The 56,263-nt window shown below is 71.7% G+C and carries 52 protein-coding genes, 5 tRNA genes and 2 pseudogenes (2 of these 59 cut by a window edge); 23 read left to right on the forward strand and 36 right to left on the reverse strand.

The genetic code is table 11. From position 1 onward, the window contains the following. A protein-coding gene (locus tag P2424_RS29240) for an NAD-binding protein (protein WP_276478658.1) crosses the window boundary here: on the reverse strand, positions 1-291 show its 5' end (the start). The gene continues 1,173 nt to the left of window position 1, outside the view; 291 of the gene's 1,464 nt are visible here — the first part of the coding sequence; its start codon is at positions 289-291; the stop codon falls past the left edge of the window. 811 nt (positions 292-1,102) lie between these two features. Here P2424_RS29240 and P2424_RS29245 point away from each other — a divergent pair. From P2424_RS29245 to P2424_RS29270, 6 genes are all read left to right on the forward strand, one after another. Then, entirely contained in the window at positions 1,103-2,032 is a 930-nt protein-coding gene (locus P2424_RS29245; protein WP_276478659.1) for a serine hydrolase, read from the forward strand. A 446-nt stretch (positions 2,033-2,478) separates the two neighbouring features. Continuing rightward, complete coding sequence (locus P2424_RS29250; protein ID WP_276478660.1) at positions 2,479-3,135, forward strand: class I SAM-dependent methyltransferase; 657 nt, start codon at positions 2,479-2,481, stop codon at positions 3,133-3,135. A gap of 160 nt (positions 3,136-3,295) precedes the next feature. Then, on the forward strand, positions 3,296-4,120 hold the full coding sequence (locus P2424_RS29255) for a response regulator transcription factor (protein WP_346660121.1): 825 nt from the start codon (positions 3,296-3,298) through the stop codon (positions 4,118-4,120). Then, a complete protein-coding gene (locus P2424_RS29260) occupies positions 4,117-5,370 on the forward strand; it encodes a histidine kinase (protein ID WP_276478661.1) in 1,254 nt (417 codons plus the stop codon). Before P2424_RS29255 ends, P2424_RS29260 begins: the two co-directional genes overlap by 4 nt. A gap of 194 nt (positions 5,371-5,564) precedes the next feature. Further along, entirely contained in the window at positions 5,565-6,512 is a 948-nt protein-coding gene (locus P2424_RS29265) for a phosphatase PAP2 family protein (protein WP_276478662.1), read from the forward strand. Positions 6,513-6,595: 83 nt separating this feature from the next. Then, positions 6,596-8,308, forward strand: coding sequence for a phosphatase PAP2 family protein (locus P2424_RS29270; protein ID WP_276478663.1), 1,713 nt, complete (start codon positions 6,596-6,598; stop codon positions 8,306-8,308). A 202-nt stretch (positions 8,309-8,510) separates the two neighbouring features. On the opposite strand, the gene P2424_RS29275 is transcribed toward P2424_RS29270, so the two are convergent. Further along, entirely contained in the window at positions 8,511-9,284 is a 774-nt protein-coding gene (locus P2424_RS29275) for a CAP domain-containing protein (protein ID WP_276478664.1), read from the reverse strand. A gap of 562 nt (positions 9,285-9,846) precedes the next feature. Here P2424_RS29275 and P2424_RS29280 point away from each other — a divergent pair. The 3 genes from P2424_RS29280 (at position 9,847) to P2424_RS29290 (ending at position 11,378) form a co-directional block, all read left to right on the forward strand. Further along, entirely contained in the window at positions 9,847-10,182 is a 336-nt protein-coding gene (locus tag P2424_RS29280; RefSeq protein WP_276478665.1) for a metalloregulator ArsR/SmtB family transcription factor, read from the forward strand. Then, positions 10,183-10,923, forward strand: coding sequence for a cation transporter (locus P2424_RS29285; protein WP_276478666.1), 741 nt, complete (start codon positions 10,183-10,185; stop codon positions 10,921-10,923). Between the two features lie 119 nt (positions 10,924-11,042). After that, on the forward strand, positions 11,043-11,378 hold the full coding sequence (locus P2424_RS29290; RefSeq protein WP_276478667.1) for a YnfA family protein: 336 nt from the start codon (positions 11,043-11,045) through the stop codon (positions 11,376-11,378). Positions 11,379-11,723: 345 nt separating this feature from the next. Here the strand turns inward: P2424_RS29290 and P2424_RS29295 are convergent, their stop codons facing one another. Then, entirely contained in the window at positions 11,724-12,440 is a 717-nt protein-coding gene (locus P2424_RS29295) for a class I SAM-dependent methyltransferase (RefSeq protein WP_346660133.1), read from the reverse strand. 220 nt (positions 12,441-12,660) lie between these two features. Here P2424_RS29295 and P2424_RS29300 point away from each other — a divergent pair, with 220 nt between their 5' ends. The 3 genes and pseudogenes from P2424_RS29300 (at position 12,661) to P2424_RS29310 (ending at position 14,095) form a co-directional block, all read left to right on the forward strand. After that, on the forward strand, positions 12,661-12,828 hold the full coding sequence (locus P2424_RS29300) for a hypothetical protein (protein WP_276478669.1): 168 nt from the start codon (positions 12,661-12,663) through the stop codon (positions 12,826-12,828). Positions 12,829-13,180: 352 nt separating this feature from the next. Further along, a pseudogene (locus P2424_RS29305) lies at positions 13,181-13,378 on the forward strand (hypothetical protein); the annotation flags it as partial. A 66-nt stretch (positions 13,379-13,444) separates the two neighbouring features. Then, positions 13,445-14,095 carry a class I SAM-dependent methyltransferase gene (locus tag P2424_RS29310; protein WP_276478670.1) on the forward strand — a complete coding sequence of 217 codons (651 nt, stop codon included), beginning with the start codon at positions 13,445-13,447 and terminating at the stop codon, positions 14,093-14,095. 210 nt (positions 14,096-14,305) lie between these two features. On the opposite strand, the gene P2424_RS29315 is transcribed toward P2424_RS29310, so the two are convergent. From P2424_RS29315 to P2424_RS29330, 4 genes are all read right to left on the reverse strand, one after another. Then, positions 14,306-14,378, reverse strand: a tRNA-Lys gene (locus P2424_RS29315). A 113-nt stretch (positions 14,379-14,491) separates the two neighbouring features. Next, entirely contained in the window at positions 14,492-16,528 is a 2,037-nt protein-coding gene (locus P2424_RS29320) for a DEAD/DEAH box helicase (protein WP_276478671.1), read from the reverse strand. Between the two features lie 327 nt (positions 16,529-16,855). Then, a complete protein-coding gene (locus P2424_RS29325; protein ID WP_276478672.1) occupies positions 16,856-17,494 on the reverse strand; it encodes a hypothetical protein in 639 nt (212 codons plus the stop codon). Positions 17,495-17,668: 174 nt separating this feature from the next. Beyond that, complete coding sequence (locus tag P2424_RS29330; RefSeq protein WP_276479178.1) at positions 17,669-18,124, reverse strand: metallopeptidase family protein; 456 nt, start codon at positions 18,122-18,124, stop codon at positions 17,669-17,671. A 260-nt stretch (positions 18,125-18,384) separates the two neighbouring features. On the opposite strand from P2424_RS29330, the gene P2424_RS29335 reads away from it, so the two are divergent. The 3 genes and pseudogenes from P2424_RS29335 to P2424_RS31065 form a co-directional block, all read left to right on the forward strand. Next, positions 18,385-19,959, forward strand: coding sequence for a metallophosphoesterase (locus P2424_RS29335; RefSeq protein WP_276478673.1), 1,575 nt, complete (start codon positions 18,385-18,387; stop codon positions 19,957-19,959). 189 nt (positions 19,960-20,148) lie between these two features. Further along, positions 20,149-20,221: transfer RNA gene (locus tag P2424_RS29340), tRNA-Glu, on the forward strand. A gap of 94 nt (positions 20,222-20,315) precedes the next feature. Then, positions 20,316-20,534: pseudogene (locus P2424_RS31065) on the forward strand (transposase); the annotation flags it as partial. Positions 20,535-20,671: 137 nt separating this feature from the next. Here the strand turns inward: P2424_RS31065 and P2424_RS29350 are convergent. Both P2424_RS29350 and P2424_RS29355 read right to left on the reverse strand, forming a co-directional pair. Further along, on the reverse strand, positions 20,672-21,079 hold the full coding sequence (locus tag P2424_RS29350) for a hypothetical protein (protein ID WP_276478675.1): 408 nt from the start codon (positions 21,077-21,079) through the stop codon (positions 20,672-20,674). A gap of 185 nt (positions 21,080-21,264) precedes the next feature. Beyond that, positions 21,265-21,927 carry a Uma2 family endonuclease gene (locus P2424_RS29355; protein ID WP_276478676.1) on the reverse strand — a complete coding sequence of 221 codons (663 nt, stop codon included), beginning with the start codon at positions 21,925-21,927 and terminating at the stop codon, positions 21,265-21,267. Positions 21,928-22,523: 596 nt separating this feature from the next. Here P2424_RS29355 and P2424_RS29360 point away from each other — a divergent pair. The 3 genes from P2424_RS29360 (at position 22,524) to P2424_RS29370 (ending at position 23,428) form a co-directional block, all read left to right on the forward strand. Beyond that, complete coding sequence (locus tag P2424_RS29360) at positions 22,524-23,138, forward strand: DUF2867 domain-containing protein (RefSeq protein WP_276478677.1); 615 nt, start codon at positions 22,524-22,526, stop codon at positions 23,136-23,138. Positions 23,139-23,272: 134 nt separating this feature from the next. Beyond that, positions 23,273-23,347: transfer RNA gene (locus P2424_RS29365), tRNA-Asp, on the forward strand. Between the two features lie 4 nt (positions 23,348-23,351). Next, positions 23,352-23,428: transfer RNA gene (locus tag P2424_RS29370), tRNA-Phe, on the forward strand. A gap of 88 nt (positions 23,429-23,516) precedes the next feature. Here the strand turns inward: P2424_RS29370 and P2424_RS29375 are convergent. The 23 genes from P2424_RS29375 to P2424_RS29485 form a co-directional block, all read right to left on the reverse strand. After that, the gene (locus P2424_RS29375; protein ID WP_276478678.1) at positions 23,517-24,722 is read right to left on the reverse strand and encodes a site-specific integrase; all 1,206 of its coding nucleotides are present in this window, start codon (positions 24,720-24,722) and stop codon (positions 23,517-23,519) included. Beyond that, positions 24,722-24,919 carry a helix-turn-helix domain-containing protein gene (locus P2424_RS29380; protein WP_027760645.1) on the reverse strand — a complete coding sequence of 66 codons (198 nt, stop codon included), beginning with the start codon at positions 24,917-24,919 and terminating at the stop codon, positions 24,722-24,724. The genes P2424_RS29375 and P2424_RS29380 overlap by 1 nt, the downstream gene beginning before the upstream one ends. 221 nt (positions 24,920-25,140) lie before the next feature. Further along, a complete protein-coding gene (locus P2424_RS29385; RefSeq protein WP_276478679.1) occupies positions 25,141-26,292 on the reverse strand; it encodes a DUF3631 domain-containing protein in 1,152 nt (383 codons plus the stop codon). Positions 26,293-26,641: 349 nt separating this feature from the next. Then, positions 26,642-27,529: a bifunctional DNA primase/polymerase gene (locus tag P2424_RS29390; RefSeq protein WP_276478681.1), complete on the reverse strand. Its 888-nt coding sequence runs from the start codon at positions 27,527-27,529 to the stop codon at positions 26,642-26,644. Continuing rightward, positions 27,526-28,329 (reverse strand): hypothetical protein, encoded by an 804-nt coding sequence (locus P2424_RS29395; protein WP_276478683.1) that lies wholly within the window; start codon positions 28,327-28,329, stop codon positions 27,526-27,528. The genes P2424_RS29390 and P2424_RS29395 overlap by 4 nt, the downstream gene beginning before the upstream one ends. After that, positions 28,326-29,066, reverse strand: coding sequence for a DNA methylase (locus P2424_RS29400; protein WP_276478684.1), 741 nt, complete (start codon positions 29,064-29,066; stop codon positions 28,326-28,328). The genes P2424_RS29395 and P2424_RS29400 overlap by 4 nt, the downstream gene beginning before the upstream one ends. Before the next feature lie 251 nt (positions 29,067-29,317). Further along, positions 29,318-31,528, reverse strand: a complete 2,211-nt coding sequence (locus P2424_RS29405; protein ID WP_276478685.1) for a DUF3631 domain-containing protein — start codon at positions 31,526-31,528, stop codon at positions 29,318-29,320. Positions 31,529-31,620: 92 nt separating this feature from the next. Then, positions 31,621-32,034 carry an NUDIX hydrolase gene (locus tag P2424_RS29410; RefSeq protein ID WP_276478686.1) on the reverse strand — a complete coding sequence of 138 codons (414 nt, stop codon included), beginning with the start codon at positions 32,032-32,034 and terminating at the stop codon, positions 31,621-31,623. Positions 32,035-32,060: 26 nt separating this feature from the next. Further along, positions 32,061-32,372: a hypothetical protein gene (locus tag P2424_RS29415; protein WP_276478688.1), complete on the reverse strand. Its 312-nt coding sequence runs from the start codon at positions 32,370-32,372 to the stop codon at positions 32,061-32,063. A 42-nt stretch (positions 32,373-32,414) separates the two neighbouring features. Beyond that, entirely contained in the window at positions 32,415-32,783 is a 369-nt protein-coding gene (locus P2424_RS29420; protein WP_276478689.1) for a hypothetical protein, read from the reverse strand. Between the two features lie 82 nt (positions 32,784-32,865). Beyond that, complete coding sequence (locus tag P2424_RS29425; protein ID WP_276478691.1) at positions 32,866-33,171, reverse strand: hypothetical protein; 306 nt, start codon at positions 33,169-33,171, stop codon at positions 32,866-32,868. A gap of 22 nt (positions 33,172-33,193) precedes the next feature. Continuing rightward, positions 33,194-33,535 (reverse strand): RRQRL motif-containing zinc-binding protein, encoded by a 342-nt coding sequence (locus P2424_RS29430; RefSeq protein WP_276478692.1) that lies wholly within the window; start codon positions 33,533-33,535, stop codon positions 33,194-33,196. A gap of 19 nt (positions 33,536-33,554) precedes the next feature. Further along, a complete protein-coding gene (locus P2424_RS29435; RefSeq protein WP_276478693.1) occupies positions 33,555-34,520 on the reverse strand; it encodes a DUF2637 domain-containing protein in 966 nt (321 codons plus the stop codon). Continuing rightward, positions 34,517-34,963 carry a Pycsar system effector family protein gene (locus tag P2424_RS29440; protein ID WP_276478694.1) on the reverse strand — a complete coding sequence of 149 codons (447 nt, stop codon included), beginning with the start codon at positions 34,961-34,963 and terminating at the stop codon, positions 34,517-34,519. Before P2424_RS29440 ends, P2424_RS29435 begins: the two co-directional genes overlap by 4 nt. After that, positions 34,960-35,226: a DUF6284 family protein gene (locus P2424_RS29445; RefSeq protein ID WP_276478695.1), complete on the reverse strand. Its 267-nt coding sequence runs from the start codon at positions 35,224-35,226 to the stop codon at positions 34,960-34,962. Before P2424_RS29445 ends, P2424_RS29440 begins: the two co-directional genes overlap by 4 nt. A gap of 484 nt (positions 35,227-35,710) precedes the next feature. Next, the gene (locus tag P2424_RS29450; protein WP_027759788.1) at positions 35,711-36,448 is read right to left on the reverse strand and encodes a GntR family transcriptional regulator; all 738 of its coding nucleotides are present in this window, start codon (positions 36,446-36,448) and stop codon (positions 35,711-35,713) included. 607 nt (positions 36,449-37,055) lie between these two features. Next, the gene (locus P2424_RS29455) at positions 37,056-38,150 is read right to left on the reverse strand and encodes a hypothetical protein (RefSeq protein WP_276478696.1); all 1,095 of its coding nucleotides are present in this window, start codon (positions 38,148-38,150) and stop codon (positions 37,056-37,058) included. A 165-nt stretch (positions 38,151-38,315) separates the two neighbouring features. Continuing rightward, complete coding sequence (locus tag P2424_RS29460; protein WP_276478697.1) at positions 38,316-39,767, reverse strand: amidase; 1,452 nt, start codon at positions 39,765-39,767, stop codon at positions 38,316-38,318. 144 nt (positions 39,768-39,911) lie between these two features. Then, complete coding sequence (locus tag P2424_RS29465) at positions 39,912-40,928, reverse strand: ABC transporter permease (protein ID WP_276479179.1); 1,017 nt, start codon at positions 40,926-40,928, stop codon at positions 39,912-39,914. Positions 40,929-41,194: 266 nt separating this feature from the next. Further along, the gene (locus P2424_RS29470; protein ID WP_276478698.1) at positions 41,195-42,163 is read right to left on the reverse strand and encodes a cytochrome c biogenesis CcdA family protein; all 969 of its coding nucleotides are present in this window, start codon (positions 42,161-42,163) and stop codon (positions 41,195-41,197) included. Then, positions 42,163-43,047, reverse strand: a complete 885-nt coding sequence (locus P2424_RS29475) for a thioredoxin domain-containing protein (protein WP_276478699.1) — start codon at positions 43,045-43,047, stop codon at positions 42,163-42,165. The genes P2424_RS29470 and P2424_RS29475 overlap by 1 nt, the downstream gene beginning before the upstream one ends. Positions 43,048-43,158: 111 nt before the next feature. Then, positions 43,159-43,659 (reverse strand): hypothetical protein, encoded by a 501-nt coding sequence (locus P2424_RS29480; protein WP_276478701.1) that lies wholly within the window; start codon positions 43,657-43,659, stop codon positions 43,159-43,161. 78 nt (positions 43,660-43,737) lie between these two features. Beyond that, the gene (locus tag P2424_RS29485) at positions 43,738-45,744 is read right to left on the reverse strand and encodes a hypothetical protein (protein WP_276478702.1); all 2,007 of its coding nucleotides are present in this window, start codon (positions 45,742-45,744) and stop codon (positions 43,738-43,740) included. A gap of 368 nt (positions 45,745-46,112) precedes the next feature. Here P2424_RS29485 and hrpA point away from each other — a divergent pair, with 368 nt between their 5' ends. From hrpA to P2424_RS29500, 3 genes are all read left to right on the forward strand, one after another. Next, positions 46,113-50,228 (forward strand): ATP-dependent RNA helicase HrpA, encoded by a 4,116-nt coding sequence (gene hrpA, locus P2424_RS29490; RefSeq protein WP_276478703.1) that lies wholly within the window; start codon positions 46,113-46,115, stop codon positions 50,226-50,228. Positions 50,229-50,315: 87 nt separating this feature from the next. Then, a tRNA-Asp gene (locus P2424_RS29495) sits at positions 50,316-50,390 on the forward strand. 206 nt (positions 50,391-50,596) lie between these two features. Continuing rightward, on the forward strand, positions 50,597-50,767 hold the full coding sequence (locus P2424_RS29500; RefSeq protein WP_276478704.1) for a DUF6274 family protein: 171 nt from the start codon (positions 50,597-50,599) through the stop codon (positions 50,765-50,767). Positions 50,768-51,217: 450 nt separating this feature from the next. Here the strand turns inward: P2424_RS29500 and bldC are convergent, their stop codons facing one another. Together bldC and P2424_RS29510 are read right to left on the reverse strand one after the other, a co-directional pair. Continuing rightward, positions 51,218-51,424: a developmental transcriptional regulator BldC gene (bldC, locus tag P2424_RS29505; RefSeq protein ID WP_019355084.1), complete on the reverse strand. Its 207-nt coding sequence runs from the start codon at positions 51,422-51,424 to the stop codon at positions 51,218-51,220. A gap of 547 nt (positions 51,425-51,971) precedes the next feature. After that, positions 51,972-52,847, reverse strand: a complete 876-nt coding sequence (locus P2424_RS29510; RefSeq protein ID WP_276478705.1) for a hypothetical protein — start codon at positions 52,845-52,847, stop codon at positions 51,972-51,974. A 201-nt stretch (positions 52,848-53,048) separates the two neighbouring features. Between P2424_RS29510 and P2424_RS29515 the strand changes: the two genes are divergently transcribed. After that, the gene (locus tag P2424_RS29515; protein ID WP_276478706.1) at positions 53,049-54,173 is read left to right on the forward strand and encodes a Glu/Leu/Phe/Val dehydrogenase dimerization domain-containing protein; all 1,125 of its coding nucleotides are present in this window, start codon (positions 53,049-53,051) and stop codon (positions 54,171-54,173) included. 294 nt (positions 54,174-54,467) lie between these two features. Continuing rightward, on the forward strand, positions 54,468-54,728 hold the full coding sequence (locus tag P2424_RS29520) for a DUF3073 domain-containing protein (RefSeq protein ID WP_276478707.1): 261 nt from the start codon (positions 54,468-54,470) through the stop codon (positions 54,726-54,728). A 165-nt stretch (positions 54,729-54,893) separates the two neighbouring features. Here the strand turns inward: P2424_RS29520 and purM are convergent, their stop codons facing one another. Further along, entirely contained in the window at positions 54,894-55,961 is a 1,068-nt protein-coding gene (purM, locus tag P2424_RS29525) for a phosphoribosylformylglycinamidine cyclo-ligase (protein ID WP_276478708.1), read from the reverse strand. A gap of 180 nt (positions 55,962-56,141) precedes the next feature. Further along, on the reverse strand, positions 56,142-56,263 hold the 3' portion of the coding sequence (purF, locus tag P2424_RS29530; protein WP_276478709.1) for an amidophosphoribosyltransferase. 1,429 nt of this gene lie beyond the right edge of the window; the window shows 122 of its 1,551 coding nt (coding positions 1,430-1,551); its start codon lies beyond the right edge, outside the window; its stop codon occupies positions 56,142-56,144.

The following is a 56,263-nucleotide window of genomic DNA, read 5'->3' on the forward strand; positions in this document are numbered from 1 at the left end:
CTCCACCGCGAGCGCGTAGCGCAGGGACTCGACGTCGTCGTCGAACAGCACCGCGACGCCCGCCACCTCGCCGTCCAGCGCCGGGCGCAGCTCTTCGTCCGAGGGCTGCCGCAGGTGGCGTACGAGGTGCCCGGCGGACCGCAGGGAACCGCAGACTCTGCGTGCGGCATCGCTGCCGATCACGACGTAGTACGCCCGCGGTACGCCGTCCCCCGTTCTCTCCGGCGCTGTCTCCGGCCCTGCCGGGGTGGCGGTGTCGCGGGGCTGTTCAGAGGGGGAAGGCGCAGTCATCGGAACGGGAGGGGTCGCAGTCGAGGCAACGCGGGGACCGGCAGCCGGCGCACGGGGTGAACAGGCCGCCGCAGTGGCATCGGGACTCGAGGGGAACACCACCGGCTCCGGGTTCGGAGTCCGGTCGGCGGCGGGCCGGGACGGCGCCCGGCCGTGGGTGTCCGCTTGCCACACACATGGCTCTGCTCCAGGGGGATCGGGGGCGCGGCCGCACGGCGGCTCAGCGCTTCAGACGGATGGTCCGGGCATCCGGTCGCGGGGTGCACGGCGGCGCCCTCGGCGTCGGGGCGGCGTCGGGCTGCCACCGCGCCTCGATCGAGGGCGGCCGGGGACCGGGCCGGCCGGGTGGGCCGGTCCCTTCCGGTACGCGGGAGAAAGCGCGGAAGGGGCGCGTCGGACGACGAGGAGCGCACGACGCCGGGGTCGGCGACGGGGCGCTCGCGTTCCGACGGTAGGGCGGGCCCCGCCACCGCACCATGGACAGATGTCACACCCCCGACGCTCCCGGTACGACAGATGCTCAAGAAGGCGCGGCGCCTCCGGACCGGGCCGGCGAGCGCGGTACGGACCACCCCCTGCCGGATGTGACCGATCCGTACCTCGGGCGGGGCGGCGCTCAACGGCTCCTGACGACCGGCCGTGAACTTTCGCGCCGGTCCCGCCATCGAACACCGGTGTCCGACTCGATCACCGGGGGGCGCAGCACAACACCGCAGCAGCAACGCCAGCAGCGCGCGGCACGCGGCACGCGGCGCGCGGCACGCGGCAGCACCGCGGCTCCCCACCGACCCGCAGATGCCGGAGCGCTTCCATGACCGCCAGAATCACGAACGCACGCAAGACCGTAACCGCCGTCGCCGTGGGCGGTTCGCTGCTCGCCCTCTCCCCGCTGGTCGCCCGGGCCGTCACGGCCGACGATCCGGCCCCGACCGTCACCGCGAAGGGCGCCGCGCTGGTGGACGGCAGGAGCGGTGCCGCGCTCTTCGACAAGGCCGCGGACACCGCACGTCCGATGGCCAGCACCGCGAAGATCATGGTCGCCTCCGTGGTCCTCGACACCGACGGCGTCGACCTCGACCGCAGGGTGACCGTGCGCAAGCAGTACCGCGACTACGTGGCGAAACACCACGCCAGCACGGCGGATCTCCAGACCGGCGACAAGGTCACCGTCCGCCAGCTCCTCTACGCCTCCCTGCTGCCCTCCGGGGCCGACGCCGCCTACGCCCTCGCCGACACCTACGGGACCGGCGAGACCCACGCGGAACGGGTCCGCTCGTTCCTGCGGAAGATGAACGCCAAGGCCCGGGAACTCCACCTCCGCAAAACGGCGTTCGACACCTTCGACGGCACGCGCGGCGACACCAGCACGCCCACCGAACTGGCGAAACTGACCCGGCACGCCATGCGGCACAGCACGTTCCGCAAGGTGGTGGGGACCAAGCGGTACAGGGGCGACGCACCCGCCGCCAACGGCCGCACCCGCACCTACACCTGGACCAACACCAACCAGCTCCTCGGCGCGTACGACGGTGCCGTCGGCATCAAGACCGGCACGACCGAGCGGGCCGGCGAGTGCCTGGTCTTCGCGGCCACCCGGGACGGCAAGACCCTGGTGGGCACGGTGCTGGACAGCGACGACCGCTACACCGACGCGGCGAAACTGCTGGACCACGGGTTCGGGTCCGACAGCGCGAAGGATCTGAGGATCCGCGAGCTGCCGTCCGGCTCCCAGCACGACTGACGGCGGCACGGGTCCGGGAGTGCCACCCGCGGCGGGGCGCCGAGGGGATCCGGCGCGCCGGCGGTCCTGGCGCGCCGAAGAGCGCCGACGGGGGCGGACGGACAGTGCCGACGAGACCCGGCGTCACTCTTTCGGTGCCCGGCTCCGCCGCGGGCCCTTGCCCGGTGTGCCGCGGCGGTGCTCCACTACGTAGCCACGTGCCCATGCAGCCGAAGGCTGTCGCCACCCCGGAGTACCGTCCTCCGCCGTGTCCGTCCCCCGGGACGGAGCCCCACCACCCGGCCGGGGCCCGGCCTCCAGCCGGGAGTCGGCCCCCGTCCGGGCCCACCGCGGGGTGTCGGCCCACCGCGGGCGGGCGACTCGCCGCGAGAGGCCGGTACTCCGCGGCCAGTCGGCAGCGCGGCGGCGCGGCGGCGGCAGCGCACCCGAGCCACACAGGAGCCCCCGTGCATCCGGACACCACACCGTCCAGCAGGCAGGACCTCCAGCATCCGCGCTTCGCGCGCCAGTACCTCAAGATCGCCGTCGCGGCGGACCGCCGGGGCGGCTCCGCACACCGGCGGCTCCTGCTGGAAGGGCTCAGCGGCCGGGTGCTGGAGGTCGGTGCGGGTCAAGGGCGCAACTTCCCGCACTATCCGGAAGCCGTCACCGAACTCGTCGCCCTCGAACCCGAGGACTCCCTGCGGGCTGCGGCCGAGCGGTCGGCGCCCGCGGCGCCCGTGCCCGTGACGGTCGTCGCGGGGCAGGCCTGCGGGCTGCCGGTCGGCACCCGGACGGTCGACGCCGTCGTCTTCTCCCTCGTGCTGTGCAGCATCGCCGATCCGGGTGCCGCGCTGGCGGAAGCCGCCCGCGTGCTGCGCCCCGGCGGGCAGGTGCGTTTCTACGAGCACGTCCGGTCGCGGAACCGACTCGGCGCGCTGCTCCAGAGCACGGTGGCGCCGCTGTGGCGCCGGGTCGGAGGCGGCTGCCGTCCCGACCGGGACACCGAGGCACTCGTGCGGTCCGCCGGGTTCACCGTGCAGCGGCTCGACCGGTTCGGCTTCTCCCCCACCCCCGGCACCCCGCCCCTCCCCCACGTCGTCGGTACCGCGACCGCGCCATGAGCACCGGCACGGTGCGGGCACCCCGCCGGTCGGCGGGGTGCCCGACGCACGATCTCCTCTCCAGGTCGCACCGGCTGACCGTGCCCCTGCCGTAGCCTCTCCGGAGGGCGGGGAGGAGCGGACCGGGAGGGAGCAGGCACAGGACGCAAGGAGCGCGACGGTGATCCGGGTCGTGGTCGTGGACGACGAGGAGCTGGTGCGTTCCGGGCTGCGGCTGGTCCTGGGAACGGCACCGGACATCGAGGTGGTCGCCGTCTGCGGCGGGGGCGCAGCGGTCGCCACGGTGCTGGCCCACCGTCCGGACGTCCTGCTGCTGGACATCCGGATGCCGGACGTGGACGGACTGACCGTGCTGCGTCGGCTCCACGCCGGCCCGGACACGGAGGCACCGCGGACCGCGATGCTGACCACGTTCGACGCGGAGGAGTATCTGGGCGCCGCGCTGCACGCGGGCGCCGCGGGCTTCCTCCTCAAGGACACCGCACCCGAGCAGTTGGTGCACGCCGTACGGGTGCTGGCGGACGGCGGCCGGGTGCTCGCGCCGGGCGTGACGTCGACCCTGATCGGCGGCTTCCTGGGCGGCAGGCACTGCACGGACGCCGAGCGCCGTGCGGCCCGCCTCACCTGCCGCGAGCGGCAGGTACTGGCGCTGGTCGGCGAGGGGCTGTCCAACAGCGGCATCGCACAGCGGCTGAACCTGGCACACGGCACGGTCAAGGACCATGTCAGCGCGCTGCTGGCGAAGCTGGGCGGACTCAACCGCGTCCAGGCCGCCGTACTGGCCGACCGGGCGGGACTCGTGGGATGCCTGTCAGCCGAGCGACCGGGGCAGCCGGAGCGGCCGGGGCAGCCGGAAGCAGCGGACCGGGCCGAGGAGCACGGCCGGCATGGAGAACACGGCCGGTCCGCGGAGCACGAACGGCGGGATCGGGCGGCGCACCCCGCCCCCGGCCCCCCTCCCGGCACCGCCGGCACCGTGCCGTGAGTCCCGCCACCAGGCTCGCCCCCGGGCTCACCGCCGCCCACCGGCAGGTGGCCGGGGCTGCCGCCGCGCACCGCCACGCTCCGGGGCTCGTCCTTCCGGTGGCGCTCGGCCTGCTCGACGCGTTCCTGGTCAACGGCGCACGCCCCGGCTCGGAGCTGGGCGTGTCGGTGGCGGCCGCGCTCGCGCTGCTCCTGCGGCGCCGACTGCCGGTTGCCGTCCTGGCGGTGACGCTGCTGGGGATGTACCTCGGCTACATCTGGTTCGCCCCGCTGATCGCCCTCTACACGGTCACCTCCCGGCGCTCCGGCAACGTACTCGCGGTGGCGGGAGCCGTGGCGCTGGCGCTGGCGCACTACATCCCCTACCCGCTCGGCGGCTTCGTCCCGGCCGCGGACCGCCAGGGCCTGCTCGACGTGCTGGACTCGTGCGTCCAGGGCGCGGCACCGGCCGTGTTCGGGCGCTGGGCGCGTACGCGGCGGCAGTTGGACGAGCGCGTCCAGGAGCTCATGGCGAGCCGGCACCGGGAGGCGGAGCTGCTGGCCGAACGGGTGGTGGCCACCGAACGGGAGCGACTGGCGCGGGAGATGCACGACGTGGTCGCCCACCAGGTGAGCCTGATCAGTGTGCAGGCCGGGGCACTCCAGATGACGTGCTGTCAGGACAGTTCCCGGGACCTGGCGCGGACCGTACGCGAACTCGCCGTCCGGACGTTGACGGAGTTGCGGCACATGGTCGGCGCCCTGCGTGCGGGCCGCGGCGCCGCAAGCGGGTCCGGCACGCCGCCGCGGTTGACCGACCTGCCCGCACTGACCGAGGAGAGCGGCCTGACGGTGACGCTGGAACTGCCCGGCAGCCAGGACGACGACGGCGGCCCGGACGAGGACCAGGACAGCGGCCCGGTGGGCGGCTCCGCGCCCCGAGCGGTCTTCCCGGAGGCGGTGGAACGCGCCGCCTACCGCACGGTGCAGGAGGCGCTGACCAACGTCCGCAAGCACGCGCCCGGCGCCCACGTACGGGTCACGGTGGGGGTGCGCGACTCCGGGACGGCGGACGCACGACTGACCGTGGCGGTGCGCAACAGTCCGCCGACCGCCCTGCCCCGCCCCCAGACGTACCCGGAGGGCGGTCACGGGCTGCTGGGGCTGCGCGAACGCGCTCTGCTGCTCGGCGGTGCCTGCCACGCGGGGCCCACCGCGGACGGCGGCTTCCTGTTGACGGCGGCGTTCGCCCTCGACGTCCGAGCCGGCTGAGTCCTCCGACACCGCGAGGCGGGAGCGGGGGACTCCCGCCGCCCCGCACCCCGCCGCCCGCACCCGCGCCCCGCCAGAGGCCGGTCCCGGCCGGTACCGCCACCCGGCCAGCGGCTCCCCGCTCGCACCCGCGAGCGGCGACGGCTCTACTGAGGGTGACGAGATCACGCGCCACCCGCAGGAGGAGCCCACCGATGAGCGGGCAGTTTTCCCTGGAGTCGACGGGAGCCCCGGAGCCGTCCCGGCACGTGGACCCGGCCCGAGCACCGGAACCGGCCGTAGTACTGGACTCGCCCGAAGTCCTGGGCCCGACCGGAACCCCGGAACCGCCCGACGACCTGGACCCGCCCGACGCCGGCTCCTCCGAGAGCCCGCGAGCGCACGAGCCCCTCGCCCCCGGACGCATCCTCAAACGGCTGGCACCCGTCCAGGCTCCGGTCCCCGCGGGAAGCGCGACGCGGCGCGGCGGGAGCCGCGAGCGTTCCCGGCGGCAGGCGGTGCGCTTCCTGCCGTGGAGCACGGCGCTGCTGACCTGCCTGCTGCTGTTCGCCGCCACCTCGTTCCTGGTGCTCCGCGCCGACGCGGGCTTCCTCGACCGGCCGGTGCTGAACGCGCTGGTGCAGCACCCGTACGCCGCGACCCTGCACGGGCCGATGACCTATCTGACCCACGCCTCCGAGGGACCGCTGGTCATCGCCGCGGTGCTGCTGGCGCTGTGGCTGTCGTGGCGGGACGCGTCCTGGCGGCCGCTGGTCCTGACCGGTGGAGCCGGCGCGCTGGCCGTCGCGGTGGCGACCGCCGCCAAACAGGCCGCGTACCGCGCCAGGCCGCCCGCGGAGCTGTGGGAGATCCAGGAGAGCGGCTTCGGCTTCCCCTCCCGGCACACGGTGATCGCCACCGCCGTGCTGCTCACCCTGGCCTGGGTGCTCGCCGAACGGCTCACCGGCCGCGCGGCCCGGGTCGCCCTGTGGACCGGCGCTGCCGTGCTGAGTCTGCTGGCCGGGATCTGCCGGGTCGGTCTCGGGGTGCACTGGCCCACCGACGTACTGGCCGGACTGGCCCTGGGTGCGGCGGTCCCGCTGCTGGTCGTCGGGGCGTACGCGCTGTGTGAGACGCGCCGCTTCCCTCCCCCCTCACGCTGATAGCCGGTGTGTCCCGTGCGGCACTGGGCAGAAGAAGTTCCGCCCGTGACGTATGACGGACATGACGGAAGCGAGGGGCGCAGATGGAGACGCACCGCCACCGGGGCCCGCGTGCGGGCCTGAGCCGGAGCCTGCTCGGCGGCCCGGGCCGGGGCCATGGCTGGGCAGTCGGCGCAGGCGTGGGCGCAGGCGCGGGTGCGGCGGGGGCCGGCGGGAGCACCGAAGGGGTACGTGCCGCCCTCGGCAGGACCTTCAGCGCCTGGGACCGCGCTCTCTTCCGCAGCGTCGCGCAGCGCCACTGGCCGCGCGGCGAACGGGTACTGCCGCGGCTGAGCCGCACCGCCGACCACAGCAAGCTGTGGCTGGGCACCGCGGCGGCCATCGCGCTCTCCGGAGTGGGCGGGCCCGGTGCCCGGCGGGGTGCGCTGCGCGGCCTGGCGTCGGTCGCGGTGACCTCCGCGGTGGTCAACACCGTCGGCAAGGGCGCCTTCGGCCGCTCCCGCCCCCTGCTGGACGAGGTACCGGTGATACGGCGGCTCAAGCGGCTGCCGACCAGCACCTCCTTCCCCTCCGGCCACGCTGCCTCGGCGGCCGCGTTCGCCACCGCGGTGACGCTGGAGTCGCGGGGCTGGGGCGCGGCGGTGCTGCCGGTCGCCGCGTCGGTCGCGTTCTCCCGCGTCTACACCGGCGTCCACTACCCCAGTGACGTGCTGGCCGGCGCGGCGATCGGTACCGCGGCCGCCTTCGGGGTACGCGCCGTACTGGACGCGCGGCGTCAGGTACCGCCCGCGCAGCCTCTGGTGGAGGCTCCGGCACTGCCCGCGGGGCGGGGTCTGTCGGTCGTGGTCAACCCGGGTTCGGGGTCGGCGGCGTCCGCACGCGAGATCGGTGAGGCCCTGCCGGAGGCCCGGGTGGTGCGCTGGGATCCGGACGCCGAGGAACTGCCGGACCTGCTCGCCGCGGAGGCGCGGCGCGCGGCCGAGGAGGGCGGCGCGCTGGGCGTGTTCGGCGGCGACGGCACGGTCAGCGCCGCGGCCCGCGCCGCGCTGGCACATCAGGTGCCGCTCGCGGTACTGCCCGGCGGCACCCTCAACCACCTCGCCCTCGACCTGGGTATCGGCACCTGCGCCGACCTGGCCGACGCGGTCGGCTCCGGCCACGCCATCGCCGTCGACCTGGCCCGGTTCGCCCCGCCGCACCGGTTCGCGCAGACCGTGGCGCACGCCGAGGCGCGGGACGCGGAGAGCCCCGGTCCGCGCGAGCCCGGCTACTTCGTGAACACCTTCAGCCTGGGCGCGTACGGCGACCTGGTCGAGGTACGGGACCGCTGGCGGCACCGCGTCGGACCATGGGCGGCCGGACTGGCCGCGGCAGTGCATGTGCTGCGCCACTCGCGCCCGTTCGAGGTGCGGGTGAACGGGCGCCCGCAGTCGCTGTGGCTGCTGTTCGTCGGCAACTGCTCGTACCACACCGTCGGCGGCGGCCCCGGCGGAGCGCGGCGCTTCAACCTCGCCGACGGGATGCTGGACATCCACCTCGTCCGGGCCGGACGCTGGGCCCGCACCCGGCTGGTGGCCTCTTCGCTCGCCGGGGTCCTGCACCGCTCGCCGGTCCACGCCGCCGCGCGCGGACGCCGACTGCACCTGGCCGGGATACCGGACGGCACGCTGTGCTCGTACGACGGCGAGACGGCGCCCGCGGCCCCGAGCCTGCTCATCGACAAGCCCGCCACGTCGCTGACCGTCTACCGCCCCCTCCCGGCGTGGCTGAGCGGCTCGTCCCTGCCGGACGGCTGACAGCGCTGCCCCGGAACACGCATGGTGCGCTGTTCGGAGGCCGACGTCCCCCGGAGGGCCGGGCCGTACCGGTATCGGACCGGCATCGGCTCGGCCGTCCGGCGAGGCACGAGCGCGGATCCGGCGCTGCCGGCCGACGTCGGCCCCCGGGGCTCCTGCGGCTCCCGCGGCTCCCGCGGCTCCCGCGGCTCCCGCGCGAGGGTCAGCGGGCGGTGCCGAAGTCCTGGGTCCAGTAGTGACCGGGCTGGGCGTGACCGACGCCGATCTCCTCGAAGTCACAGTTCAGGATGTTGGCCCGGTGGCCGGAGCTGTTCATCCAGCCCTCCATGACACTCTCGGGCGAGGAGTAGCCGTAGGCCACGTTCTCCCCGTAGGTGCTCCAGGAGTATCCGGCGCGCTCGATGCGCTCATCGGGGGACGAACCGTCGGACCCGGTGTGGGACATGTTCTTGTGCGCCGCCATGTCCTCGCTGTGGGCCTGGGCGGCCTTGGTCAGCTTGTCGTCGACCGTCACCCGCTTGCAGCCGGCCTTTGCGCGCTCCTTGTTCACCAGCGCGACGATCTGGTCCTGCAGACCGGAGGAACCGGAGTCCGCGGGCGTCGTGGTCGACTCGGGGGCGGTGGAGGAGGGCGCCGTGGGCTTGGTGGGGGCCTTCTTCGTGGGCTTGGCCGAGGCGCTGCGGGTGGGGGCGGCCGTGGCGTGGTGGGACGGCTCGGAGCGGTCGCCGCGGTGCTCGGAACGGTCGCCGCGGTGTGTGAAGGTGCCGCCGCGGTGCTTCGCGTCGTCGCCGTCCCGGTCTGCGGCGGCGTGACCGCGGTGCTGCGCGGTCGGCTCGGCGCCGGCCTGGGAACCCTTGTCCTCCTGCCCGTCCAGGCAGGCCATGGCGACCGAGGGCACGCCCAGGGCGGCGACGGCCACGGCTCCGATGACCAGCTTCCGATGGTGTATCCGTTTGCTGTTGCGGTGCTTGCTCATGCCTGACCTCATTCGTGATCGTGCGGCACGCCCTCTCCCCCTTGGTCCGGCGAGGCACACGGCATGGCGTGCACGAGCCACCGGGGGCGTCTTGCAGGGCGACATTCTTAGACCCGCCGAAGTAGGGGAGCAACACGCGTTCGGCCCCGGCGAGGTGTGTGGCGGCGGCCCCCGGCTTGCGGTGCGCGGCAATGCGTGCTGGTGCCCCTTCACACGTCCTCGACAGGGCTGTCACGCCGTCAGAACACCTGGATACGGGCGCCGGGACACCCCGGCCCGGGGAACCATCCGGACTGCATCGCACATGTCCAGCAGAGCGCCGAAAACCCTCCTATGTCGGCCGGGAGGTATCGCCCCGCACATACCTTTTGATCCGCGCGGTGCTGTGATGGACATCACGCCGTGAAGGGGTGTGAGACGACTCGGCGGTCCGTGAACGACATGCCGCCCCCGGCGAGTTCGTCATAACCCGGCCCCGCACCGGAGCACGAGACTTCCACAGCGACAGCCCCGCTTCGATCCAACATTCCGTGAATTCAGGATCATGTGTACTATCGGGAAGGTGCTGACACTCGCTGCCGACATCGACGTACTGGCGCGGTTCGGCCGCGCCCTGGCCGACCCCATCCGCTGCCGCATCCTGCTCGCCCTGCGCGAGGCTCCGGCCTATCCGTCCGAGCTCGCCGACGCCCTCGGGATCTCCCGTACCCGGCTGTCGAACCACCTGGCCTGCCTGCGCGACTGCGGACTGGTCACCACCGTCGCGGACGGCCGCCGTACCCGCTACGAACTCGCCGACGCACGGCTCGGACACGCCCTGGACGACCTGCACACCGCCGTGGTCGCCGTCCACACGGACCGCACCTGCCCGGACGCCGCCGAGAAGGGCTGCTGCTGAATGGCCGCGACGTCCCTCGACCCCGGCCCGGCCCGCCGCGAAGTCCTCACCCGCCGCATACGCCTCCTGGTCGCCGCGACCCTCGCCTACAACACCGTCGAGGCCGCCGTGGCGCTCACCGCCGGGAGCATGGCCTCCTCCACGGCGCTGATCGGCTTCGGGCTCGACTCCGTCATCGAGGTCTCCTCCGCGGCGGCCGTCGCCTGGCAGTTCTCCGCCCGCGACCACGCGGCCCGGGAGGCCCGCGAACGGCGCGCCCTGCGCGTCATCGCCCTCTCCTTCTTCGCCCTGGCGCTCTACGTCAGCGTCGACTCGCTCCGCGCCCTGACCGGCAGCGGCGAAGCCGGCCACTCGATCCCGGGCATCGTCCTCGCCGCCCTGTCCCTGGCCGTCATGCCGTTCCTGTCCGCAGCACAACGCAGAACCGGGCGCGAACTCGGCTCCGCCACCGCGGTCGCCGACTCCAAACAGACCCTGCTGTGCACCTACCTCTCCGCCGTCGTCCTGCTGGGCCTGCTCGCCAACTGGCTGCTCGGCTGGTCCTGGGCCGACCCGGTCGCAGCCCTCACCGTCGCCGCCCTCGCCGTCAAAGAGGGCCGCGACGCCTGGCAGGGCAAAGGCTGCTGCGCACCCGCCGCCCCGGCCGCGGCACCCGCCGCCCCGGCCGCGGCACCCGACGCCGCCGGACGGCACCCGGCACCCGACACCTGCGGCTGCGGGCCGGGGTGCGCCTGCTGCTGAGCCACGCCCGGCCTTCCCGACGCCCGTACGGCCATGAACGCGGACCCGGACCTGCCCAACCGGCTCCCGTCCGGCATCCGGTCCGGAAACGTCCCCTCCCGACCAGTAAGGTGCCTGCCGTGCTCGCCGCCCGCTCCATCGCCCTGTTCGCCGTCGCCGCCCTGTTCGAGATCGGAGGGGCCTGGCTGGTCTGGCAGGGCCTGCGGGAGCACAAGGGCTGGCTCTGGATCGGCGCGGGCGTCGTCGCCCTCGGCCTGTACGGCGTCGTCGCCACCTTCCAGAACGACGACCACTTCGGCCGCATCCTCGCCGCATACGGCGGCATCTTCGTCGCCGGATCCCTCGCCTGGGGCATGGCCGCCGACGGCTACCGCCCCGACCGCTACGACATCATCGGCGCCCTGATCTGCCTCGCCGGCATGGCCGTCATCATGTACGCCCCCCGCGGCCGCTGACCCCTCGCGGGTGCCACCGCACCTCTGCCGCCGCCCGGCTGACTCTCCCGGACGATGGCCGCGACCTGGAGACCACTGCTCCTCCGGGCCCCGTCCGGCCCCGTCCGCCGAAACTCCCGGCCGTCGGACGGACGGCGCCGAGAGCGAGCGGGACCCAGCCGGGCCTGCCGGCCCGGACGGCAACAGCCTGCGGGCTCCGAGCGGGGACCCGGAAGCGGGTGGGCCGCCGCGACGGGTCAACCGACGCGAGCGCCATTGTGGAACCCCAGACCGCCGTGCTCCTCGACCGCAAGCGATGGTGAGCCGAGCCCCGCTGCCTTCGGACGGTGGAGTTCTTCGGCATGACTACTCAGGACGTCGCCCGACAGCGAGCAGATGCGAACTGGCGGCCAACAGATCCGGGTAGGGCTCGGCCATCCGGGCCGCCGTCAACGTTGACTCGAACAGCTCCGACCCGATCACCGACTCTCCGGTGTACTGCTCAGTGGCCTTGAGCATGGCCCAGGTCGGGCCCTCGATCCCGAACACTTCAGCGTCCTCGAACCCGGCCTCGGCTACTTCGTCGCGCAGCTCGGCACCGCTGTGGAAGTAGGCCGCAGTGAACGACTTCTTCCCGTCATGAATGCGGCTGGCAAGGATGCTCTCGATACTGCGGCGGACGCCGTCCTTGTAGAGATGTGCGAATGCCGTGTGCTCGAACAAGGAGGCGTAACGGTTGATCCCGGCGGCGGCGATCAGGCCGCCCCGTCGCACCACCCTGTATGCCTCGGCGAGTGCTGTGTCCCGATCGCTGCGCTCAAGCAGATGGTAGAGCGGACCCAGGACCAGGACAGCGTCGTACTTCGCGTCCGGCTCGCGCAGGTCACGAGCGTCACCCAGCTCCGCGTTCGTGGCCACCTGCCGCGCGGCATCGACGTGGCGCGGCACGGGATCGACGACGTTCACCATGTAGCCGTCCTTGACCAACCACCGGGCATGGACACCAGGCCCTCCACCCACGTCGAGGACGGCGGCTGGCGCAGGCGGCAGGTGACGACGCAGCAACTCTTGGGTGCGCAGCATCTCCAGGCGGCCGTCCGCCGAGGCCGACAGGCGCACGGACTCATCGACGGTGTCCCCACCGCGTGGGAACCCGTCGGTGAACCGGCTGCGCCTGCGTGTCTCCCGCGACGGCGGCCGCACCGGGAGCAGGCAACGCACACTCCGCGGCGGCAGGCGCTGCCCGGTCACCTCGGCGTGGCCGCCCTGCGCGTGCCCGCGCTGCCGGCCAGGGGCGCCCGCGATGCCGACTGAACCCGCGGCACCCATCGCTCGGCGCGGCACCTGGTACGGCGCCTGCCCGCGGTGCCAGAAGCCGCTCAGCCCCACGTCCGGCACCGACGACCAGGGCCGCGTCGTCAGCATCCGCTGCCGCGAGTGCGACTCCCCGAAGGACAAGCCCCGTGCCTGACAACCCCGACAGTCCCGTCCAGTCCCTGCGCCGGCTCGGACGCCAGGTCGTGAGCCGCTGCGTGCGGTGTCACCGCTCCGGAACGGTGGTCGTGTTCGAGACCTCCGGCGGCAGCGGCGGCAGCCTCGAAGGGGCCCCCGGCTCCGGGCCACTGACGGGCCGCCTCTATGCCTGCGAGCCGCACGCCGACGAGATCGCCCGCGAGGACGCAGCGCGACGAACACGCCGCCCATACGGGAGGACACGATGACCAGCAAACGGCGAGCGTTACGGCGCAGTGTGATCCGCCGCACCGGAGTCGCCCTGCCAGACCAGGCCGGCAACCGGGCGGAGCGCCGGGCAGCCGAGCGCGCACTTCGCCCTGTGCCGGCTGTACAACGAGGGCCGCTACAAGCACCATGCCCCGCTGATCCAGCGCCGCGGCGACGGCACCGTGCTGCGCACCGCCGACGCCATCCGCGCGAACGGCTTCACTCCGGACGAAGAGCTGTGGGCCGTCGACGGGGCGAACTGCTCGCCCTGCGACGACAAGGCGCCCGACAGCCACTGACGCCCGATACAGTGCCCGCCCCGGTGGCACCCACCGGGGCGGGCATGCCGCCGAAAGGACACTCACGTGCCGGTACCGCACGACATCGCCGCCGAGACCGAACTGTGGAACAGCTACGCCGAGTCCGCCTTCGACCCGGAGGCCGAGCCCGCCTTCCGCTGGACCCAGTACAAGGACCACGGCCCCGGCCCCGAACTCCTCGGCACCCCCTCGACCGCACTGGAGATCGGATGCGGCACCGGCCGCGCAGCGGCCTACCTCGCCCTGCACGGGGTGCAGACGACCGGCCTGGATCTCTCGCCGGTCATGGTCAAGAAGCTCGCCGAACGATGGAGCAGCACCGGAGCAACCTTCGTGCAGGGCGAAGTCCTGGAACACCTCGCCGCCACCGAGGACACCTACGACGCGATCTACTCCATCTTCGGCTGCGCCTGGTTCGCCGACCCGGGCCGCCTCTTTCCCCTCGTCCGGGCCAGGCTCAACCCGGGCGGCGTGTTCGCCTTCTCCCAGCCGCCGGCCATCCCCGGCGCCTACGGACCCCAGGGCATGTACAAGGGCGGCTTCGCGGGACCGGCCATGTTCACGTACCGCTACAGCTTCCGGCCCCCAGTGTGGGAGCGCCTGCTGACCCGCGCAGGCTTCGCCACCGCCGAAGCCACCGTGCTGGAGCCGCGCGAAGCGGGACACATCGGGACCCTGCTCGTCACCGCACGCTGATCGCGCCGCCATCTGCGCGTCTACCCACCACGAGCGGATGGGGACCCGGCGCCGTCGAAACCTCCAGCCAGGGATCCGGCGGCGCTTTTCGCGCACGCTCACCCATGCGCACGCTGGCGCCTCGGTTGAGCAATGGTTGAGCTGATGATCTCCAGCCCCGAAAACGACTCAAGCCCCAGGCCAGAGATTCTCTGACCTGGGGCTCATCGGTAGGCCGTGTGGGACTCGAACCCACAACCAATGGATTAAAAGTCCACTGCTCTGCCAATTGAGCTAACGGCCCGCACCGAGCAGCATAGCCCGGAGGCCCGGCGGGCTTCGAAGGCATTCCGGGTTGAACGCCTTCGAAGCCGTGCTCGGGCACGCGTTCGGGAGGGCCGGGGCCCTCACCGAGTGTCAGCCGTTGCGCTTCCAGCGGGGCTTGTCCGCGCGGCGGTCCGGGGTGCGGGCGCCGTTGCGGCCGGGGGCGTGGGAGCCACCGGAGCGGCCGTGCGGACGACGGTCGTCGCGGTGGTGCGGGCGGTCGCCGCCGCGGAAGCCCTCCCGGCGGAAACCGCGGTCCCCGCCGTCGCGGCGGTCGTCACGGCGGACGTCGTCGCGGCGGAAGCCGCCACCACCGGAGCCACCGCGGCCACCGTCACCGCGGCCGCCGTCGCGGCGGTCCCGGTCGCGGTCGCGGCCGTAGGGGCGCTCGTCCCGGTCGCGGTCCCGGCGGAAGCCGCCCCGGTCACCGCCGCGGTCGTTCGCACGGCGGTCGCCGCGGTCCCGGTCCCGCCGGTCGTACGAGGAGCGTCCGCCGCGGTCGCGGTCCTGGCGCTCGCGGTCGGCCCGCTCACGGCGCTCGGCCTCCGCCTTCGCCTCGCGGCGTGCCTCCGCGCGGGCCTCCTCGGCGGCCTGCTCCGCCTCCGCCTCGGCGGCGGCCGCCACGGCGGCCTCCGGGTCGTCGCCGCGCTCCCGCGCCGCGCGGGCGGTCAGCAGGGTGGCCTCCTCGCGGAGTTCCGCGGCGCGCTGCTGGAGCTTCTCGAGCTGGCGGTTGAGCTTCTTGGCCTCGCGCTCGGCCTGGCGGGCCGAGTTGGCGGCGGACTCGGCCTGCACCTCGGTCAGCGACCGGGCGCCGGTGATGCGGGCCACGTCGTCGTCGAAGACGTCGCCGCGGCCGATGATGTGCCGCGAGGCGTCCACGCCCGCGTCCTCCATCAGCCGGAAGATCTGCCGCCGCTGGTGCGGCAGGGCAAGGGAGACGACCGTCCCGGACTCGCCCGCGCGTGCCGTACGGCCCGAGCGGTGCAGGTAGTCCTTGTGGTCGCCGGCCGGGTCGACGTTCAGCACCAGGTCGATGCCGTCGACGTGGATACCGCGGGCCGCGACGTCCGTGGCGACCAGGACGTTGACCCTGCCGTCCTTGAAGTCCGCCAGCGTGCGGGTGCGCGCGCCCTGCGTCATGCCGCCGTGCAGCGCATCGGCGGGCACCCCGGCCTCGCGGAGCTGTTCGGCGACGCGGTCCGCACCGAGCTGGGTGCGGACGAAGATGATGGTGCGGCCCTTGCGGGCGGCGATGGCGGTGGTGACCGGCGCCTTGTCGCGCGGCTTCACGACCATCACGTGGTGGGTCATGGTCGTCACCGCGCCCTGCGCCGCGTCCACCTCGTGCGAGACGGGGTCGACGAGGTAGCGGCGGACCAGGGAGTCGATCTCCTTCTCCATGGTGGCGGAGAAGAGCATCCGCTGGCCGCCCTCGGGGACCAGGTCCAGGATCTCGGTGACCTCGGGCAGGAAGCCCAGGTCGGACATCTGGTCGGCCTCGTCGAGGATGGCCGTCTCGACGTCGTCCAGCGAGCAGGAGCCGCGGTTGATCAGGTCGCGCAGCCGACCCGGGGTGGCGACGAGGATGTCGACACCGCGTTCGAGCGCGGAGATCTGATTGGCCATCGAGGTACCGCCGCAGACGACCTTCAGCTTGAGGCCGAGCGTGTCCCCGTACGGCTGCAGCGCGTCCGAGACCTGCATCGCCAACTCGCGGGTGGGCGTGAGGATGACGCCGCGCGGGCGCTTGCGCTGGGTGCGTCCCCCGTGCAGCCGGGCGAGCAGCGGCAGGCCGAAGGAGAGCGTCTTGCCGGAGCCGGTGCGGCCGCGGCCGAGCACGTCCTTGCCGGCCAGCGCGTCCGGGATGGTGGCGGCCTGGATGGGGAACGGCGCGGTCACACCGTTCTGGGCGAGCTTGCGGACGACGGACTCGGGGAGGCCCAGGTCGCCGAACGTGATCTGCGGCTCGGCGGCCTGGTCGGCTTCGGCAGCCGGCTCCGTGGTGGCCTCGTCGGCCGATTCGGGGACCTCAGTGGTCTCGGGGGCCGCTGCGGCGACCGCCTCAGCGGTCGGCTCGGTCGGCTCGGGGAAGTCCTCGGGCCGTACGGCGGCAGGGGTGGTGACAGACATGCGAGTTGCGACAACCTTCCGGAGTCATTCGGCACGCGCCCATAACTCCGTGAAATTCGCAAAGAACCGCCTCGATGCGGTCAGCCACGGCCGGAGAGAACGCGCCACACGGCGCGCTGTGCTGACGGCGCCGGGCAAATGGGATCAAACGATCTACCAGCATACGCGGCCCTGGGAGCAACACGCAAACGAGCCCCTGGCCACCATCCTCCCTCCGGGCGCCGCGGACCGCTGCCGGCCGCGCGCGGACCGCTGCCGGCGACAGGCGTCCACACCCGCGGGCCTCCGCCCGACCGGGCGCACCACGGCACGCACGCCCCACCCGGCTCAGGCCGGACTGGGCTGGACCCGGCGGGCGAAGGTGTCGGAGCCTCCGCTGGGCGAGGCAGTGGTCCGGGTCGGCGAGGGCTCCGGATCCGGCTCGGTCGGCGTCGGGGTGGGCGAATCGGTCGGCGTGCCGGAACCGCCGTCGTGGCCGCCTCCGGCCCCGCCCGAACCGTCGTGGCCCCCGGTCGGACCGGGCCCGGGACGGGTCCCGCCGCTGCCCGACGACGAGCCCGACGCACCCGAGCCCCTGGAGGACCCGGTGTCCTCGCCCGAACCGTCCCCGTCCGAGCCGTCCCGGCCCTCGGAGCGCTCTTCGTCGTCCTGCTCGCCGCGCTTCGCGTCCTTGCCCTTCTTGTCCCGCTCGTGCTTCCGGTCCTTGCGCCCGTCGGCGCCGCCGTGCGCCCCGCCGCGGGTGTGGCCCCTCCGGTAGGCGGTACCGTCCAGCCCGCCCTCCGGCTCGGTCGCCCCGCTGTCGTCGTCGGCCCTGCTGCCCACCGGTACGGTGCCCTCGCCCGCGTCGTCGGCGCCCTGCACCGTCATACAGCCGGTGAGGGTGGAAACCGCCGCGAGTATCAGGGCACCCGCGGTCGTCCGTGCGACGACGGTGGGACTGGGCACGGCGGAACGGGCTCGGCGCACGGCGGGACCTCCTGCGCGGGACTACAGGCGAGTGCCGTGCCCAACTCCCCATCACCCCAACAGGTCACGCCGCGCGACGCGCACGGCGCTCCGCACGGCGCACGCATGACCGCCGAGCGCCGCACCGGGCGCCGCGCACCGGGCCGCGCCCCCTCGCCCCCGCCCCATGTGATCTCAGCCGTAGCCGAGGGCGTGCAGGCGGTCGTCGTCGATGCCGAAGTGGTGCGCGATCTCATGGACGACGGTGATCTCGACCTCCTCCACGACCCCCTCCCGGCCGTCCCGGCTCTCCCGGTTCTCCCGGTCCTTCGGGCCGTTCCCGGCTTCGTGGCCGCCTCCTCCGGTGCCTCCGGTGCCCTCGGTGTCCCGGCCGCCGTCGGTGGCGGATTCCCGTTCGACCATGCGCAGGGTCGGCCCCCGGTAGACCGTGATGCGGTCGGGCAGGACCCCCGCGTACCACTCGCCGCGTTCGGTCAGCGGCGTCCCCTCGTAGAGCCCGAGCAGCTCGGGCTCGTCCGCCGGAGGCTCGTCCTCCACGAACACCGCGACGTTGTCCATGAGCCTGGTCAGTTCAGGCGGTATCCGGTCGAGGGCTTCTGCCACCAGCTCCTCGAACTCCTCACGCGTCATCTCCAGCACGTGACCATTGTCGACCCGCGACCCCGCCCGGGCAGCAGCACACGTACCGGATTCTCGCGGAACCCGGTCCCGCAGTCGGCCGGTCTGCGGAGCGGCCGACGGTCAAGGGCGGCACCGGCCGCCGGCCGCCGCACGCGTCCCAGGGCGCCGCCGCACGCGTGCCAGGACGGGGAACGACCGGCGCGCCCCGAGCCGTGGAACGACCGGCGCCTCCCGGCATAGGGCGCCGCACAAGGGGCATACGCGCCCACATGGCCAGCGTTGCCGACAGACCGTCGCGGATCGCGAGGGACCGGTTCAGACAGGTCGCCGACCGGCTCGCCCACCGGTTCGCCACCACCACCCGGCGCCCCTACCGGCGTGCCGCGGGACTGGTACTCGTGACGCTGCTGGGGGCCTGGCTGGGGCTGCTCGCCGTGGGCAGCGTGCGGGAACCGGTGGGCCCCGTCGACACGACGATGACGCTGCGCCCCTCCGTCAGCGGCGGCACCAAGATCAACGTCGCGCCGCTGGGAGCGCTGACGCTGGACAGCCACACGGCACCGCTGCGGCTGGACGTCGATGTCGACGAGCTCGACCAGGAGCGCGCCTCCGCCCTGGTGGACCACCCCGAGCGGATCGAGGGCCTGCGGGACGAGATCTCGGACGACGTCCGCTCGGGCGCACTCGACCTCGGCGTACGCTCGGCTGTCGCGGTGCTGACCGGCTCCTGCGCACTGGCCCTCGCCGTCTACCGCAGGCCCCGCCGGGCCCTCGCGGCAGGCGGACTCTCCCTCGCGCTGCTGGTGGCCTGCGGCGCGACCGCGGCGCTCACCTGGAACCCGAAATCGGTGCTCGAGCCGAAGTTCTCCGGGCTGCTGGCGAGCGCACCGTCGGTGGTGGGCAACGCCCGCAGCATCGCCACCGAGTTCGACGTCTACCAGCAGGAGCTGGCACGTCTGGTCACCAACGTCACCAAGCTCTACGACGCGGCCTCCACCCTCCCCGCCTACCAGCCGGACCCGTCGACCACCCGGGTTCTGCACGTCTCGGACATCCACCTCAACCCCGCCGCCTGGCACATCGTCCGCTCGCTGGTCGAGCAGTACAAGATCGACGTGATCATCGACACCGGCGACACCATGGACCACGGCACGGCCCCCGAGAACGGCTTTCTGGAGCCCATACCGGACCTCGGCGCCCCGTACATGTGGGTCCGCGGCAACCACGACTCGAAGACCACCCAGCAGGCCATGGAAGAACTGGCGGGCACGTCCCCGTCGAAGGTGCACGTACTGGACGGGGGCGAACCGGTCGACGTCGCCGGGCTGCGAATAGCCGGCTGGGGTGACCCGCAGTTCACCCCGGACCGCTCGGTCGCCGCCGAGGGCGACCCGGCGGAGCGGGCGGAGGGCCGCAGGCTCGCCGCCGCGCTGCGCTCCCAGCGGGCCGCCGGCTCCCCCGTGGACATAGCCGTGGGCCACAACCCGGTGCTGGCCGAGCAGACCGACGGCCTCGTCCCGCTCGCCCTCGCCGGGCACACCCACAACCGCAGCACGCGGGTACTGCCGCGCGACACCCGGCTGATGATCGAGGGCTCCACGGGAGGCAGCGGACTGCGCGCTGTCGAGGGCGAGACGCCGGACAAGGTGCAGGCGTCGGTGCTCTACCTGGACCGGGACAGCAAGCGGCTCCAGGCGTGGGACGAGATCGACCTGGGCGGCCTGGGACTGTCCAAGGCGGAGGTGTCCCGCCACCTGCCGGAGGAGATCGAACCAGGCTCCTCGCCGTCCCCGTCGCCCTCCGCGCCGAGCCCCACCGGCACCAGCCCGGCAACCGGCCGCTGACCGGCCGCTGGGCGAGCGGGACGGGCAGGGCGGGGCGGGCGGCCGGCTCGCCGACCGTGCGGTGCGGCACGGCGAACCGCCCGGCACAGCGCCGTCCGGGCCCGGCATATGTTTTGGCGAACGGTCCGTGCATCCCATATGCTGCCCGAGCTTGCTGGAGCGCTGTTCAGGCGCACAGTCGGCGGTTTCGCCCTCATCGTCTAGTGGCCCAGGACGCCGCCCTTTCAAGGCGGTAGCACGGGTTCGAATCCCGTTGGGGGCACCCATGAAGACCCTCCTGAACTGCGGAAACGCGGCCAGGAGGGTTTTTTCGCTTCTCATGTGCTGACGTGTCAGCGCCAGGGTGCTGACACGAACACGCGATCGTGTATCAGGGACGAACCGGCTGCCAGTGGGCCTACCTACCGCATGACCTGCCGCAGAAGAGCGCGACCTCCTACTACTTCGCCGCATGGCGGGACGACGGGACCGACCATGTCATCCACGAACTCCTGCGGTGCCAGGTCCGCGAACGCGCCCGGCGATCAGAGGACCCGGCCCTGGTGGTTCTGGACACGCAGAGTGCCCATGTGGCCGTCTGCCAAGCCTCGGGCCCCGAGATGGTGCCGAAGAACGTCGAAGGCACCCGCGCAAAGCTGAAACGCCTGGTCAAGCTCGACATCCTCACCGAGGTCGACACCGGCATCTTCGCGCGAAGGCCATAGCCGGACACCTAGGGCCAGCAATCACTGGCCACAATCTGGTGTGCGTACTTGTTCTCCGGGTCGATGTCTTGGATCACCTTCAGGGCTTCATGCCGCCGCTCCGTCTCGCACATCAGCCGGACAAGGACGTACAGGGCGTCACGGTCACCGTCTTCGGCGCGCTCGCGCAGCGCGGACTCCATACCTCGCTCCCGAAGCGACCTGTTGAGTCTCCGAAGTGCGTGGCGATCCCTGAGGGCGAGCTCCGTAAGTTCTGGAATCCGTTCCGCTCGGACCAGCAGATCCATGTGCCACAGATGATTGTCGTGCCTGTCCGGATCGTGGGAGAAGCACTCGGCATGGGTGCTCACCAGCGCGATCGCTGCGTCCCAATCCTGAAGTCGCTCCGCAGCTCGAGCTCGCTCCGACCAGTCCACAGGCCGATGATCGCCCGTTGCCCAGCGAACAGCAACGGACAGCACCTTGAAGCACGCCTTGCGGAGCGCCCTTCAGGGCAAGCTGGCGTGCGTCCGGGGTCGCTCAAGCCTCTGCACCCTTGAAGTAGTCGCCCCCCGGCGAACGGTTCCAGGGCAGCCCCACGACACCACCTGGCTCGGCACTACTAGAACGCCAGGTCTTCCCAGGGGACACTCAGGGCGAAGGGCTCGGGGAACTCGATGCCGAGGCCGTCCGGCTCCCACTCGCCGACGGCTACGTACACCGAGGGGCGCAGCGGCTTGACGGCGAGCCCGGACCGGTCGATGGCGACCAGCTCGTACGCCCGAACGGAGGTGACCTCCCAGGTCGCGCTCGAGTCGAGCTCGATCTCCCAGTACCAGGGGATGGCCGCCTCCGCGTAGCGGTCCATCTTCCACTGCCGGCGCCGGGGGGTGTCCGAGCCGGAGAGCACCTCGCCCACAAGGACGGTGTCCGTGGCGAAGGTGTCGGCTCCACGGGGCAGACAGCGGCGGACCATGAAGTCAGGGGTGAGGAAGCTGGACTTGTCGGGCGTGAAGAAGACATTGGTCTCCACCTCGACCTGCCAGCAGCGCTCGTCCCTGCCGCTGCTCTCTCCCCTCATGGCGCGGCGGGCCGCGTCCTCGAGCGCGTTACGCATGCGCACGGCGAAACGCTGATGCTCCAGCGGGCCGCGCCTGTTCCAGGCGACCCTGCCCTGCCAGAGCTCGATCCCCTCGGCGACGTCGTCCGGAAGCTGCTGAAGTTCTTCCCAGCTCAGCATCTCGGGGGGGTGGAATTCAGGCCCCTCGGCTGCGCCCGCTGACATGCCGCCTCCACTGTTCGCGCTGCTGCCCCGAAGTCAACGTAGCGGACCCGGTACGCGCCGGAAAGCTACTCCGTGCAGCTCGGGCGGCCTGCCGGGGTTCCCCGCACCCCATGTGCTTGACGTGACTGGAGTTACACGAGCAACGATCGCGGGGTCGTGCTGACACGTCAGCACGGGTACCGGATCGAGCGAGACACAGCCGGATCGGGGCGGAGCGAAACGGCCCCACTCATCCGGCTTCGCCGCATTCCCGCAGGTCAGCGAGGTGACGATTTCGGGTTCGAATCCCGTTGGGGGCACCTCTCCCCGCCCCTCTGACCTGCGGAAACGCGGCCGGAGGGGCTTCTTCTCGTGCCGACGGGCCGATACGGGGCATGCGCGGCCCAGGTTCCAGCCGGCCCTTCCCAATCAACCCTGCCGCCTGCGCGAACGCAGGTAACAGGGGTTTCTCGCGCGCCAGGCGCTCCCGGCGGTCCGCACCTGGCCGGACGCTCGGAATGGGTCAGCCGATTCCCTATACGGTGTCGTACAACGTGGTCTAACCTGGGCTTTATACGGGGCCGTACAGGACGGGCCCGTACGGAGAGGGGCCGACCATGAGACTTCCCCGCACCGCGCACACCTCCCGCCCCTGGCGGATCCACCAGTTCGCACCCGACTTCCGCGTCGAGGACGTATGGCGGATGCCGACCCCGGGCGGCCCCGACGACCTCGCCCACCTCGTCGACCAGATGGCGAACGGCACCGATGCGCACCGCTCCAGCGCACCCTCGCGCCTGCTCTTCGCCATCCGCTGGCGACTCGGCAAGCTGTTCGGCTGGGACAGGCCCGACGCCGGCCTGGGCACCCGGGTGCCGACCCTGCGGGACCGGCTCCCCGCCGACCTGCGGCAGGAGCCTCCTGGCCCCGACCTCAAGGGCGTACCCGTGCCGTTCACGTCCGTCTACCACACCCGCGACGAGTGGGCCGCCGAGATGGCCAACCGCACCGTGCACGCCGTGATGCACATCGGCTGGGTCGAGGACGCGAAGGCCCCCGGCGGCTACCGCGGCCAGATGGCGGTCCTCGTGAAACCGAACGGGTTCGCCGGCTCGCTGTACATGGCGGCGATCAAGCCGTTCCGGTATCTGGGCGTGTACCAGCAGTTGCTGCTGGCCATCGGCCGCGAATGGCGGGCGGGCACCCCCGGACGGAGCACGGCCCACCGCTGACGGTTCGGGGCAGCCCCCGGGGTCTGTTACTCTTTTCCGGCGACGTCACCCCAGCTGGGGAGCGTTCCAAGCCCCGGAAACACGGTTGGGACCACACGTCGCACTGTGCGAGACTGTAGCTCGCACAAACGCTTGGTCCTGTGGAGCAGTTTGGAGTGCTCGCCACCCTGTCAAGGTGGAGGCCGCGGGTTCAAATCCCGTCAGGACCGCTGCGGCTGGGTAGCTCAGTTGGTACGAGCGTCCGCCTGAAAAGCGGAAGGTCGCCGGTTCGACCCCGGCCCCAGCCACCACCGCCCTGAACAGGGCATACGGCCCCACCGAAGATCTTCGGCGGGGCCGTTTTCGTGCCGGATACGCCCACCCGTACGCCAACGGCTCTCAGGAGAGGGTGTCCCCCAGCTTCCGGAGCGCCTTTCGCTGCTCGTCCAGCGACGCATGGGCGTAGACCTTCATGGTCACCCCGATGTCGCTGTGACCGACGATCTGCCGGACGATGTGCGGCGGCACCCCGAGGTCCAGCAGGAGCGAGACGGCCGAGTGCCGGAGATCGTGAAACCGGATCTCCAGCCCGAGCCGCTTGCGGAGCGGGTGCCAGCTCCTCCTGAGATTGTCCGGCTCCAGCGGAGTGCCGATGCGGGACGTGAAGACGAGACCACGCTCCTTCCACTCCATCCCGGCGGTGGCCCGCTCCTGCGCCTGCCGCTCGCGGTGCTCGGCGAGCGCCTTCACCACGACCGGCGGGAGCGGAATCGTGCGGAAAGAGGTCTTCGTCTTCGGCGCCACCAACGTCAGCTCACCGTTGACGCGCTGGAGTGCCCGCTCCACGATCAGCGTCTCGCGGTCGAGGTCGACGGCATCCCAGCGGAGCCCCAGCAGCTCACCCCTGCGCATCCCCAAGACCAGGGCGAGCACGTACAGCGCGTGCAAGCGGTCGTCGGCGGACTCTCGGAGCAAAAGCCGTGCCTCGGCGACGCTGAGGCCCTTCCCCGTGTCGTACGAGGGTGTGGTGACCTGTACCAGCTGGGCGACGTTCCGCACGATCAGCTCCTCCCGAACGGCGTTCTGAAGGGCGTTCCGCAGTACAGCGTGGATGGACTGCACCATGCGGCGGGACAGAAGCGACTGGCAGCACTCCCCCGCCGCGGCGCAGCACTCCGGCTCGGGACGCTCCTCATCCCACCCGTGCTTACAGCACTGGCACTCGGACGTGACGCGGGCGAGCCAGGTGCGGACCTCGGCGGCGCGGAGCGTACGGATCTTCTTCCGCCCGAGGCCGGGCACGAGGTGCACCCGGACCACGCTCTCGTACCCCTGGTACGTCTTCGGGCGCCGGTTGACCTTGACGACGCGGGCGAGCCAGTACGTCAGGTACTCATCCAGCCTCATGTTGGTGTCCGGCATTGGGATGCCCTGGTTCTCCTGATCCTGGAGTCGAGTGATCTTCTCTCGCACTTCGTCCCGAGTCTTTCCGTAAACCGAGACGCGCTTGCGAATGCCGGATGTCGTCGTCACGTAAACGCGGCCCTCGTATGAGCCGTTCTTGCGCTGGCTGATGCTGCCGTCGCCGTTGGCACGCTTGGCCATCAGGCGGCCTCCTTGAGCTTGTTGGACATGTAGGTGCGGAGCGATTCGGCGGGGATGCGTCGGGCGCGGCCCTCGGTGTAGCTGGGCAGGGCGCCGGAGCGGATGAGGTCGTAGACCTTGCTACGGCTGAGCCGCAGGGCACGCATGACCTCGGGGACCTTGAGTGCTTCGGGGGTGGTGACCGGTGTGCTGTTCATCAGGTGGTGCCTCCTGGGCAGCCGTGGCCCCAGTCGGGCCTCCCTCTCAGGTCCGCTACTTCCGCTACCTCCGCTACCTCGCAAGTCAGAGCCTTGATCAGGTAGCGGATTGGGGTAGCGGTAGCGGATTGGGGCCGCCGCCAGCCCACCGCGCAGTGGTGGGCAGGTAGCGGCAATGTGGTGTGCGGTAGCGGATGAATCGGGGCTTGCCGCTACCTTTTTCAGCTCTCTGAGCTGGGCGGTAGCGGCGGTAGCGGAAGTAGCGGATTCTCAGGGGGTGGGGGGCAGTACCGCTCCCAGGCGTCGTGCAGATCGCACGCGTAGAAGCCCTTGAGGACCCCGCCGCCGGTCTTGATGTTGCGGGCGACGATGGGGGTGTTGTCCGCCGTCATGTACTCCCGCAGCATCTTCGAGAGCCCGCGGGCGTTGAGCGGCTTGCCGCCCATGTCGGCCCATGGCGCGTCGTCCAGGGCCAGCAGCCGGTCGAGGATGGCGACGGTGGGCAGGCGGTCGATGCCGTTGAACACGTGGTCGCGCAGGTCGCACAGGAGCCGGATGCCGGTGCTGCCCTTGTCGTTGGCCTTGGCCGCGTTGACCAGTTCCACGCACGCCTCCCGGGCGCGCTTGGGCCAGTCGCCCCCTGCCGCGTCGGCCACCGCGATGAGCGGTTCCCACACGTCCGCGGGCCGGTCGGTGACCTCTTCGGGCATCGTGGGCCAGGTCTGCGCCACCTGCTCGCGTACGGTGTCGGCCCACTGCGCGAGCCGGTCCCGCAACTGGTGGCCTTCTGTCTCGTGGATGCGGGCGCGGAAGGGTTCGGCCTTCTCGTTCCTGGCTCGCCGGCGCATGCGGATGATGACGCTGCGGGTCAGGATCGTGTCCGGCAGCGAGCCGAGACCGGCCACGGCCACGGCGCAGTACGAGGGGAAGGCCACGACCTTCTGTGTGTCCCCCTCTGCAACGCAGCGGTAGGTGACCCCGGTACGGCGGTGTCCGGCGTTCAGGAAGCCGCGCAACTCCTCGTTGTCTCCGGCTTTGGGGCCGAAGACGGTATCGATCTCGTCGAAGAGGATCGTGGGCCGCCCCTCCAGGCCGGAGACGGCGCGGAAGAGTGCGGCGGCGCTGGCGTTGACCGCGACCATGGGGTGCGGCACCAGCGTTTCCACGATCTCCAACGCCCTGCTCTTGCCGCTCCCGGGTTCCGGGGAGAGGAACGCGAGGCGGGGTGTGGAGTCGAAGCACTCCAGCAGGTGCGCGTGCGCGTCCCACAGCGCCACGGCGACGTAGGCCGACTCGTGGGGGAAGACGTTGAAGCGCCGGTGGAAGCGCTCGACCTCTTCGAGCAGCGTGGCGCCGTCGGTGTCCTCGGTCATGCGGCGGCCCTCCCTTCCTGGGGAGCACGGAGCGGGCAGGTGGTGCGGTGTGCGGCGTGCGCCTCGGCCAGCGCCGCGACTTTCCGGTGGCCGACGGCGCTGCGGTTCCTTCCGCACGCACACCACGACGTGCCGGTGGGGATGGCTCCGCGGCCGGGCGCGGTGATGGTCAGCCAGGCCACCGGGTGCCGCATGCTGCTCGGGTGCGGGTCAGGGCGAAGTGCTGAAAGGGCGCCCTGACGGGCGACGTTCTTCGGCGCCCCACGGCCGTCCCGAGTCGGGGTCGGTTCGGCGGTGCTGGGCTGGTCGGTGGTGGGGATGCTTTTCAGGCGGGGGGAGTCGGGGGTACTCATGCGCTCTCCCGGGGCCGGGCGTTGCGGATGGACCAGTTCAGGGCGCTGCGCAGGGTGGAGCGGCACTCGGCGGCGGTGAGTCCGGCCGACTCTCCCCCCGCCTGAAAAGCCGTCTCGACCTCATGTCGGGGGATGTCGCCCCACGCCACGAAGCGCCCCATGGCGCGCGCGGCGGTGAACAGCGTGTGTTCCCGGACGCCCTCGCACGCGGCTGTGATGCGGGCCGTCTCCCTCTCCAGCGCCACCCGCGCCACCCGCGTGGCATCCCGCGGCGGCGCGAGCACCACCGGGGCCGGCGGGCGCTGCTCACGCAGCATCTCCGCGAGCCAGAGGGGCAGTGGTGCGACGGGCGCGGGGTCGGTGAGTTGGTAGGTGCCGCCCGGGGTGGTGCTGCCGGGGGCAACGACGTAGCCACCCCATGCGCGGGTGTCGATGCGCTTGGCCAGACGGCCGGCGCTGGACTTCAGCCGCTCGCCGGGCGGGGCGGTGAAGTACAGATGCTCCCCGCCGCTGGGTGTCCGCACGCGGCGGGTGTGGGGCACCGGCTGCCCGGCGCGCTCGCAGAGCGCCTCAAAGGCGGTTGCGCCGTCAGGCGCTCCTTTCTCGTCCTTCGGCTTGAGCGTGTCAAGGTCGACCACCAGCAGCCCGGCGGGACCGGTCGCGATCCCGACGTTGTACGACCGCTGTCCCCACGCGGTGCGGATGAGCTCGGGGTCGGTGGTGGCGCGCTGCTCGGGCGTCACGTGCCCGTCGGTGCAGCGGCCGGTGCCGGGGCAGCGGTCCTCCCGGTGTCCGGCCGGGCGCTTGCCTCCGGGCCGGAGGGGGATGACGGGCCAGCCTCGTTCCGCCGTCTCCAGAGCAGCGCTCAGAAGTTCCGGGTTCACGCGGCGGTCCTCCCTTCGAGGGTGGTCTGGTGCCAGGTGGGGAGCTTGGCGAGCATCCGTGTGCGCCAGGCCAGCGCGTAGGGCAGGCAGTTGGCGCAGTTCTTGTGCGTGTGGCCGGGGATGGGCTCGCGGCGGCGTGCGTGGGAGCTCCAGGCCATCGAGTCAGCGGAAGCCAGCAGGTCGCCGACGCGTTCCAGACCGAGGGTCTTGAAGCCGAAGCCGTGCAGTCGGTAGCCACGTGCGGCCATCGCGGTCACGATCTCCGCGCCCTGCCGAGTGGACTGCAAGCGGCACACCGACCCCAGGCCCACGACCGGTTCACGACGCAGGTTCACGCCAGAGCTCTCATACAGGTCCGCGCACGCGTGGTACTCCGCAACGCTTCCCCCCTGAAGGGTGGGGATGATCCGCAGTTCGGGAGCCAGGGACCGCAGATCCAGGAAGTTGCGCACTGTGCGGGCCTGGTGCTCCGCGACGCTCAGGTGCGTGCCGACAAAGGTGAGCGGTCCGACCTGTCCGCCGTGGATGATGAGGTCTTCACACATCCAATCCTGACCAGCGGCCCACTCATAAGGGCCCACGTGCTCCCAGATACGACGCAGATCCTCCACGTACTGGTGGGGAGTGCGTGTCCAGCGCCCGTAGCGCTGAAGCTCACTGAACCCCCCGGAATCCACGGCATAGGGGCCGCTGGCACGCAAAGGCTTGATGCAGTTGCGCAGGTGCTCCGACTTCAAGAACAACGGCACTGTGGTCTCGCGCAGCCAGTGCTTCTTGTGCGTGGTCAGATAGAACCTCACGCCGCCGCCCCCACGCTTGCCGGGAGCTCCCAGGAGGAGCTGAGGAAGGCGGACCCGAGCCACTGTGTGTAGGCGGGCGGGATGGCCTCGGTCAGCTCCTCGCGCACCTCCGTCCAGTCGATGCCCATCGCGGCCTGCATCTCGGCAACGGTGGCTTTCCCGCCGCCGGAGCCGTAGGCGGCCACATACGGCCCGTCGTGGAACTCGCCGTGGCGCCAGCCGCGCACCCTGCCCCGGTGCGGCCGGTGCGCCGGCTGCACAGCGGTCCAGCCGCCCAGTTCGAAGTTGCGGTGCCGCAGCACCCCCAGCCCGAACATCTCCCCGCACAGTGACAGATCCCGCCGCACGGGGGCGCGGCCGCCCGGCTGCTCGATCACGTACGGCACTCCGGAGGCGTCCAGCAGCTCGCGGAGGGCGGGGATGAGCTGGGTGTGGGTGCGTCCCCAGCCGCGAGAGGCGTTGGTGCCGACCGTGAGCGCGCACCCGTGCTGGCACGGCGGGGAGGCGTGCACGATGGCGTAGCGGCGAATCTCGCCCGAGGCGATCAGCGCGGCGAGGTGTTCGAGGGCCTCGGCACGGCGGAAAGCGAACGGGTAGTTCGGGCGTGGGGCGATGTCGATGCCGTGGACCTCGAACCCGGCGCGGTCGTAGCCGGTGGCGGCGCCGCCGGCGCAGCAGAACAGATCCAGCAGGTGCGGCCTGATGCGCGCTCGCCGGATGTCGGTGGGTTGGGTCATGCTGGGGACCTCCATTGGTCTGTTGAGGACTGGAGAGCAGGGACGGCCTCGGTCATTGGCGTGAGTGGGGCCGCCCCTGTCGTGTGTGGAAAGAGGGTTGGAGAGGGGTGCAGGCTGGGGCCGCCGTACCCCCTCTACGTGGCACTACTTCGCAGGTCAGGGCCCCTCTACCGGGGGTTCTACCGGGGTAGTGCTCCCCCGCTACGCGAGGGGTGCGGGTAGACCCCCGTCGAAGGGGTTCGGGTAGGGGGTCAGGTAGCGGGGGTGGCCTCTACCGGGGTCGCCGGCGGGGTCTCGCGGGCGGCGAGAAGCAGTTCCTCGGGTACGGCGGCTTCGAGGTCGGAGCGGCGGTATCCGGCGCGGTTGACGCCGGAGATCTTGACCTGCTTGCTGGTGCGTTCCACGCCGGCCGCTTCGAGTTCGGCGGCGAGCTTGTCCGCGTCCCAGTCGCCGTACCGGTCCTCATCTGTGTTCACGAGCCGGTTGAGCAGGTCGGCAGTGTGCATGCGGTCGGAGTGCCGCATCACGTCCAGGCAGTCCGAGAGCACCGGAGCGATGACGACCCCGGCCTGGTCGGCGGCGGCCGTCACGTCTCCGGCCGCGTCACCGCTGATCTGCCCGAGCGGTTCGCGCAGCGCCCGGCCCTTGAGGCACAGCGCGTTGAACTCGGCCGTGGTCAGCATGTCGTTCTTGACCGTGGCGTACGAGGCAGGCCCGGTGACCAGCACCGTCACGCCCTTGTGCTCCTCCGACAGCAGCGAGGCATCAGCGCCCATGGCGGCCTTGCCTGAGCCGAGAACCATGTCCGAGCTGGTCTTGTCGGTGACCTGGGTGCAGCACCGGATGGTGATGATCTCCCGCAGCTTCGTCGGCACGGACTTCGCGTCCGGCCGCTGGGAGGCGTAGTTGGAGATGAACCCGGCGGCCGGGCCGCGCCGCGCGATACGCCCGAGGTCGTCAACGACCTCTTCCCGTTCCCGGTCGTCCATGGCAAGGAAGGCTTCTTGCAGCTCATCGACGGTCAGGAAGATGAACGGCATCCGGTACTTCTCGATGATCTGCGGAGTGAGCTTGCCCTCGGGACAGATGGAGGTGGGCAGGCCACGGAAGAGCGCGAAGCGGCGTTCCATCTCCACCAGCAGCTCTTTGAGCACCGCCTTGAACGCCTCGATGGCGTCTTCCTCGGCACCGAGCACGAGCCGGTGGGCGACGTGCCGCATGCCCATCCAGTCCTGCCCGCCCTTGAAGTCGGCGACGTAGTGCCGCACCCACGGATCGAGCAGCCCGGCCGCCGTCATCAGACGCTGCGTGAACGTCTTGCCCCGGCGGGGGAGTCCGCCGAAGAACATCGACTGCCAGATGACGGGGACGTCGATGCGGTTACCGCGGGCGTCCTGCCCGAAGGGCACCGCGTCCCAGATCGAGAAGCGCTCCTTGTTCGCGAGCGGGGAGGGAACGGGGTCGGCCAGGTAGGGGTCGTCGTCCGCAACCCACATCGAGACGCGGCCGGCGTTGCCGCCCTTGGCGGCGCGCACGCGGGACATGATGACCTGGATCTCGTCCACCCCGAGTTCCTGGGCGAGGACTTCCCGCTTGGCCAGCACATCGGAGGCGGTCTTGCCCCCGCCGCGCGGGAGGTCGAAGACCACCGCCCAGCCACGACCGTCACGCACCGGGCCCATGACACAGGTGACCTTGGGCCCCTCTTCGTCGCCCTTGCCGCTCTTGAGGAGACCGGCGGCGCGCAGGGCGTCATTGAGCTGCTGGGCGGACATGTCCACCTTCAGCGGCGGGGCACCCTGATCGAGCAGCCGCGTCTCCTCCCCGCGCCCGAGGTAGACCAGCGGGACGGTGACGGCCGTGGTGATACCGGTCTGCAACAGCGGATCGGCCAGATAGACACCCATAGCGGCGGCGGCCACCCCCACAGCGGCGATACCGAAGCGCCAGCGCCGCGTTTCAGTGCGTGCGGCGTGCGCGGCCTGGTGCCGGGCGGCCAGCTCCACATCCTCCGGACGTGCCCGGGTCTGCGCCCGCAGCGCCTTCACGGTCGCCGTGTGGTCCTGAGCCGACAGTGTCGGCCAGATGCCCTTGCACGCCCGGAAGAACCCGCGAGCGGCCAACAGAACGGCCTTCATCAGGTACTTGGGGACGCGGATGCCGTGGTAGCGGGTGTGCCACCACGACAGTCGGCCGAACGCGGCCACGTTCGCCTGAATGGAACGCCACGAACGCGCCCACACCGGAAGCACCGGCGCATCAGGAACGGTCAGCCAGTCGGCCAACGGATTGTCCGCACGGTCCACCGCCTCGACCGCACCGGCCGTCCCTGTGTCCGGCACCGTGGCCGGGGTGGATTTGACGAGGCTCACCTTCGGTGGGGTGGCTTCTTTCGCGGCGCGGTGTTCATCGAGGCTGTGGACGGTGCCCACCTCGGGCGCCGCCGGCATCAGCTCGGTCATGATGGATCTTCTCCTGTCTCGTCATGTGGCGGACCGGGGGCCCGCGACGGCCGGCGACGCTGGCAGGCTTGGACGGCCGTCGCGGGGCGTAGCTAGCCGCGTGTGGCGGTGATGATGTCGGCGTGGTCGAAGGCCAGCGGGGGCAGCGCGTTCAGCGGCCACCAGCGGGCGTCGCGGGCGTCGTCGCCTGCCTGGGCAGGCATGCCGGAGACGACGGTGAGGTGGTAGGCCACGGTGACGTACCGCCCGCGCGGGTCACGGCCCAGAGCGTCGAACACGCCGATGTGCTCCAGCTCGTCCGGCGCCGCGTGCACACCGGTCTCCTCGGCCAGTTCCCGGGCGGCAGCCTCACGGCTGGTCTCGCCCGGGTCGACGTGCCCGCCGGGCAGCGCCCACGCGCCCTCGTAGGGGGGCCAGTCCCGCTCGATGAGCAGAACGCGGCCGTCGGTCGTGGTGACCACCACGTCGGCGGTGTAGCGGATCGTCTCGGGGATGCTCTCGGTCATCGGGTTTCCTCTCTCAGCAGTCGGGGCTACCGGCAGGCGCGCTCGGCGCGGCGCAGCCGGTCCTCGGCGTCCTTGCGGGCCTGCTTGGCCCGCTGCCGCTCGCCGCGGTCGGCGGCCCGCTCGGCGGCTTTGGCGGCGGCCAGCTCGTCCTTGGCCTGGTCGACCTGCCGGGCCAGGGCCCGCTGTTCGCGCTCGTACCGGTCGGCGGCGACGCGGTCGAGGCGGTCCAGCTCGCGCTCGATACGGCTGATGTCGCCGTAGGCGCCCTTCGCGCCCTTGGCCAGCAGCCGGGTGCGCCGGGCCTTCTCGCTGGTGGTGTAGGTACGTCCTGCGCTCATGAAGCGGGTTCCTCTCCTTCGATCAGCCATTGGTGCGGTGGGTCACCGGCGGCGGGTGCCGCCGTGGCGGACCGACACCCGGTCGGCAGCCGCGTTCGCGGCGTCGTTGAGGCGGTGGAACTCGGCGGTCTCCCAGTCGATGCCGGCCGCCATCTCGGCGGCCTGGTTGGCGTGCAGTGCCGCGTCCGCGGCCCGCAGCTCGGCGATGGCCTGCTGCTCGCGGGGGCTGACGGGCACCAGGCGGGCAGCGAGGGTCAGCAGGGTGTGGCGCACCAGCCAGGCGATGACGAGGCCGACGGCCACCAGGGTTCCGGTGGGGACGTGGTGGTCGTGGAGGGTGGCGGCGTACCAGCCGCCGACCGCCAGGGCGAGCAGCAGGGCGGCGGACTGTTCGATCAGGTAGCGGTTCACGGCGGTTCCTCTCCGGTGCCGGACGGTCCGGCCCCACCACGCCCGCCAGCCCGGGGAGGGCTGGTTGGCGCGGAAGGACCAGTCAGCCCTTGCGGTGGGTGAAGTCGGTCCAGACGGAGCGCAGGACCACCAGGCAGACGGTCAGGGCGACGGCGCCGATGGCGAAGGCGACCATGGAGACGGCCAGCGAGACGGCCAGGAAGCTGCCGCCGATGCCGATGGCCACCCACTTGCCGGCCGCCCCCTGCCCGGCGGGTGCCTGGTGGTGCCGGCACGGCGACGGCTGGGACTCCTTCGCGGCCTGGACGGCGGCCAGCATCAGGGCGAGCTGGTCACTCTGCCGGGCCGCCTCGACCGCCTCGGCGGACGCTTTCTCGATGTCGCTCATCCGGATGTCCTCTCCGGGGCGGTCAGGCGGCGGCCTGCACGTCCTCGGGGTAGGCGCACGGGACGCAGGTCCCGAGCGCGGTGGGGATGACGTAGCCCGCGTCCCGCCCGCAGGCGGGGCAGGTGCGGCGGGCGGTGTTCGCCTTGGCCAGCGCCGCCCACCGGGCCGGAGTCATCGGCCGGACGGGCACCGCGAGGTCGAGGCGGTAGAGGTGGGCCACCAGCGGGCCGCGCCGGCGGCGGGGCCGCTCGATGACCGCCGCCACCTCCTGACCACCGGGGCGCAGGCCCCGGGCTCGGAGCTGTCGGCGCGTGGCGTAGCCGTCGGGTGCCAGCCGCCAGCGGTAGGCGGGAAGCGCGGCCATCAGAGCGCCGCCCGATTCTTCATGCCGCCACCTCCAGCGCGGCCCTGTCGGCCGGGGTGGCGGTGGCCAGTCGGGCGAACGCGGCCTCGACCTCCGGGGCCTCCATTTGGTGGCGCTGCTCGGCCGCGCGCCCCTCGGTCCGCTCGGTCTTGAGCGTGTCGCGCAGCTCCCGCGCCTTGCTTGCCGAGGTGTGGACGGCCTTGCGGACTGCCTCGGCGGTCAGGTCGGAGTCGGACCACGTCCGGGTGGCCGACCGCGCCTCACTCAGCAGTTGGTCGGGGGTGCGGGTCGGGCGCTTGGGCCGGGCCGACTCCGGCACCCGGCCGGTCGCCCGGCGCGGGCCCGGAGTCGACTCCGCCGCCACCGCCCGCACCGGCGGCACGGACGCAGTCGGTGCGGGCGGTGCCGTCTCGGTCGGCTCGTCCACCTCGACCGGGGTTCCGGGAATCGGCAGCGGGGCGGGGTCCGGTGCGACGGGCGCCGGGGCGGGCTCCCGCAGGTCAGATGTCGACCGTTCCACCCCACTCTGAGTGGTTTTCTCCGCATCGGGTGTGGTGTGGGGTCGGTGGTGGAGGACCTTGGCCACCAGGTCGGACCCGAAGTAGATCGAGCCGACCGGCAGACTCGTTGCCAGCAGGACCAGCGCCCAGTTCGCGGGATCCCAGTCGGCCAGTCGACCCCAGTCGACCGACCCGCCGTGCAGGTCGGGCACCAGCCCGTGCACGTAGTTCAGGACCAGTGAAGCGGCGGTGTAGGCGCCCAGCACCCGTAGCGCGAACCTGCGGTCGTCACCGTCCAGGACGAGGGTGGCGACCAGTGCGAGGGCCATCAGGCCGTCGACCACGAACGGGTAGAGCGTGGCGGCGGCCTGGTCGGCGCCGATCGCGCCGGCGATGTCGCGCAGCGCGTTCCACGACACCCGAAAAGCCATGCCCACGACCGCGACCAGCGCGGCCACCAGCAGCGTGCGGCCCTTGCCCTTCATGCCGCACCCCCTGCCGTGATGACAGCGGCCACGGCCAGCGGGGCGCCGGTCGCCAGCGTGAGGTTCACCGCGCGCTGCAAAGCGCGCATCTTGACCACCACGATCCGCGACAGCGCCACCACATGGTCGGCGGTGCGGTCCGCAGCCAGCTCAGCGGTCAGCTCGCCGGCCGTGAGCTTGGCCCAGTGCGGGAACCCGACCTTCGCCGCGGTCGGGCTGATACGGGGACGGACCACGAGCAGCAGCAGGGTCACCGAAGCGAGCAGCAGGCCCAGCGCACCGGCACCGACGATCCGGGCCGCCACCGGCACCCACGCCTGCGCACCCACCGACCACACGCCGGCCAGCGCCACGCCGTTGAAGGCCAGCAGCAGACTCGCCTTGCTGTCGGTGCGGGCGATCTCCGCCTTCACCTCGCTCTTCGCGTCCGCCACGGCGCTCATGCCGCACCTCCCGCGAAGCTCTCCGCGGTCCGGTTGGCCAGCTCCCGGCGCGCCTCCAGCGCCCGGCGCCGGGCGCGGCGGACGCGGCGAGTGTCCAGCTCGGTCGGGGTGCGGTCCAACGTGATGATGACCGCCTCCAACCAGTCGACATCCGTCCTGATGGCCGGCATCTCCAGCTCGATGGCGTCCAGCTCGGCCTCGGTCGGCTCGCGCCACGGGGCGAAGGCCGTAACAGCCCCCTGAACAGTCACGATGTGATCCATGGGTCGTGTCCTCTCGAATCGGGACGGCCCAACTCAGCGGCCCCGGGGATGCACCCCCGGGGCCGTGCGCCGTTGAGAAGCAGGAATCTCCGGCTCCCCTCAGCCCCGCCCGTACGACCCCGCGCAGTACGCGGACCCGGACGGGCAGAGGAGGCAACCGGCCGCAGCGCACGCAGCGCCGCGGAGAGGTCGAATTGTGCGGATGTCTCCTTCGGGAACACGGGCTCCCGTTTCAGGCGTATGGAGACGTGGCCTTTCGGCCTAAGCCCTCCGAACTGCCAAGGGGTCCGGGTCCCTCGCCCCCGTGCGAGCGCACAGGGCCTCATGACCCCCGAAGGGGCCCTTGGGAACCTCTGCGAAGTTCCCTAGGGATATTGAGACAGAGTTCCCTAGGGATGTCAATGAGGAGCTGAGAAGACGCCCCTGAGCAGCAAAAAGGGAGCCCGCCGACTGGCGGGCTCCCTGGTTTCGCGAAGTGGTGGGGCTAGCTTTCGAGGTGATACCTCATCACGTAGACCCCGGCATCCAGCAACATCTGATTGATCTCGATCGGTCGGCCGTTGGCCGTGAACGCGATGCGGCAGATCTCGACCACGGGCGTGCCGGCGGACACGTCGAGCAAGCTCGACTCTTCCTGGCTCGGCATGCGTGCCCGCAGTTCCTCCGTGAAGCGGACCGGCTTCAGGTCCAGGTCAGCAAGGCGGCCATAGATGCCACCCTCGCCTGGATTCTCCTGCGCGATGGGCGAGTCCCGTACCTCCTTGGCAGGCAGGTAGGAGGTGGCTTGTTGGACTGGCTCCCCCTCCACCACGTAGCGCCGACTGCGGACGATGACTGGCTCGCCCTCGTCCAGTTCCAGTAGCTTTGCCACCTGTCGCGGAGGCTCCGACTCATAGACCTGGAGGTCGGTCACCGTGTACTCGCGGTCGCCGAGGTCGGCATCCCAGATGGATTTTCCGGAGCCCCAGCCGTCCTTAGCCAGCCTCTTGTTCGCCACGCGCGGGATGGGACGGAACTCGCGAACATAGGTGCCGCTGCCCCGTCGACGGACGGCCAGCCCCTCGTCTACGAGCAGCGTCAAGGCACGGCGCGCGGTCTCCTTGGCGACGCCGTAGTCCCTGACAAGCGCAGGCTCACCGGGGACTCGGTCGCCCGGCGTCAGCTCGCCCGAGCTGATGCGCGCCCGCAGATCATCAGCGATCTGCCTAGCCGTCTCTGCCATCGAACCTCCTCACTTCCCTAGGGTGGCACTCCTCCACAGTGACACAGGTGGAGCGGGAGTGACGCGCCCGCCCCGGTGCCGGAATAGAGCGGCCGGCGTACGCCAATCCGTACGCCAACAGCAGCGCACAACGACAGCCAGCAGCCGACACACCTGGCCGCAGCCATCCGCCCAGGTCAGGCCCAGCTACGGCCTGAAAAGCGGAAGGTCGCCGGTTCGACCCCGGCCCCAGCCACCACCGCGAAGTAGGAGACCCCCTGTCGGACCCATCCGGCAGGGGGCTTTCTCATGCGGTGACATCACCGGCTGACCTCGGTGCGGCCAGCCGCCGCGGGTCATGCGGTGAGAACACCGGGGCCGCCACCCAGGAGCTGTCCGACCTGCAAGCGGAGAAACCTCGCCGTCGCAGGTGAGAATGCCTTGGCAGAGAAATCCGGAAAAGCAAGTCCCGGCGGCACCTGAAATCCCGGGAAGGATCGGACGTCCAGCAAGGCTGATTCCATGGCATATTGCACCGCCCCAGGAGCCCTGTCACCCTGTGCGGACAGCCGAGCGTCAATTCACTGAGGCTGCCGACTCCATGCGGGAACAGGCCCACGAGATGGGGTCAGGCATCGAGCTTTTCCTCCTCCTCAGGTGCGCGGCGGGGCTTGGAGTTGCCGCCCGTACTGAGGACCGACTGCGCCTGGTTGTCGACGAGGTGCGTGAACAACTGCTGCGCGTATCCGAACACGATGGCCCAGGCGATGATCTGGCCCGGCGAGTCCAGATCGGTCAGCCCGGGAATGAATCCACCTCGCATCAGAAGAATACCCAGAACCGCCGTCAGCGCTCCGGTGGGCAGTTTGAGAAGTGCGAGGGTGAGCGGGACTCCGAACGGCGTAGTGGTACCTCTCATGCGTCGCAGAGTCACGGTTGCAGCGATGCAGGCGGCTACGAGGCCCACCAGCTCGACGGCGAGATAGTCCGCCGGGCGGCTCGTTTCCGTCACGATCTTCCTGGTCTCCCCGACACGGGCGGGATCCTTCGGGAGGCGTGCCATGTCCAGGGGGCACACTGCCAGGCGGCCCACGCCGGATTGTTCCGGCGTGAAGCACAGCGGCAGCGCGCCACGGCTGATTCCCCCCAGGACGGCCACGGCGATCGCGATGGCGGTCAACCCGAGCATGACCCACCAGACGATGTAGACGAAGCTGCGAACCCGCATCTTCTCGCGGATGTCGACCTGTCGGGCCGCGCCCATGGCATCGAGAAGTGCTTCACGCGCCTCCTCGTCCAGACTGCTCCCCTCCGAGACCCTTTGATTGATCTTTTCCACTCTGGTGCGCCGCGGATCGTCGGGGCGGAGATTCTCGCGCACGAAGGCGAGTACCCCTGGAAGCATCGGGACGACATCATTCAGTTCCGACAGCCGCAGCAGAATATTGTGTGCGGCGTCGAGGTGAATCTGCCCCACGATGACATGGGAGGCGTTCTTGTACCTGCCCGAATGGCGCTCTGAAATCTTCTCCTCGGCCAAGCGCAGTTCATCCCGGGCATCTGCGAGGAGTTTCCCCTTCTTGCTTTCCGGGCCCGCCGCCTGCGCAGCAGCTGCCTCTCTGTCGTCCAGAATCGCACGCAACTCGCTGACGCGCGCCCGAATGCCCTCCCGAAGTTCCCATGAACCCGCTTCGCCCCTGCGGCAACTCAACCAGTCCTTCATGGCGCGATTGTGTCGCCCGGGTTGTTCCACCCGCGCACCGACACGCTTATGGCCAGGTGGCCGACGGCATCTGCCCTTTCTCGCTTCTGGATGACGGGTGTTTCACCCTCTCCCGGCATCCATGCATCCACAATGCCACCGTAGAATTCGGCACCCGGCCGATTCCTAGTGCGGTGCCCGGAACCCGCCGATCTTCTGCTCGAGCAGTTCCGCCAGGTGCAGCGGGGTGCGGTCCTCGAACATCGGACCGACGAGTTGCACACCCACCGGCAGGCCCTCGGGGGACCGGCCCGCGGGTATGGCGGTGGCGGGCAGACCGGGCATGGTCGGAAGACCCGCCCAGACCAACTGGTCGAAGTACGGATACTCGGCGCCGTCGATGTCGATCCGGCGTCGCCTCGGGTCGGGGTTGTGGTCGTGCGGGAACGCGGGCGTGGGAGTGATGGGGCACACCACGGCGTCGAACTCGGCGAAGAACCGGCGCCAGCCGTGGCGGTGCAGCTCGCGGCGGTCGTTCGCCCGGAGCCAGTCGCGGTGGCTGACGACCATGCCCCGCAGCACTGCCGCGTCCAGACTCTGGTCGTCCGGGCTCAGCTGGGCGGCGCGGGCCCGCAACTGCTCGTGTTCTTCGACGGGGAAGTGCGCAGCGGAGCCCGAGAAGAGAAACTGCCGGTAGAGCATCGCGGCTTCGGCCAGATCGGGCAGCAGCGGACTGTGCCGTTCGACGCGGGCGCCGCCGTCGGCAAGGGCGTCGGCCACCCGGTGCACGCCCTCCCGCACAGCGGACCCGGTCGGAATGAGCGGATGGTCGTCGAGGACCAGGACCCGGAAGTCGCGGAGTCGTTCGTGGCGCGCGGGCGGCAGCGTCAGGTGGTACGCCGCACCGGACGTCAGCGGGTCCGGCCCGGCCATGACGTCGAGCAGGAGCGTGAGGTCGCGAGCGGTGCGCGCCATCGGACCGACGACGGCCAGGTCGTGCTCGACCGGCAGGGCCGGCCCGGGCGGCGGGACCATCCCGCGGATCGGCGCCAGCCCGAGTGTCGGCTTGTGCGCGTAGATGCCGCAGAAGTGCGCGGGAGTGCGCAGCGAACCGGCGAGGTCGGAACCGATGGACAGCGCGCCGAATCCGGACGCCAGAGCGGCCGCCGAGCCGCCCGAGGATCCGCCCGACGTACGACGGTGATCCCACGGGTTGTTGGTGGTGCCGTAGATCTCGTTGAAACTCTGTATGTCCTGCAACCCCAAGGGCACGTTGGTCTTGCCGAGCACCACCGCACCCGCGGCCTTGAGCCGCGACACCTGCACCGCGTCCTCGGCCGGCACATGGTTCCGGTGGTGCGGCATCCCCCAGGTCGTGGGCAACCCGGCGATGTCGTAGGACTCTTTGACCGTCACCGGGATGCCCAGCAGCGGCCGGTCCGCACCGCGGACACGGGCCTGGTCGGCACCGCGTGCGGCGTCCCGTGCCCGGTCGAAGTCCCGCACACAGATCGCGTTGAGCGCATCGTCGTCCCGTTCGATACGGGCGATCGCCTCGTCGGTCAACTCCACCGAGGTCACTTCACCGGCACGCAAGGCGACCGCGAGTTGTCCGGCCGTCGGAAAATTCCACTCCATGCCTCGGACCGTATGGGCCCGCGGGAGAGGGCACGAAATACCGCTTCGCACAACAGGCCGGGCGTATCCGGCGTACGGCGCCGCATCCCGTCGGACGCGCGGCGAGGGGGAGCAGCGGGGGGAGCAACGGGGGCAGGACGGGGGTCAGGACGGGGCCGCGGCGTGGGCCGGGGCGCGGTCCCGGCCGCCCGGGTGGCGGTGGCGCCACAGCCAGAAGACGGTGCAGGAGACCAGCGCCCAGGCGGCGAGGACCAGGTAGGGCTGCACGAGTTGGTGGTCGGCGAAGTAGACGGCGGTGTGCTGGGCGTTCACCGAGGCGCCGGGCGGCAGCCAGCGACCGATCTCGCCGAGTGCCGAGGGCAGCAGCGGCCAGGAGACCGCGCCGCCGGACGAGGGGTTGCCCAGGAGCACCATCACACCCCAGGTCGGCAGCATCGCCCAGCGGCCGATCAACGTGTTGAACATGGTGAAGACCATCCCGCTGGTGAACATCGTCAGCGCGAGGATCAGCCAGGAGTGGACGAATGGAAGCTTCAGCGCGCCGAGTCCCCAGTCGACCACGGCGGCGATGACGAATCCGCCCAGGAGTGCGTAGGCGGCGGTGAAGGCGATGCGCTCGGGCGGGTTGAGGGCGCGGGCGTGGACGCTGAGCTGGATGGCGCCGACGAAGCCGATGATGACGGCGGCGAGCGAGATGTAGAAGATCGCCAGGCCGCGCGGGTCGCCCGCGTTCAGCGGCTTGAGGTCGCGCACCTTCACGGTGACGCCGAGCGCTCTGCCGACCTTCGGTCCCGCCGTGCCCAGCAGCTCGGCCACTGAGGCGCCGGACGCGCTCGACACGTCCAGCTCGACGCCCTCCGGCCGCTCCACCCGCATGATCGCGAAGACCTGCTGGGCCTCGACGGCGTGCTCCGCCGCGGCCTGTGTGTCGTAGTGGCGCAGCTCCAGCGAGGAACCCAGCGCCTTCTCCATGCCCTGGACGAACGCGGCGCGGTCCCGGTGGCCCTCCGGCTCGCCCACGACCGCGACGGGTACGTGGTGCGGGGTGGGGTTGGCCATGGCGTACGTGTACGACCCGGCGAAGAGACCGGCGGCCGCGGCGAGGATCAGCACCAGCACGGTGGCGGGCAGAAAGGGCGAGTCCTTGAAGTCCTGCCACATCCGGGCGGCGGTGCGCCGCGTGCCGCCGTGTCGGCCCTGCTGACCCTGCCGTCCTTGCTGATCGGCGGGGTGGCGGGGCCGGTCGGGGCCGGCGTCCGCGCGGTGCTCGGACCACTCGGGTTCCTCGCTCATGCCTGCACACTATGCGGACACAGGGGGCATTCCACCGTTTCCGCCTCGCGGTGCCCTCGGCCCGCGCGCCCCGGCCCGCGCGGCCCCGCCCGATTCCTCTCGCACCGGGCGGAGCCGGTTGCCGCCGGTTGCCGCTATGCGTCCGCAGGCGGCCGAGTGTCCGCACGCGCCGCGTCCGGATCGGACCGCCCGTCCGGGCCGGACCGTGTGGCGGGGGCCGGCCGTGGCCCGGCGTCGGCTCCGGCTTCCGGGTCCGGCCACGCATCGGCGCGGGCGCGGCGGCGTGCGTGTGCCGTCCGTACGCCGTGTGCGGCACCCAGCGCGCCCAGCGCCGGCAGCAGCGCGCCCAGCAGGACGCTGTCGGGCACCGCGTCACCCACTCGGCGGGCCCAGTTCTCCGCGGCGAAGGCACCGTCCACATCCGAGAGTCCGGGCAGGCCCGACGCGCCGTCGAAAGCGAGGAAGAGGGCTCCGAGGAGGACGAAGAAGAACCCGGAGAGGAGCGAGGTGGTGTGCAGCCGGAAGCGCCCGCCGACCACCAGTTCCTTTCCGCGCAGCCACCGCCGCCGCCCCAGGTCGAGCCGCTCCCACAGCAGCGCGAGCACGAACAGCGGTACGGCCATGCCCAGCGCGTACACGGCCAGCAGCACACCTCCGTAGACGGGGTTGCCGTGCACGGCCGCCACCGTCAGGACGCTGCCGAGGATGGGGCCGGCGCAGAACCCGGCCAGGCCGTACACGGCTCCGAGCGCGTACACCGAGAGCGCCGTCGTGGGCCGGATGCGGCCCGACACCTCCCGCAGCCGACGCGGGGCGAAGCCGAGACCGATCACCTGGGCGACTCCGAGAGCGATGATCAGCCAGCCGCCCGCCGAGACCAGCAGGTCCCGGTGGCCGTAGAAGAGCCGGCCGGCGAACGCACCGGCGGCGCCCAGCGGAACCAGCGTCGTGGCCAGTCCGAGGTAGAAGATGCCGGTACGGGCCGTCAGCCGGCCGGCGGAGTCGATCGAGTAGGCGAAGAACGCGGGCAGCAGCAGCGCGCTGCACGGGCTGAGCAGGGCGAGGAGGCCGCCGAGGAAGGCGGCCAGGTATCCGACGTCCATCAGTCCTGGTCCCCGCCCGCGCCGGGCTTCCCGGACTTCCCGGCTGCCGCCGCCGCGCGTTCGATCGCGTCGGTGAACACCTCGTCCGGCTGCGCGCCCGCGATCGGCTGACCGTTGACGAGGAAGGCCGGGGTGGCCGCGGCGCCCAGACCGTATGCCTCGGTGCGGTCCTTCTCCAGCAGCTTTCTGGCGGCCTCGCTCGCGCGGTCGCGGTCGAAGCGGTCGAGGTCCTGGACGCCGGCCTGCTCGGCGAGCTCGCGCAGGTGCCCGTCCTCGAAGGCGTTCTTCTCGTTGCCCTTGTCGGCGTAGACGGCGTCGTAGAACTGCCAGAACCGGCCCTGCTCGCCCGCCGCGTACCCGGCGAGTGCGGCACGCTCGGAGCCCTCGCCGAAGACGGGGAAGTTTCGCCACTCGATGCGCAGCAGCCCCTTGTCGACGTACTTCTCGACCAGCTTCGGTTCGGTGTCCCGCGCGAACTTGCCACAGAACGAGCAGCCGAAGTCGGCGTACTCGATCAGTACGACGGGGGCGTCCTCGGCGCCCCGCGCGAACGGGTCGTCCGCGTCGCGGCGGGCGAGCTTCAGCAACGCCGGATCGCCGGCCGCGGTGTCCTCGGAGCGCTCCTCGGTGGTGGCGTTGCCGGGGTCGCCTCCCGCACGCGGGGCGGTGGCGTCCCCGCCGACGGCGTACTGCGACAGCCAGCCCGCCAGGAGCGCCGCGACGGCGACGAGCGCACCGATGACGACCCCCTTGCGGGACCGGACCGGTGCCGGGGACTTCGGCTTGGGCTTCGGCTTCGGCTTGTGATCGTGGTTCGGGGGAGCGGCGGTCGTCTCCGGGGGCTCGGGCGGCTCGGTGGTGCTGCTGGGTTCGGTCGAGGGCATGCGGACGTCTCCTGTCGCGGTGGCGGAATGCGGCGATCCGGAACCGGCACGGAGACAGGCGCGTCCGCACCGTGCGGACGCGCGCGGGGAACACCGCGCCGGCGGGCGCGGCTACACGCGCAGGACGGAGAGTTCGACAGGGGTGGGGGGCGGTATCGGCGCGGGACCGCGCACGGGCGGTCTGGCGTGCGCCGCCCCGATCGCGCTGTGCGACTGCGGGGTGAGGCAGGCCGGGAGCGCGAGGGACAGGAGTTGCCGACTGCCGACAGGAGCCGCCGGAAGCGCGCCGCCCCCGCCCTTGGAGCGGTGGCAGTGGCGGGGATCCGCGTCGGCGGAGGTGGAGACCACACGGTCGTCGGAGTCGACGGACGGTGCGGCGGCATACCGCACCGGCTCAGCGGCGTACGGCACCTCCGGTCCGGCGGCGTGCGGTGCGGCCACCGCGGTCCGCGCCACCTGGGACGCCGCCGCGGAGTCGGCCCCGGCGGGCTGCGCACCGCGCGCGCCCGCGAGCTGCACGGCCCCGCACAGTGCCGGCAGCAGCATCACGAGGACGGCGACGACGGCGACGGCCCGCCGCGTGCCCCGTACCGTCTGTGCGCCGCCGTGCATGCGGCCAGCCTAACGGGACACGGTCGCCCTCCCGGTCAGCCCGGAGGGCGGTACGGGGGTCGCGGCAACCCCTCCGCTTCAGCTCCGCCCCGGGACGCGGGCCGGCAGTTGCCGGGCGGCGCTGTGCTCCGGGGAGGTCTCCGGTACGGCGGCGAGCAGCTCCGCGGCCTCCGTGTACGCCTCGGCCGTCGCGACCTCGTCGACCAGCAGCTCCGCCAGTTCCATCGTCGGGTCGAAGAGCGAGGTGAGCATGAAGCCGCTGTAGCCGAGCCGCACGAGGGGGTGCACCTCGCGGGCGGTGCGCAGCCACTCCACCGCCTCGGCGGTGCGCCCCTGGCCGTGCAGGGCCCGTGCCAGCCAGTAGGCGGCCTCGTGCAGCGCCTCCTGCTCTTCCCTCCCTGTCCAGGCGAGCCGCAGCAGGGTCTCGGCCTCCGCGTAGCGCCGCCGCCGGACGAGCTGTTTACCGGCGCGCCAGCCGTACCAGACCTTTCCGCCCTTGGCGGCACGCGTCCACCAGCGGACGGCCTCCTCCATGTCGCCGTAGTCGTCCCCGACCCGGTTGCCGACCCAGCCCGCGGCGTCGGGCCGGCCGAATCGCGCGGCCTTGCGCAGCCACGGCTCCGCCTTGACCGGCTCGTCCAGCCGTACGTACAGCGCGCCCAGTCCCTCGACGGCGTCCAGGTCCCCCGCGGTGGCCGCGGGCAGACAGAGCGGGACGACGGCCTTCTCATGGGCGCCGCACTCCTCGTGCAGCATGCGGCCGAGCGCGTACGAGGCGGCGGGGCCGTGCGGGCCGGTGTCGTCGGCCAGGAAAAGGGCGCGCTTGTAGTGGCGAGCGGCCTCCGGGTAGCGGCGCAGCTTCTCCGTCAGCCGGCCGAGTTCGAGCGCTGCGGCGGCCTCGCCCGACGCGGCGGCCTCGCGGAGTGCGGGCAGCCGGGCCTCCTCCTCGGCGTGGAGGGCCGGCGGCGCGGCCGACTCGGCCCGCGCCAGCTCTTCGAGTGATGCGGCGGCGAGTTCGTCGTGGTCGTCATCCTCCTCGGCGCCCGCCTCGGCGGCCTCCAGCCAGCGGCGGGCCTCGGCCAACCGCCACTGGTCGCGGCAGTGGTCGCCCAGCCGTCGCTGCTGGACGCGGTCACCGGCCTCAGCGCCGGGCAGCAGCGACGCCTCGTACGCCTCCAGTTCGCCGTACTGCAGATGTACGGCGCTGAGAGTGCGGGCCAGCGTCCGGGAGCCGGGGTGCCGGCGCAGCCCGTCCTCCAGCACCCGGCAAGCGTCCCCGTACCGGTCCAGGTTGTAGTGCAGCAGCCCGTGCCAGCGGTCGGTGCGCGGGTCGCCGAGGACCTGCGCCGCCTCGTACACCTTCTCCGCCTCCGTGAGGAAGGACGGGTAGGAGGTGAACCATTCCGGCTCGGTGTGCAGTTCGCACAGCGGGGCGCCCGCGCACGCGTCGTCTCCGTCCTCCAGGAACGCCTCCAGTTGCTCGTCGAGGTCCGCGGGCCGCTCCTCGGGCGGCAGCGCGCACAGCAGGCCGAGCTCGTGGGCCCGGCCCCGGTAGGCGTCGAGCCGGTCTTCGAGTTCGATCAGCCGGTCCTCGATCCGGTCGGCGACGTGGTCGTGAGGCGCCGCTGCTGCCAACTCCTCCCATGCCTCGCTCGTACGGCCCTGGCGGAGCAGGAGCAGGGCCCCGTTGGTGCGGCACTTGACGCTGCCGAGAGCGGCCCCCCTCGCGTACCACTCGGCAGCACCTTCCGGGTCCTCCAGCCACTCCAACAGCAGCTCCGCGAGCCCGAACGCGCAGTCGCCGTCCCGCTCGGCGGCCCTCCGGTACCAGTAGTCGGCGACCGTGAACTGGCCCCGGTCCTTGGCCATGACGGCGCGCAGCCGCGCGGCCCGCGCGTCGCCGCCCCTGGCCGCCTCCTCCAACCACGGCACGGCGTCGTCGACGCGTCCTCGGCCGACGAGGTATTCGCCGTACGCCTGTTTGTCCGCCGCCTCTCCCTCCTCGGCGGCCGTGCGGTAGGTGTGCTCCTCGGCGCCGGGGCCGGTGTGCCCGGCGCCTTCGGTGCTGGTCCCCGTCGATGTCATGGCCGGCTGTCGCTTTCTCACGGTTGCTTCGAGTGGTGGCTGCGGTGGCTGTGATGGCTGTGGTGAACAGGGCGATCGTGGCGGCGATCAAGACCCGTTGCGGTGGCCACGGTGGCTGCTGGGCTCGGCGGGCTCCTCGAGGGCGCGGCGCACCCCGGGTTCACCTCGGTCCCCCGCACCTCGGCCCCCCGTCCGTCCCGTCCGCCGCGCCCCGCGGCGGGCCGGTGCCCCGCCGCGTGAGCCGCGCCGGCGTGCCCCGCCCGGGCGGGACGGGGCCGGTGTCCTTCGGGTACACCGACGCGGAAGCCTCGCCCCCGGTTGCAAACCGTTCGCCACCCGCTCCCCGGGGGTGCGATCCTTGACGTGGTATGTCGACTTCCACCCAGACCCCCGCCCCCTCCCCCCAGGAGCTGTCGAAGCGCCTCCCGCATCTGATGCTCGGCGACCAGCACCGGCTGGGCCGCCGACTCGCGGGCGCCCGGAAGATCCGCAAAGGGGAGGCCCGCGCGGCCGTGCTCGCGGAGATCTCCGCGGCGATGGACGCCTCCGAGCTGCGCGTGGCGGCCCGCCGCGAGACGGTGCCGCCGATCACCTATCCCGAGCAGCTTCCCGTCAGTCAGAAGAAGGACGAGATCCTCGCCGCGGTCCGCGACCACCAGTTGGTGATCATCGCGGGCGAGACGGGCTCCGGCAAGACGACCCAGATCCCGAAGATCTGCATGGAGCTGGGCCGCGGCCTGCGCGGTGTGATCGGCCACACCCAGCCGCGCCGGATCGCGGCGCGCACGGTCGCCGAGCGGGTGGCCGAGGAGCTCGGCTCGCAGCTCGGCGAGGCGGTCGGCTGGAAGGTGCGCTTCACCGATCAGGTGCAGGACCACACGCTGGTCAAGCTGATGACGGACGGCATCCTGCTGGCGGAGATCCAGCAGGACCGCGAGCTGCGCCAGTACGACACGCTCATCATCGACGAGGCGCACGAGCGCTCCCTGAACATCGACTTCCTGCTGGGGTACCTGGCGCAGCTGCTGCCCAAGCGGCCGGACCTGAAGGTGATCATCACCTCGGCCACCATCGATCCGGAGCGGTTCTCGCGGCACTTCGGGGACGCGCCGATCGTGGAGGTCAGCGGCCGGACATATCCGGTGGAGGTGCGCTACCGGCCCCTGGAGGAGGGCGCGGGGAGCGGCGACGAGGGGGAGGACGGCGAGGCGGCCGGGACCGGCGGCGGCGACCGGGACCAGGTCACGGCCATCTGCGACGCGGTGGACGAGCTGCATGCCGAGGGTCCCGGCGACGTCCTGGTCTTCCTCTCCGGTGAGCGGGAGATCCGGGACACGGCGGATGCGCTGGAGAAGAAGTTCGCCCGCGGCCAGGGCCCGCGCCCCGGCGGCGGCACCGAGGTGCTGCCGCTGTACGCGCGGCTCTCCAACGCCGAGCAGCACCGGGTCTTCCAGCCGCACTCGGGGCGCCGGATCGTGCTGGCGACGAACGTGGCGGAGACGTCACTGACGGTCCCGGGCATCAAGTACGTGATCGATCCGGGTACGGCCCGCATCTCGCGCTACAGCCACCGCACCAAGGTGCAGCGGCTGCCGATCGAGCGGGTCAGCCAGGCGAGCGCCGACCAGCGCAAGGGCCGCTCCGGCCGGACGTCGGACGGCATCTGCATCCGGCTCTACTCGGAGGAGGATTTCCTCGCGCGGCCCGAGTTCACCGACCCGGAGATCCTGCGGACGAACCTGGCTTCGGTGATTCTGCAGATGACGGCCGCGGGGCTGGGGGACATCGAGAAGTTCCCGTTCATCGATCCGCCGGACCACCGCAGCATCAAGGCGGGCGTGCAGCTCCTGGAGGAGCTGGGTGCGCTGGAGGCGAAGACGCGGAAGCTGACGCCGCTGGGCCGCCGGCTGTCCCAGCTGCCCGTCGACCCGCGGCTGGCCCGGATGGTGCTGGAGGCCGACCGGAACGGCTGCCTGCACGAGGTGATGGTGATCGCGGCGGCGCTCTCCATCCAGGATCCGCGGGAGCGGCCCTCGGACAAGCAGCAGCAGGCCGACCAGCAGCACGCCCGGTTCAAGGACGAGACCAGCGACTTCCTGGCGTTCCTCAACCTGTGGCGCTATGTGCGCCAGCAGCAGCGTGAGCTGTCGTCCTCCGCCTTCCGCCGGATGTGCAAGGCGGAGTTCCTCAACTACCTGCGGATACGCGAGTGGCAGGACATCCACAGCCAGCTCCGCCAGGTCGCCAGGACGCTGAAGGTCCACTCGGCCGGGGGCCGCGGGCCGGAGCCGGGTGCCGGGCAGGAGGCGGCGCCCGACGCCGTCCACCGGTCGCTGCTGGCGGGTCTGCTCTCGCACGTCGGGCTGAAGGGCGGCGGGCTGGAGGGCGGGAAGGACTCCGGCAAGAACGAGTATCTGGGGGCGCGCGGCGCCAAGTTCGCGGTCTTCCCCGGGTCCGCGCTGTTCAAGAAGCCGCCGCGCTGGGTGATGTCGGCGGAGCTGGTGGAGACCTCACGGCTGTGGGCGCGGGTCAACGCGCGGATCGAGCCCGAGTGGATCGAGCCGCTGGCGCAGCATCTGGTCAAACGCACCTACAGCGAGCCGCACTGGGAGCAGAAGCAGGCGTCGGTGGTGGCCTACGAGCGGGTGACGCTGTACGGCGTGCCGATCGTCGCCCAGCGGAAGGTCGACTACGGCCGGATCGACGCGGAGACCTCCCGCGACCTGTTCCTTCGCAACGCGTTGGTGGAGGGCGACTGGCGGACCCATCACCAGTTCTTCCACGACAACCGCAAGCTGCTGGACGAGGTCGAGGACCTGGAGCACCGCGCCCGGCGCCGCGACATCCTGGTGGACGACGAGACGCTGTACGACTTCTACGACCAGCGGGTGCCGGACCACGTCGTCTCCGGGGCGCACTTCGACTCCTGGTGGAAGAAGAAACGCCGCGAAGAGCCCGATCTGCTGAACTTCGAGAAGTCGATGCTCATCAGCGACCGGGCCGAGGAGGTCTCCGCCGCCGACTACCCGGACGTGTGGCGGCAGGGCGGCCTCGCGCTGCCGGTGACGTACCAGTTCGAGCCGGGAACGGACGCGGACGGGGTGACCGTGCACGTGCCGCTCCAGGTGCTGAACCAGGTCACCGCCGAGGGCTTCGACTGGCAGATCCCCGGGCTGCGCCAGGACGTGGTCACCGAGCTGATCCGCTCGCTGCCCAAGGCGATCCGGCGGCATTACGTCCCCGCTCCCGATCACGCCAGGGAGTTCCTGCGCCGCACCTCGCCGCAGCCCGAGCCGCTGGTGTGGACGCTGGCGCGGGAGCTGCAGCGGAGGGTCGGGGTCCCCCTGACGGCCCAGGACTTCGATCCGGCCAAGGTGCCCGACCATCTGAAGGTCACCTTCCGGGTCACCGACGAGCGGCGCCGCACGCTGGCGGAGGGCAAGGACGTCGAGGCGCTGCAGGTCCGGCTCAAGTCGCAGACGCAGACGGCGATCTCCCGGGCGTTCGACTCGTCCGCGCGGGCCGCGCGCAAGAAGGGCCGCAGGGCCGCCGAGGACGGCACCCCGGCCCGCGAGGAGGCACCGGCGCAGGCACCGGCGCAGGCACCGGCGCTCCAGCGCACGGGGCTGACGCAGTGGACGCTGGGGGCGCTCCCCCGCACCTTCGAGACCCGGCGCGCCGGGCAGCCGGTGAAGGCGTACCCGGCGCTGGTGGACGAGGGCTCCTCGGTGGCGGTGCGGTTGTACGACACCGAGGCGGAGCAGCACACCGCGATGTGGCGCGGCACCCGGCGCCTGATCCTGCTGAACCTGCCCTCCGATCCGACGAAGTTCGCGCAGTCGAAGCTGGGCAATCAGCAGAAGCTGGCCCTGTCCCGGTCGCCGCACGGGAGCGTGCAGGCGCTGTTCGAGGACTGTGTGGCGGCCACGGTGGACCGGCTGGTGGCGGCGCACGGCGGACCGGCCTGGGACGAGGAGTCCTTCCGCAAGCTGTTCGACGCCGTCCGTACGGACGTGGTGGACGCGACGCTGCGCACGGTGCAGCAGGTGCAGGAGGTGCTGGCGGCCTGGCACTCGTGCGAGGGCCGGCTGCGCGCGACGACCAGCCCGGTGCTGGCCGATTCCGTCGCGGACGTCCGGCAGCAGCTCGCGGAGCTGATCAAGCCGGGTTTCGTGGCCGAGCACGGTGCGGCCCGGCTGCCGCATCTGATGCGCTACCTCGTCGCCGCCGACCGGCGCCTCCAGCAGCTTCCGCACCATGTGGAACGGGATCGGACGCGGATGGCCAAGGTGCACGAGATGCGGGACGAATACCTCTGGCTGCTCGAGCAGTTCCCCCCGGGGCGTGCGGTGCCGCAGGCGGCGCGGGAGATCCGGTGGATGATCGAGGAGCTGCGGGTCAGCTACTTCGCCCACGCTCTGGGCACGGCATACCCGGTCTCCGACAAGCGGATCGTGAAGGCGGTGGACGCCGCGGCCCCATGACGGATCCACACACCGCGGGTGGCCGCGATACCACTCAGGGTGAATTCGCTCCCGGCCCCTGACCTGCTGTAGAGTTCCATCTCGCGAGGTCCTGTGGAGCAGTTTGGAGTGCTCGCCACCCTGTCAAGGTGGAGGCCGCGGGTTCAAATCCCGTCAGGACCGCATCGATTCGAGAGCCCGGCAGTCTTCGACTGCCGGGCTCTCTCGCGTTCGTCGGCTCCGCCGCGGGCCCTGTCACCCGGATCTCCCGGAAGCCCCTGCCGCCGCGGAACCCTGCCGTCCCCGGGGCCTCGGCCGTCCCGAAACCTCCGTCGATGTTTGACGGGCCGGGGGCCGGGGGGTAGTCCTGGCACGGGAGGAGGTGACCCGTGATCGAGGAATCCGCGCACGGAGCGCGGCAGGAAGCGCGAGCACTCCTGCGGGCTCATCTCGCGACCGCGGGGCGGCGACGCCATGCGGCCCGGCACTGTCCGCTCTGCCACCGACTGCTGCGGCTGGCGATGGCGGGCCCGGGGAAGGCCGGCCGGAAACGCAAGTGACGGACGAGGCACCGTCGTTGGCCCACTACCGCACCGAGAGTGATCATCACAACACCTGCCCGATGTGACGGGTATCACCCGGACTACCGGTACCGGGCGGGAACTTGAGCACCCCTCAGACAGCCTCAATTTAATATGTGCAATTGCACCGGGCACGGAACCGACCGCACAGCCGCGCGCACAACCACTCAGGGGCACCCGTCGAAGCGCAGGACGGCGCAGCAGGCCGGCCGGAGAGCACGCATCGAACGGCCCCTGGCACAGCGATTCGGGACACTGGTTCGCGGACACAAAAAAGATCGCGCTGGACCCGGCGGAGTCCAGCGCGATCAACGGGGAGCCGCTGTTGGGGCAGCGGTTCGGCCGCGTGGTGCGCAGTGGGCGAATCGTGGGGTGGGGCCCCGGAAAACGCCCCTGTGTGGTGCTGTTGCGCCTGCTCAGGAACCCTGATCAGGCTTCGCTGCGCTGCTGCGGGATACCCGCGAGCAGGGCGCGAACCTCCGCTTCGCGGTAGCGGCGGTGCCCTCCGAGCGTGCGGATGGACGTGAGCTTGCCCGCCTTTGCCCAGCGCGTGACCGTCTTGGGGTCCACGCGGAACATCGTGGCAACCTCAGCCGGGGTCAGCAGCGGCTCGGTATCAGGGGTGCGAGCGGTCATGAGCGGCCTCCTCGGGAGAACCGAACCATCACGGTTCTTTCCTCTAAATTCTGCACCTTGACCCGCGTTGCCCGATATGGCGGACGCGAGCCGAGTCGGTTATAGGACGAACGGCTTGTCCTCGGCACTACAACTACACCATCTGTCCAGCCACGTCGGCCAAACCGATGGAATTGCCCTCTCAGGTGTTCAACCTCGGCGGAAGCCGATGGACCGTCCCATAGCGGACAGTCACCCCCCTGTGACGATCAGTCACAACAGGGAGCAAGGGGCATCAGACCCACCAAGGAGCGCAATACCGATCTATCCGCCCTTAGTTGGACGGAAGGAGCCCCGTGCGGACTCCTTGTCCTATTTTGACACGAGGGGTAGCTCTGAGAGCAAGACCCGTTTAAGTGCAATCCGTCACGCTTGAGGCAATCACCCGGTTCGGGACGTAGGTCCCACTCCTCCCACAGGGCCCGCTCCGGACGGCCGCCGCTCCCCCGCCCCGGACCCGGAAGCGGCCCGGAAGCGGCCCCGGACGCCCGGCAGGGGGCGGCGCGCCTCAGCTCGCGTACTGGAGCTGGCGAACCGCCCTCCAGCGCGCTGTCAGCCGCTCGTAGGCCGCACCGGCACGCTCACCGTCGCCGGCGCGGAGAGCCGCGAGGCCCTCCGCGACATCGGCGGCGGAGCGGTCGCCCGCCAACTGCTCCTCGGAGATGGCGTGGGCCAGCCCGCCGTAGTCCAGTTCGACCAGAGAGCGCGGATGGAACTCCTCCAGCCAGCGGCCCACGTCGATCAGTCCCTCGACGAGCGGTCCCTCCTCCAGTTCCTCGCGGAGCACCTTCAGACCGCGGGCGAGGCGGCGCCTCGCCTGGACCATGGGCGTGCGATAACGGAAAACGAACTGCTGTCCGCTCTTCTGACCGGATTCCGGCTTCGCAAACTCCCTTTCTTCGTCGTCGAAGAGAACGAACCAGCGCACCGGCACATGCCACAGCGCGGTACGGATCCAGGGCCGCGCGTCCGGGTTGCGCTCCCGCCACTCTTCGTAGTCGGCCACGGCCTGCCGCCGCACCACCGGCGGCAGCGCCGCGTCCAGCACCGACTGCGGCAGGTCGATCTCCCGGTCCTCGGCGGCCTGGGTGAGGGCGGCCAGGGCCTGCCAGCTCCGCAGCCGGGTGCGCCAGGGGCAGACGCACGTGACGCCGTCCACCTCCGTCACGAACGCCTCGGCGCTCTCGCCGGCCGGCACCGCCACGGGCGGCACCGGGATCAAGTCCGCCAGCGCGCGGCGGATTTCGTCCTGCGCGGTCGGGAGGGGCCGCTTTTTCGCATACGCGATCCAGTGCGAGCGCTCCGGCTCGGGGAAGGCCGCCAGCGGTTCGTAGACCCGCAGGTACGCCGCGTACGGGACGACGACGGACGCATTCTCAGCCACGCATTGCCTCCAAGCTCCACGCCTCCACATGCCGGTCTCATGAGCGAGCCTGGGAGACAGTTGACTACCCCGATCGTGGGACCGCAACGTGCCCGTGACGCGCAGGTCGTACGCTGCTTCCCGACCGGCCCTCCCCGGGCTACGACTGCCACAAGCGGCGCGTCCGCCGAGGGCTACGACGCGATTCCAGGAGTCACTACCGTGATCGAGGTATCACCTTCTGCAAGCGTTCCCGCCGGAGCCCCCGCCGGGGACCCGGTCATCAGCACGCTCTTCCGCTCCGAACAGGGCGGACACGAGCAGGTCGTGCTCTGCCAGGACCGGCCCAGCGGACTGAAGGCCGTCATCGCGCTGCACTCCACCGCGCTCGGTCCGGCGCTGGGCGGCACCCGCTTCCACGCCTACCCGGGCTCGGCCGACCCCGAGCAGGCCGCGGTACTCGACGCGCTGAATCTCGCGCGCGGGATGTCCTACAAGAACGCGCTGGCCGGTCTCGACCACGGCGGCGGCAAGGCTGTGATCATCGGTGATCCCGAGCAGATCAAGACCGAAGCCCTGCTGCGGGCGTACGGCCGCTTCGTCGCCTCCCTCGGCGGACGCTATGTGACCGCCTGCGACGTCGGCACCTATGTGCAGGACATGGACGTCGTGGCCCGGGAGTGCCGCTGGACGACCGGCCGCTCGCCGGAGAACGGCGGCGCGGGCGACTCCTCGGTGCTCACCGCCTTCGGCGTCTTCCAGGGCATGCGGGCCTGTGCGCAGCAGCTCTGGGGCGCGCCCACGCTGCGCGGCCGGCTGGTCGGGATCGCGGGGGTCGGCAAGGTCGGCAAGCACCTGGTGGGACACCTGCTGGAGGACGGTGCCCGGGTGGTGGTCACGGACGTCCGCGAGGAGTCGGTACGCACGGTGCTGGCCGCGCATCCGGGTGCCCCGGTGTCGGCCGCCGCCGACACCGACGCGCTGATCCGCACCGAGGGGCTGGACCTGTACGCGCCGTGCGCCCTGGGCGGCGCGCTGAGCGAGAAGACGGTGCCGGTGCTCACCGCGGCGGCCGTCTGCGGCGCCGCCAACAACCAGCTCGCACACCCCGGGGTGGAGAAGGACCTGGCCGAGCGCGGCATCCTCTACGCGCCCGACTACGTGGTCAACGCGGGCGGCGTGATCCAGGTCGCGGACGAGCTCCACGGCTTTGATTTCGCACGTGCGAAGGCAAAGGCGGAGAAGATCCACGCGACGACGGTGGCCATTTTCGAACGGGCGGAAGCGGACGGAGTTCCTCCGGTCGTCGCCGCCGACCGGCTCGCCGAACAGCGCATGAGCCGCTGACGCAGCCGGGAACAGCCCGGTGGACGGCGGAGGGAACCACCGTGACAGTGGTCTCACCACCCCGCGGCGGGTCCCTCCGCTACAGGAAGGTAAAATCACCACTGACCAGCACGAGAAGGGTCGACGGGCGCGTCGGACGGCGGCCGCGTCATGCGGGCGACGTACCGTACGGCGGCGGAAGCAGGTACCGTTGAAGCCCTGAGTACCGGTCTCTCGCTCGAGAGGCCGCTATGAACCATGAACGCGTGTCAAGACTCTGGGGCCGTCGAGCCCCGTCGTTGAGGGGGTCGAGCCATGGGGCGCGGCCGGGCCAAGGCCAAGCAGACGAAGGTCGCCCGCCAGCTGAAGTACAACACTGGCGGGACAGACCTATCGCGCCTGGCCGAGGAGCTGGGCGCATCGACATCGAACGAGTCGCCGAACGGCGAACGCTTCGAGGACGATGAGCAGGACGACCCGTACGCACAGTACGTGGATCTGTACGACGAAGAGGAGGACGACGACGCGGGTGCGCCCGGGTCGTCGGACCCCCGGTCGAAGCGCCGCGGCGCCTGACGTTCGCCCGTACTGACCCGGTCCGGCGGTCGCCGGACCGGGTTCTGGCGTGCGCCGGGGCCCCGCGGCACGGAGCCGACGCGCGCCGCGGAACTGGTGGGCCGCTCGGGCAGCCGTCCGGCGGCAGCCGCCCACGGAGGCCGCACGGTGCCCGCCGGAGAACGCTCAGCGTGCATAGTCACCCGTGAGGGTGACCGCTTCCGTGCGGTCCCCGCGTTCAGTGATCTCCCCCGCCACCCAGGCGTCCACGCCCCGGTCGGCCAGCGTCGCCAGGGTGCTGTCCACCGAAGCGCGGGGCACGACGGCGACCATGCCGACGCCCATGTTCAGGGTCTTCTCCAGCTCGTCCCGCGCCACCCCGCCGGCTCCGGCGACCACGTCGAACACCGCGCCGGGTGTCCAGGTCGAGCGGTCCACGGCGGCGTGCAGCCCCTCGGGAACGACCCGCGCCAGATTGCTGGCCAGTCCGCCCCCGGTGACGTGCGAGAACGCGTGCACCTCGGTGGTGCGGGTCAGCTCCAGGCAGTCCAGCGAATAGATCTTCGTCGGCTCCAGCAGTTCCTCGCCCAGGGTGCGGCCGAACTCGGGCACCTGCCGGTCCAGCTCCCAGCCGGCGCGGTCGAAGACCACGTGCCGCACCAGCGAGTACCCGTTCGAGTGAAGCCCGGAGGAGGCCATGGCGATCACCACGTCCCCCGTACGGATGCGATCGGGCCCCAGCAGCGCGTCGGCCTCCACCACGCCGGTGCCCGCACCCGCCACGTCGTACTCGTCCGGCCCCAGCAGCCCCGGGTGCTCCGCCGTCTCGCCGCCCACCAGCGAGCAGCCCGCCAGCACGCAGCCCTCGGCGATCCCCTTGACGAGGTGCGCCACCCGCTCGGGGACGACCTTGCCCACGCAGATGTAGTCCGTCATGAACAGCGGCTCGGCACCGCAGACGACCAGGTCGTCCACGACCATCGCCACCAGGTCGTGGCCGATCGTGTCGTGCACGTCCATGCGCTGCGCGATGGCGACCTTGGTGCCGACACCGTCGGTGGCCGACGCGAGCAGCGGGCGCGCGTAGCCCTTGAGCCGGGACGCGTCGAAGAGACCGGCGAAGCCCCCGAGCGCACCGATCGACTCGGGGCGCCGGGTCTTGGCGACCCACTCCTTCATGAGCGTCACGGCACGGTCGCCGGCCTCGATGTCGACGCCGGCGGCGGCATAGCTGACGCCTTCGCTGTGTGTCATCGGTACGTCTCTCGTGTGGGGGTGCGGAAGGGGGAGCGGGACCGGCACCGCCGGCAGGCCGCCGCGCCGCGGGTCCGGTGCCCCGCCGCCCCCGCGCCCGACGGCACCGCGGGCAGCGGGTGGCCGGACGCGGCGGGACGGGGCGGGGTACGCACGGTGCGGGCGGGGCGACGCGGGCAGCTAGGGACGCTTCAGCGCGTCCGCGGCACCCACACCCGAGGCGAGGGTGTTGACGCCGTCGACGTCGGAGCCCGCCTCGGCTTCGAGCAGGTGCTTGCCCAGCAGTTCGGGGTCGGGCAGCT

The sequence above is a fragment of the Streptomyces sp. WMMB303 genome (genome assembly GCF_029351045.1).
Classification (GTDB): Bacteria; Actinomycetota; Actinomycetes; order Streptomycetales; family Streptomycetaceae; genus Streptomyces.

What these genes read in the sequence shown, in the direction of transcription:
- P2424_RS29245 (WP_276478659.1), top strand. Translation starts at nt 1,103, where the DNA reads ATGACCGCCAGAATCACGAACGCACGCAAGACCGTAACCGCCGTCGCC.
- P2424_RS29265 (WP_276478662.1), top strand. Translation starts at nt 5,565, where the DNA reads ATGAGCGGGCAGTTTTCCCTGGAGTCGACGGGAGCCCCGGAGCCGTCC.
- P2424_RS29270 (WP_276478663.1), top strand. Translation starts at nt 6,596, where the DNA reads ATGGAGACGCACCGCCACCGGGGCCCGCGTGCGGGCCTGAGCCGGAGC.
- P2424_RS29275 (WP_276478664.1), bottom strand. Translation starts at nt 9,284, where the DNA reads ATGAGCAAGCACCGCAACAGCAAACGGATACACCATCGGAAGCTGGTC.
- P2424_RS29285 (WP_276478666.1), top strand. Translation starts at nt 10,183, where the DNA reads ATGGCCGCGACGTCCCTCGACCCCGGCCCGGCCCGCCGCGAAGTCCTC.
- P2424_RS29295 (WP_346660133.1), bottom strand. Translation starts at nt 12,440, where the DNA reads ATGCTGCGCACCCAAGAGTTGCTGCGTCGTCACCTGCCGCCTGCGCCA.
- P2424_RS29300 (WP_276478669.1), top strand. Translation starts at nt 12,661, where the DNA reads ATGCCGACTGAACCCGCGGCACCCATCGCTCGGCGCGGCACCTGGTAC.
- P2424_RS29320 (WP_276478671.1), bottom strand. Translation starts at nt 16,528, where the DNA reads ATGTCTGTCACCACCCCTGCCGCCGTACGGCCCGAGGACTTCCCCGAG.
- P2424_RS29330 (WP_276479178.1), bottom strand. Translation starts at nt 18,124, where the DNA reads ATGACGCGTGAGGAGTTCGAGGAGCTGGTGGCAGAAGCCCTCGACCGG.
- P2424_RS29335 (WP_276478673.1), top strand. Translation starts at nt 18,385, where the DNA reads ATGGCCAGCGTTGCCGACAGACCGTCGCGGATCGCGAGGGACCGGTTC.
- P2424_RS29355 (WP_276478676.1), bottom strand. Translation starts at nt 21,927, where the DNA reads ATGTCAGCGGGCGCAGCCGAGGGGCCTGAATTCCACCCCCCCGAGATG.
- P2424_RS29360 (WP_276478677.1), top strand. Translation starts at nt 22,524, where the DNA reads ATGAGACTTCCCCGCACCGCGCACACCTCCCGCCCCTGGCGGATCCAC.
- P2424_RS29375 (WP_276478678.1), bottom strand. Translation starts at nt 24,722, where the DNA reads ATGGCCAAGCGTGCCAACGGCGACGGCAGCATCAGCCAGCGCAAGAAC.
- P2424_RS29380 (WP_027760645.1), bottom strand. Translation starts at nt 24,919, where the DNA reads ATGAACAGCACACCGGTCACCACCCCCGAAGCACTCAAGGTCCCCGAG.
- P2424_RS29385 (WP_276478679.1), bottom strand. Translation starts at nt 26,292, where the DNA reads ATGACCGAGGACACCGACGGCGCCACGCTGCTCGAAGAGGTCGAGCGC.
- P2424_RS29400 (WP_276478684.1), bottom strand. Translation starts at nt 29,066, where the DNA reads ATGACCCAACCCACCGACATCCGGCGAGCGCGCATCAGGCCGCACCTG.
- P2424_RS29405 (WP_276478685.1), bottom strand. Translation starts at nt 31,528, where the DNA reads ATGACCGAGCTGATGCCGGCGGCGCCCGAGGTGGGCACCGTCCACAGC.
- P2424_RS29410 (WP_276478686.1), bottom strand. Translation starts at nt 32,034, where the DNA reads ATGACCGAGAGCATCCCCGAGACGATCCGCTACACCGCCGACGTGGTG.
- P2424_RS29415 (WP_276478688.1), bottom strand. Translation starts at nt 32,372, where the DNA reads ATGAGCGCAGGACGTACCTACACCACCAGCGAGAAGGCCCGGCGCACC.
- P2424_RS29425 (WP_276478691.1), bottom strand. Translation starts at nt 33,171, where the DNA reads ATGAGCGACATCGAGAAAGCGTCCGCCGAGGCGGTCGAGGCGGCCCGG.
- P2424_RS29430 (WP_276478692.1), bottom strand. Translation starts at nt 33,535, where the DNA reads ATGGCCGCGCTTCCCGCCTACCGCTGGCGGCTGGCACCCGACGGCTAC.
- P2424_RS29435 (WP_276478693.1), bottom strand. Translation starts at nt 34,520, where the DNA reads ATGAAGGGCAAGGGCCGCACGCTGCTGGTGGCCGCGCTGGTCGCGGTC.
- P2424_RS29440 (WP_276478694.1), bottom strand. Translation starts at nt 34,963, where the DNA reads ATGAGCGCCGTGGCGGACGCGAAGAGCGAGGTGAAGGCGGAGATCGCC.
- P2424_RS29445 (WP_276478695.1), bottom strand. Translation starts at nt 35,226, where the DNA reads ATGGATCACATCGTGACTGTTCAGGGGGCTGTTACGGCCTTCGCCCCG.
- P2424_RS29450 (WP_027759788.1), bottom strand. Translation starts at nt 36,448, where the DNA reads ATGGCAGAGACGGCTAGGCAGATCGCTGATGATCTGCGGGCGCGCATC.
- P2424_RS29455 (WP_276478696.1), bottom strand. Translation starts at nt 38,150, where the DNA reads ATGAAGGACTGGTTGAGTTGCCGCAGGGGCGAAGCGGGTTCATGGGAA.
- P2424_RS29460 (WP_276478697.1), bottom strand. Translation starts at nt 39,767, where the DNA reads ATGGAGTGGAATTTTCCGACGGCCGGACAACTCGCGGTCGCCTTGCGT.
- P2424_RS29465 (WP_276479179.1), bottom strand. Translation starts at nt 40,928, where the DNA reads ATGTGGCAGGACTTCAAGGACTCGCCCTTTCTGCCCGCCACCGTGCTG.
- P2424_RS29470 (WP_276478698.1), bottom strand. Translation starts at nt 42,163, where the DNA reads ATGGACGTCGGATACCTGGCCGCCTTCCTCGGCGGCCTCCTCGCCCTG.
- P2424_RS29475 (WP_276478699.1), bottom strand. Translation starts at nt 43,047, where the DNA reads ATGCCCTCGACCGAACCCAGCAGCACCACCGAGCCGCCCGAGCCCCCG.
- P2424_RS29480 (WP_276478701.1), bottom strand. Translation starts at nt 43,659, where the DNA reads ATGCACGGCGGCGCACAGACGGTACGGGGCACGCGGCGGGCCGTCGCC.
- P2424_RS29485 (WP_276478702.1), bottom strand. Translation starts at nt 45,744, where the DNA reads ATGACATCGACGGGGACCAGCACCGAAGGCGCCGGGCACACCGGCCCC.
- hrpA (WP_276478703.1), top strand. Translation starts at nt 46,113, where the DNA reads ATGTCGACTTCCACCCAGACCCCCGCCCCCTCCCCCCAGGAGCTGTCG.
- bldC (WP_019355084.1), bottom strand. Translation starts at nt 51,424, where the DNA reads ATGACCGCTCGCACCCCTGATACCGAGCCGCTGCTGACCCCGGCTGAG.
- P2424_RS29520 (WP_276478707.1), top strand. Translation starts at nt 54,468, where the DNA reads ATGGGGCGCGGCCGGGCCAAGGCCAAGCAGACGAAGGTCGCCCGCCAG.
- purM (WP_276478708.1), bottom strand. Translation starts at nt 55,961, where the DNA reads ATGACACACAGCGAAGGCGTCAGCTATGCCGCCGCCGGCGTCGACATC.